Source organism: Caballeronia jiangsuensis, assembly GCF_046030135.1.
GTDB classification, from domain to species: Bacteria; Pseudomonadota; Gammaproteobacteria; order Burkholderiales; family Burkholderiaceae; genus Caballeronia; species Caballeronia jiangsuensis.
On sequence record NZ_JAQQDB010000046.1, the window covers coordinates 1 to 57,671 of the forward strand.

The 57,671-nt window shown below is 64.0% G+C and carries 33 protein-coding genes and 1 pseudogene; 12 read left to right on the forward strand and 22 right to left on the reverse strand.

What is annotated here, in order from left to right:
* From PQR08_RS32510 to PQR08_RS32545, 9 genes and pseudogenes are all read right to left on the reverse strand, one after another.
* On the reverse strand, positions 1–13,395 hold a 13,395-nt coding region (locus PQR08_RS32510; RefSeq protein ID WP_408163699.1), incomplete at its 3' end, for a non-ribosomal peptide synthetase.
* Positions 13,396–13,480: 85 nt separating this feature from the next.
* Positions 13,481–14,377, reverse strand: coding sequence for a cupin-like domain-containing protein (locus PQR08_RS32515; RefSeq protein WP_250487229.1), 897 nt, complete (start codon positions 14,375–14,377; stop codon positions 13,481–13,483).
* Between the two features lie 10 nt (positions 14,378–14,387).
* Positions 14,388–14,585 carry an MbtH family protein gene (locus PQR08_RS32520; RefSeq protein ID WP_187603676.1) on the reverse strand — a complete coding sequence of 66 codons (198 nt, stop codon included), beginning with the start codon at positions 14,583–14,585 and terminating at the stop codon, positions 14,388–14,390.
* 220 nt (positions 14,586–14,805) lie between these two features.
* Positions 14,806–16,440: a cyclic peptide export ABC transporter gene (locus PQR08_RS32525; RefSeq protein WP_250487230.1), complete on the reverse strand. Its 1,635-nt coding sequence runs from the start codon at positions 16,438–16,440 to the stop codon at positions 14,806–14,808.
* Between the two features lie 20 nt (positions 16,441–16,460).
* Complete coding sequence (locus PQR08_RS32530; protein WP_035499072.1) at positions 16,461–16,664, reverse strand: MbtH family protein; 204 nt, start codon at positions 16,662–16,664, stop codon at positions 16,461–16,463.
* A 13-nt stretch (positions 16,665–16,677) separates the two neighbouring features.
* The gene (locus PQR08_RS32535; protein WP_250487231.1) at positions 16,678–18,198 is read right to left on the reverse strand and encodes a 4-hydroxyphenylacetate 3-hydroxylase N-terminal domain-containing protein; all 1,521 of its coding nucleotides are present in this window, start codon (positions 18,196–18,198) and stop codon (positions 16,678–16,680) included.
* Positions 18,191–29,851: a non-ribosomal peptide synthetase gene (locus PQR08_RS32540; protein ID WP_456264725.1), complete on the reverse strand. Its 11,661-nt coding sequence runs from the start codon at positions 29,849–29,851 to the stop codon at positions 18,191–18,193. Before PQR08_RS32540 ends, PQR08_RS32535 begins: the two co-directional genes overlap by 8 nt.
* A gap of 12 nt (positions 29,852–29,863) precedes the next feature.
* A pseudogene (locus tag PQR08_RS38845) lies at positions 29,864–31,411 on the reverse strand (amino acid adenylation domain-containing protein); the annotation flags it as partial.
* A 4-nt stretch (positions 31,412–31,415) separates the two neighbouring features.
* Complete coding sequence (locus PQR08_RS32545; protein WP_250487233.1) at positions 31,416–32,717, reverse strand: NtaA/DmoA family FMN-dependent monooxygenase; 1,302 nt, start codon at positions 32,715–32,717, stop codon at positions 31,416–31,418.
* A 173-nt stretch (positions 32,718–32,890) separates the two neighbouring features.
* Between PQR08_RS32545 and PQR08_RS32550 the strand changes: the two genes are divergently transcribed.
* Positions 32,891–33,250, forward strand: a complete 360-nt coding sequence (locus PQR08_RS32550; RefSeq protein ID WP_187603671.1) for a DUF6072 family protein — start codon at positions 32,891–32,893, stop codon at positions 33,248–33,250.
* Between the two features lie 106 nt (positions 33,251–33,356).
* Here the strand turns inward: PQR08_RS32550 and PQR08_RS32555 are convergent, their stop codons facing one another.
* Positions 33,357–34,100, reverse strand: coding sequence for a class I SAM-dependent methyltransferase (locus PQR08_RS32555; protein ID WP_250487234.1), 744 nt, complete (start codon positions 34,098–34,100; stop codon positions 33,357–33,359).
* 137 nt (positions 34,101–34,237) lie between these two features.
* On the opposite strand from PQR08_RS32555, the gene PQR08_RS32560 reads away from it, so the two are divergent.
* Positions 34,238–35,251 (forward strand): prohibitin family protein, encoded by a 1,014-nt coding sequence (locus PQR08_RS32560; protein ID WP_250487235.1) that lies wholly within the window; start codon positions 34,238–34,240, stop codon positions 35,249–35,251.
* A 58-nt stretch (positions 35,252–35,309) separates the two neighbouring features.
* Positions 35,310–35,513 (forward strand): hypothetical protein, encoded by a 204-nt coding sequence (locus PQR08_RS32565; protein ID WP_187603668.1) that lies wholly within the window; start codon positions 35,310–35,312, stop codon positions 35,511–35,513.
* A gap of 6 nt (positions 35,514–35,519) precedes the next feature.
* On the opposite strand, the gene PQR08_RS32570 is transcribed toward PQR08_RS32565, so the two are convergent.
* Genes PQR08_RS32570 through PQR08_RS32590 form a run of 5 tightly spaced genes read right to left on the reverse strand, consistent with a single transcriptional unit; the run spans position 35,520 to position 41,085 of the window.
* Complete coding sequence (locus PQR08_RS32570; protein WP_250487236.1) at positions 35,520–36,950, reverse strand: purine-cytosine permease family protein; 1,431 nt, start codon at positions 36,948–36,950, stop codon at positions 35,520–35,522.
* Between the two features lie 50 nt (positions 36,951–37,000).
* A complete protein-coding gene (locus PQR08_RS32575; protein ID WP_250487237.1) occupies positions 37,001–37,933 on the reverse strand; it encodes an electron transfer flavoprotein subunit alpha/FixB family protein in 933 nt (310 codons plus the stop codon).
* Between the two features lie 13 nt (positions 37,934–37,946).
* Entirely contained in the window at positions 37,947–38,696 is a 750-nt protein-coding gene (locus tag PQR08_RS32580) for an electron transfer flavoprotein subunit beta/FixA family protein (RefSeq protein ID WP_250487238.1), read from the reverse strand.
* A gap of 21 nt (positions 38,697–38,717) precedes the next feature.
* Positions 38,718–39,857 carry an acyl-CoA dehydrogenase family protein gene (locus PQR08_RS32585; RefSeq protein WP_250487239.1) on the reverse strand — a complete coding sequence of 380 codons (1,140 nt, stop codon included), beginning with the start codon at positions 39,855–39,857 and terminating at the stop codon, positions 38,718–38,720.
* Positions 39,850–41,085, reverse strand: a complete 1,236-nt coding sequence (locus PQR08_RS32590) for a CaiB/BaiF CoA transferase family protein (RefSeq protein ID WP_250487240.1) — start codon at positions 41,083–41,085, stop codon at positions 39,850–39,852. Before PQR08_RS32590 ends, PQR08_RS32585 begins: the two co-directional genes overlap by 8 nt.
* A 108-nt stretch (positions 41,086–41,193) precedes the next feature.
* Between PQR08_RS32590 and PQR08_RS32595 the strand changes: the two genes are divergently transcribed.
* On the forward strand, positions 41,194–42,105 hold the full coding sequence (locus tag PQR08_RS32595) for a LysR substrate-binding domain-containing protein (RefSeq protein WP_250487241.1): 912 nt from the start codon (positions 41,194–41,196) through the stop codon (positions 42,103–42,105).
* Positions 42,106–42,123: 18 nt separating this feature from the next.
* Here PQR08_RS32595 and PQR08_RS32600 read toward each other — a convergent pair whose 3' ends face one another.
* Positions 42,124–43,116: a transglutaminase family protein gene (locus PQR08_RS32600; RefSeq protein WP_250487242.1), complete on the reverse strand. Its 993-nt coding sequence runs from the start codon at positions 43,114–43,116 to the stop codon at positions 42,124–42,126.
* A 206-nt stretch (positions 43,117–43,322) separates the two neighbouring features.
* On the opposite strand from PQR08_RS32600, the gene PQR08_RS32605 reads away from it, so the two are divergent.
* Positions 43,323–44,177 (forward strand): SDR family NAD(P)-dependent oxidoreductase, encoded by an 855-nt coding sequence (locus PQR08_RS32605; protein ID WP_250487243.1) that lies wholly within the window; start codon positions 43,323–43,325, stop codon positions 44,175–44,177.
* A gap of 10 nt (positions 44,178–44,187) precedes the next feature.
* Here the strand turns inward: PQR08_RS32605 and PQR08_RS32610 are convergent, their stop codons facing one another.
* The 5 genes from PQR08_RS32610 to PQR08_RS32630 form a co-directional block, all read right to left on the reverse strand.
* Positions 44,188–44,718 (reverse strand): hypothetical protein, encoded by a 531-nt coding sequence (locus PQR08_RS32610; RefSeq protein ID WP_250487244.1) that lies wholly within the window; start codon positions 44,716–44,718, stop codon positions 44,188–44,190.
* 32 nt (positions 44,719–44,750) lie between these two features.
* On the reverse strand, positions 44,751–46,421 hold the full coding sequence (locus tag PQR08_RS32615) for an NRAMP family divalent metal transporter (RefSeq protein ID WP_250487245.1): 1,671 nt from the start codon (positions 46,419–46,421) through the stop codon (positions 44,751–44,753).
* Between the two features lie 443 nt (positions 46,422–46,864).
* Positions 46,865–47,479, reverse strand: coding sequence for an HAD family hydrolase (locus PQR08_RS32620; RefSeq protein ID WP_250487246.1), 615 nt, complete (start codon positions 47,477–47,479; stop codon positions 46,865–46,867).
* Between the two features lie 120 nt (positions 47,480–47,599).
* The gene (locus tag PQR08_RS32625) at positions 47,600–48,310 is read right to left on the reverse strand and encodes an SDR family NAD(P)-dependent oxidoreductase (RefSeq protein ID WP_250487247.1); all 711 of its coding nucleotides are present in this window, start codon (positions 48,308–48,310) and stop codon (positions 47,600–47,602) included.
* A gap of 36 nt (positions 48,311–48,346) precedes the next feature.
* The gene (locus PQR08_RS32630; RefSeq protein ID WP_187603656.1) at positions 48,347–49,099 is read right to left on the reverse strand and encodes an SDR family oxidoreductase; all 753 of its coding nucleotides are present in this window, start codon (positions 49,097–49,099) and stop codon (positions 48,347–48,349) included.
* 455 nt (positions 49,100–49,554) lie between these two features.
* On the opposite strand from PQR08_RS32630, the gene tauA reads away from it, so the two are divergent.
* The 4 genes from tauA to PQR08_RS32650 all read left to right on the forward strand — a co-directional run bounded on the left by tauA (position 49,555) and on the right by PQR08_RS32650 (position 53,221).
* The gene (gene tauA / locus PQR08_RS32635) at positions 49,555–50,631 is read left to right on the forward strand and encodes a taurine ABC transporter substrate-binding protein (RefSeq protein WP_238289450.1); all 1,077 of its coding nucleotides are present in this window, start codon (positions 49,555–49,557) and stop codon (positions 50,629–50,631) included.
* A gap of 55 nt (positions 50,632–50,686) precedes the next feature.
* The gene (locus PQR08_RS32640) at positions 50,687–51,505 is read left to right on the forward strand and encodes a taurine ABC transporter ATP-binding protein (protein ID WP_187603654.1); all 819 of its coding nucleotides are present in this window, start codon (positions 50,687–50,689) and stop codon (positions 51,503–51,505) included.
* A 10-nt stretch (positions 51,506–51,515) separates the two neighbouring features.
* Positions 51,516–52,403, forward strand: coding sequence for an ABC transporter permease subunit (locus tag PQR08_RS32645; RefSeq protein ID WP_456264726.1), 888 nt, complete (start codon positions 51,516–51,518; stop codon positions 52,401–52,403).
* A 218-nt stretch (positions 52,404–52,621) separates the two neighbouring features.
* Complete coding sequence (locus PQR08_RS32650; protein ID WP_250487248.1) at positions 52,622–53,221, forward strand: TetR/AcrR family transcriptional regulator; 600 nt, start codon at positions 52,622–52,624, stop codon at positions 53,219–53,221.
* Positions 53,222–53,395: 174 nt separating this feature from the next.
* Here the strand turns inward: PQR08_RS32650 and PQR08_RS32655 are convergent, their stop codons facing one another.
* On the reverse strand, positions 53,396–54,796 hold the full coding sequence (locus tag PQR08_RS32655; RefSeq protein WP_238289441.1) for a spinster family MFS transporter: 1,401 nt from the start codon (positions 54,794–54,796) through the stop codon (positions 53,396–53,398).
* 296 nt (positions 54,797–55,092) lie between these two features.
* Here PQR08_RS32655 and PQR08_RS32660 point away from each other — a divergent pair, with 296 nt between their 5' ends.
* Genes PQR08_RS32660 through PQR08_RS32670 form a run of 3 tightly spaced genes read left to right on the forward strand, consistent with a single transcriptional unit; the run spans position 55,093 to position 57,664 of the window.
* A complete protein-coding gene (locus PQR08_RS32660; protein WP_408163710.1) occupies positions 55,093–55,980 on the forward strand; it encodes an HpcH/HpaI aldolase/citrate lyase family protein in 888 nt (295 codons plus the stop codon).
* 29 nt (positions 55,981–56,009) lie between these two features.
* Entirely contained in the window at positions 56,010–56,471 is a 462-nt protein-coding gene (locus tag PQR08_RS32665; RefSeq protein ID WP_250487250.1) for a MaoC family dehydratase, read from the forward strand.
* 26 nt (positions 56,472–56,497) lie between these two features.
* On the forward strand, positions 56,498–57,664 hold the full coding sequence (locus PQR08_RS32670; protein ID WP_250487251.1) for an acyl-CoA dehydrogenase family protein: 1,167 nt from the start codon (positions 56,498–56,500) through the stop codon (positions 57,662–57,664).
* Positions 57,665–57,671 lie beyond the last annotated feature (7 nt).

Here is a 57,671-nt window from a genome sequence, read left to right on the forward strand (position 1 = left end):
CTCGCGTTGGGCCAGCGCATACAGGCGCTCGGAGAGTTCTGCGTTCAGCGCGAAGGGCAGCGTCGCGCCGCTTCCGCTGATCTGTGCAGGACGTGGACGATCGGTGGGCAGATCGAGTGGCGCGAGTTCGGCGAGTTGATTGCGCCAGTATTGAGTCTGTCGATCAAGTTCGGCGCCGGCGAGCCAGTCGCGTTGCCACAGCGTGTAGTCGGCGTACTGCACGGCCAGAGGCGGAAGCGCGAGCGGTTCATTGCGCAGTGCAGCGGTGTAGCAGGCACCGAGTTCACGTACCAGCACGCCGGTAGACCAGCCATCGGAGACGATGTGATGCATGGTGAACAGCAAGACGTGTTCATCTTCTGCGAGGCGCAGCAGTTGAGCGCGCAGTAACGGGCCGCGCTGAAGATCGAAGGGACGACGTGCTTCGTCCTGTGCCAGACGCTGGACATCGGTGGCTTGGGCGTCGATGAGCGGCAGTGCAAGTTCCAGTGTCGGAGCGATGTGCTGCACGGCCTGACCGTCGTGTTGGGCGAAGGATGTGCGCAGGCTTTCATGACGCGCAACAAGCGCATTCAAAGCGGCATGGAACGCACGAACATCGAGTGAGCCGTGCAGACGCAAGGCGATCGGGATGTGATACGTGGACTGCCCGGGATTCAACTGTTCGAGGAACCAAAGGCGTTCCTGTGCGAAGGACAGCGGTACATGTGCCGGACGTGCAAGTGCTTGCAAAGGCGGCAATGTGCCAGCGGACGGTTCGTCGAGCGAAAGCGCCTCGGCAAGCGAAGCAACGCTCGGCGCATCGAACAGGGTGCGCAAAGGCAATTCGATCGAAAGCGCTTCACGCAGACGAGAAACGAGTTGCGTCGCAAGCAGCGAATGACCCCCGAGCGAGAAGAAGTTATCGAAGACACTGACGCGTTCGAGACCAAGCACGCTGGCGAAGCACTCCGCGAGCGAATGTTCGATCGACGTGCGCGGCGCGACATAAGCGGTGAGGTCTTGCCACTGCGGATCGGGCAGCGCGCGACGATCGAGCTTGCCATTGGGCGTCAGAGGCAGCGCATCGAGCACGACGAAGGCCGATGGCACCATATAGTCGGGCAAACGCGAATCGAGATGTTCACGCAAGGCGCTCGTATCGATCTCTGAAACCAGCGTGACATATGCGACGAGTTGCTGATCGTGCGTCTTTTCATGCCGCGCACGCGCGATGACCACCGCCTCACGCACAGCCGGATGACTGGCGATCTGCGCCTCGATCTCACCCAGCTCGATACGGAAGCCACGAATCTTGACCTGATGATCATTGCGGCCCAAGAACTCGATATTCCCATCCGCGCGATAACGTGCGAGATCGCCCGTGCGATACATACGTGCACCGGGAACGAACGGATCATTCAGGAAACGTTCGGCGGTGAGATCGTCACGATTCAGATAGCCCCGCGCGACCCCAGCCCCACCGATATAAAGCTCGCCCACCGCACCCGGCGGCATCAACCGACGCTGTGCATCGAGCAGATAGATACGTGCGTTCGCAATCGGCTTGCCGATGACGGGCTGCATCTGTTCGATCGTGATCTCGGTCAGAGCGGCATCGACGGTGCATTCGGTCGGACCATAGACGTTGAACGCGCGGATCTGATCGGCCTCTGCGAGCTGATTCCATGTCTGTTGCGAGAGTGCTTCGCCGCCCACCAGCAACGTCAACTCGGATCGCCGCTGTTCAAGCAGGCCAGTGGTGAGTAACACGTCGAGCTGGGTGGGTGTGCAATCGAGCACGTCGACGTCGCGCGCATCGAGAAATTCGATCAACGCCGCGCCATCGGTGCGCACATCCGCGGGGATCAAAATCAGGCGATGTCCCGCGAGCAAGGAAGTGAGGCTTTTCAGCGAGGAGTCGAATGCGATGCTTGCATTCAGACTGACGCCGGAGTTCGGAGCGCAATGCGCGAACACCGTCGATTGCAATGCGCGATGGAGATTCGCGACATTGCGATGCTCGACCATCACGCCCTTGGGCTTGCCGGTTGAACCGGACGTGTAGATCACGTATGCAAGATGATTCGGAGCGACGTCCGTTTGCGGGTCGTCTTGCGACAGCGAGCCGTCGAGCGATGCAACGGGGTCGAGCACACTCAGCGAGCCGGTATCGCCCAGCGCTTCACGTCCGGCGGCATCGGCGAGCAGCAGGCGAGGCGTGGCATCGGTGAGGATATGACTCAGACGTTCGCCCGGATACGCCGGATCGAGCGGCACGTAGGCGCCGCCTGCCTTGAGTATCGCCATCAACGCGACGACCATGCCGATGCCGCGCTCCATGCACAGCGCGACGCGTTCTTCCGGCCTGACACCCAGCGCGATCAGATGATGCGCAAGCCGGTTCGCACGCGCATTGAGTTGCGCGTAGGTCAGCGATTCATCTTCAAATACGAGCGCGATGGCATCAGGCGTACGTTGAACCTGTTGCTCGAAGAGCTGATGAATGCACAGATGTTCTGGATAGGCAGCAGCCGTGTCGTTCCAACGTTCGAGCAATGCGTGCTCTTCGGGCAACACGAGTTCGAGCGCATGCAGCGGCGCATCGGGTTGATCGAGCGCTTGTTGAAGCAGGCGCGTGAAGCGTTCACCCAGCCGTGCGATGGTGACTTCATCGAACAGATCGGTGGCGTAACTGAGCGTGCCTGAGAAGCTGTTTTGCGTATGCGTCAGACTCAACGTGAGATCGAACTTGGCGCCCGCTTCGGCCCCGGGCAGCAAGGTCAGCGTGAGGCCGGGCAACGCGAGCGCTTCCATCGGCGCGTTCTGCAACACGAACATGACCTGAAACAGCGGCGTGCGACTGGTATCGCGAACCGGCGCGAGCGCTTCGACCAGTTTCTCGAAAGGCAGATCCTGATGCGCATACGCGGTCAGCGTCGTGTCGCGCACTTGTGCGAGCAGATCGCGCAACGAGGGCGAGCCTGAGAGATCGGCACGCAGCACCAGCGTATTGACGAACAAGCCGATAAGCGGCTCGATCTGCGCATGTGTTCGATTGGCGATAGGCGAGCCAACAGCAACTTCAGATTGCCCCGACAAGCGCGCGAGCAGCGTCTGGAACACGGCGAGCAGCAACATAAAGGGCGTGACGCCTTCACGTTGAGCCAGCGCATGCAGGCGCTCGGAGAGCTCGGTGTTCAGCGCAAAGGGCAGCGTCGCACCGCGTCCGCTGATCTGCGCGGGACGTGGACGGTCGGTGGGCAAATCGAGTGGCGCGAGTTCGGCGAGTTGATTGCGCCAGTATTGAGTCTGGCGTTCGAGTTCGGCACCGGCGAGCCAGTCGCGTTGCCACAGCGTGTAGTCGGCGTACTGCACGGCCAGAGGCGGCAGCGCGGGCGGTTCATTGCGCAGTGCAGCGGTGTAGCAGGCACCGAGTTCACGTACCAGCACGCCGGTGGACCAGCCATCGGAGACGATGTGATGCATGGTGAACAGCAGAACGTGCTCGTCTTCTTCGAGGCGCAGCAGTTGAGCGCGCAGTAACGGGCCGCGTTGAAGATCGAAGGGACGACGCGCTTCGTCCTGTGCCAGTCGCTGGACATCGGCGGCTTGGGCATCGATGAGCGGCAGTGCAAGTTCCAGTGTCGGAGCGATGTGCTGCACGGCTTGACCGTCGTGTTGCGCAAACGAAGTGCGCAGACTTTCGTGACGGGCGACAAGCGCATTCAGGGCAGCATGGAACGCGCGAACATCGAGGGCGCCATGCAGACGCAAGGCGATCGGGATGTGATAGGTGGACTGCCCGGGGTTCAACTGTTCGAGGAACCAGAGGCGTTCCTGTGCGAAAGACAGCGGCACATGCGCTGGACGTGCAAGCGCCTGCAAAGGCGGCAACGTGCCAGCGGACGGTCCGTCGAGCGACAGCGCCTCGGCAAGCGAAGCAACGCTGGGTGCATCGAACAGGGTGCGCAACGGTAATTCGATCGAAAGCGCTTCACGCAAGCGAGAAACGAGCTGCGTCGCGAGCAGCGAGTGTCCACCGAGCGAGAAGAAGTTATCGAAGACGCTGACGCGTTCAAGACCGAGCACGCTGGCAAAGCACTCCGCGAGCGAATGTTCGATCGACGTGCGCGGCGCGACATAAGCTGCAAGGTCTTGCCACTGCGGATCGGGCAATGCACGGCGATCGAGCTTGCCATTGGGCGTCAGAGGCAGCGCATCGAGCACGACGAAGGCCGACGGCACCATATAGTCGGGCAAACGCGAATCGAGATGTTCACGCAAGGCGCTGACATCGATCTCTGATACCAGCGTTATATAAGCGACGAGTTGCTGATCATGCGTCTTTTCATGCCGCGCACGCGCGATAACCACCGCCTCACGCACAGCCGGATGACTGGCGATCTGCGCTTCAATCTCACCCAACTCGATACGGAAGCCGCGAATCTTGACCTGATGATCGTTACGTCCGAGGAATTCGATATTGCCATCGGCGCGATAACGTGCGAGGTCGCCCGTGCGATACATCCGCCCGCCTGAAACGAACGGATCATCGAGGAAACGTTCAGAGGTAAGCTCAGGACGATTGAGGTAACCCCGCGACACACCCGCTCCGCCGACATACAACTCGCCCACCGCGCCAGGAGGCATCAACTGACGCTGCGCATCGAGCAGATAGATGCGTGTATTGGCAATGGGCCGGCCGATCGGCACCAGATTCGTTTCTTCAGGAAGGCATCGATACGCCGTCGCCCATACAGTCGCTTCGGTCGGACCGTACTCGTTATAGAGCAGCACTGGCCGGGGCAGTGTCGAGCTTTGCCGCGTGAGATTCGGCGGACACGCTTCGCCCGCGACGATGATCTCGCGAAGCTTATGCTCGCCGCTCGACGACATGCTGTCGAGAATAGCCTGACCGAGAGACGGGACGCATAACACGCGCGTAATGTCTCGATTGCGCACGAGTCTGATGATTGCGTTCGGATCTCTTGCAGTGTCGATATCGACGAGAGCGAGGCAACCTCCGTTCGTGAGCGTCCCGAAGAGACCGGCGACGGAACTGTCGAAGGCGAGGGAAGAAAGCAGCAGGAAGCGCTCGTTCGCTGCGTGCTCGTAGAACTGATGGCGGGCGAAGGTGGATGCGACCAGCGTCCGGTGCTCGATCGCGACGCCCTTCGGTTTGCCTGTTGAACCGGAGGTGTAGATTACGTACGCAAGATGATGCGGGGCGACGTCCGTTTGCGGATCGTCTTGCGACAGCGAGCCGTCGAGCGACGCATCGGGATCGAGCACACTCAGCGAGCCGGTGTCGCCCAGCGCTTCACGTCCGGCTGCATCGGCGAGCAGCAGGCGAGGCGTGGCATCGTTGAGGATATGACTGAGACGTTCGCCCGGATACGCCGGATCGAGCGGCACATACGCGCCACCAGCTTTAAGTATCGCCATCAACGCGACGACCATGCCGATGCCACGCTCCATGCACAGCGCCACGCGGTCTTCTGGACGCACACCCAGCGCGATCAGATGATGCGCAAGCCGGTTCGCACGTGCATTGAGTTGCGTATAGGTCAGTGATTCATCTTCGAAGACGAGCGCGAGGGCATCGGGCGTACGTTGAACCTGTTGCTCGAAGAGTTGATGAATGCACACGTGTTCGGGATAAGCCGCAGCCGTGTCGTTCCAACCTTCGAGCAATGTGTGCTCTTCGGGCAACACCAGTTCGAGCGCATGCAGCGGCGCATCGGGTTGATCGAGCGCTTGTTGAAGCAATCGCGTGAAGCGTTCACCCAGCCGTGCGATGGTGACTTCATCGAACAGATCGCTGGCGTAGCTGAGCGTGCCTGCAAAGCTGTTTTGCGTATGCGTCAGACTCAGCGTGAGATCGAACTTGGCACCGGCTTCGGCCCCGGGCAGCAAGGTCAGCGTGAGGCCGGGCAAGGCGAGCGCTTCCATCGGCGCGTTCTGCAACACGAACATGACCTGAAACAGCGGCGTGCGACTGGTGTCGCGAACCGGCGCGAGTGCTTCGACCAGCTTCTCGAAAGGCAAATCCTGATGCGCATACGCGGCAAGCGTCGTGTCGCGCACCTGTGCGAGCAGATCGCGTAACGAGGGCGAGCCTGACAGATCGGCACGCAGCACCAGCGTATTGACGAACAGGCCGATAAGCGGCTCGATCTGCGCATGTGTACGATTGGCAATAGGCGAGCCCACCGCCACTTCAGATTGCCCCGACAAGCGCGCGAGCAGCGTCTGGAACACGGCGAGCAGCAACATAAAGGGCGTGACGCCTTCACGTTGAGCCAGCGCATGCAGGCGCTCGGAGAGCTCCGCGTTCAGCGCAAAGGGCAGCGTCGCACCGCGTCCGCTGATCTGCGCAGGACGTGGACGGTCCGTGGGCAGATCGAGCGGCGCGAGTTCGGCGAGTTGATTGCGCCAGTATTGAGTCTGTCGATCGAGTTCGGCGCCGGCGAGCCAGTCGCGTTGCCACAGCGTGTAGTCGGCGTATTGCACGGCAAGAGGCGGCAGCGCGAGCGGTTCATTGCGCAGTGCAGCGGTGTAGCAGGCACCGAGTTCACGTACCAGCACGCCAGTGGACCAGCCATCGGAGACGATGTGATGCATGGTGAAGAGCAGAACGTGTTCGTCCGGCGCGAGGCGCAGCAGTTGAGCGCGCAGCAACGGACCGCGTTGAAGATCGAAGGGACGACGTGCTTCGTCTTGTGCCAGACGCGGGACATCGGCGGCTTGGGCATCGATGAGCGGCAGTGCAAGTTCCAGTGTCGGAGCGATGTGCTGTACGGCCTGACCGTCGTGTTGCGCAAACGAAGTGCGCAGGCTTTCGTGACGGGCGACGAGCGCATTCAGCGCGGCATGGAACGCACGAGCATCGAGGACGCCATGCAGACGCAAGGCGATCGGAATGTGATACGTCGACTGTCCGGGGTTCAACTGTTCGAGGAACCAGAGGCGCTCCTGTGCGAAGGACAGTGGCACGTGTGCCGGACGTGCAAGTGCTTGCAAAGGCGGCAACGTGCCAGCGGACGGTTCGTTGAGCGACAGCGCCTCGGCAAGCGAAGCAACGCTGGGTGCATCGAACAGCGTGCGCAAGGGCAATTCGATCGAAAGCGCTTCACGCAGACGAGAAACGAGTTGCGTCGCAAGCAGCGAATGACCCCCGAGCGAGAAGAAGTTATCGAAGACACTGACGCGTTCGAGGCCGAGCACACTGGCGAAGCACTCCGCGAGCGAATGTTCGATCGACGTGCGCGGTGCGACATAAGCGGCAAGGTCTTGCCATTGCGGATCGGGCAATGCACGGCGATCGAGCTTGCCGTTGGGCGTGAGCGGCAGTGTGTCGAGCACGACGAAGGCCGACGGCACCATATAGTCGGGCAGACGCGAATCGAGATGTTCACGCAAGGCGTTCGTATCGATCTCCGAAACCAGCGTGACATAAGCAACAAGCTGCTGATCCTGAGAATCCTGCTGTCGAGCACGCGCGATAACCACCGCCTCGCGCACCGCCGGATGACTGGCGATCTGCGCCTCGATCTCACCCAACTCGATACGGAAGCCGCGAATCTTGACCTGATGATCGTTACGGCCGAAGAACTCCAGACTGCCATCGCTAAGATAGCGTCCAAGATCACCGGTCCGATAAAGACGCCCGCCCGAAACGAACGGATCATCGATAAAACGTTCGGCGGTAAGCTCCGGACGATTCAGATAGCCCCGCGCCACGCCCGCGCCACCGACATACAACTCGCCCACCGCACCGACAGGCGCGAGCCGACCTTGTGCATCGAACAGATAGACCGTCAGATCGGGAATACGCACGCCGATCGGGCTGCTGCTGACCGCACAGTCATCGCGAGTCAGCGGCCGGTACGTCACGTGCACGGTCGTCTCGGTAATGCCGTACATGTTGATCAGACGCGGCTTCTGGTCCGAATGCCGCGCATACCACGGTTCGAGCATCGACGGATTCAGCGCCTCGCCGCCGAAGATCACATAGCGCAACGCATCGGGCGCATCGTTTGTTTCCTGCGCCTGAATGAGCGCACGGAACGCGCTGGGCGTCTGATTCAGAACGGTCACGCCCTCGCGCTGAAGCAGGCAAAGGAAGTCGGGTGCGAAGCGCGCCACATGCTGCGGCACGATCACGAGTTTGCCGCCGTAGCGCAGCGCGCCCCACAACTCCCAGACCGAAAAATCGAAGGCGAACGAGTGGAACAGGCACCAGACATCGCGATCGTCGAAGCCGAACCAGTCCTGCGTGGCGTCGAAGAGGCGCACGATCTGGGCATGCTCGACCATCACGCCCTTGGGCTTGCCCGTGGAGCCCGAGGTGTAGATCACATAGGCGAGATGAGGCGGCGCGACCGGCGTTTGCGGATCGTCCTGGGGCAGTGTGTCATCGAGCGATGCGTCGGGATCGAGCACGGTCAGCGTGCCGATATCGCCGAGCGCTTCACGGCCAGCCGCATCGGCGAGAAGGAGCCGGGGCGTGGAGTCGGTGAGGATATGGCTCAGACGTTCGCCCGAATAAGCCGGATCGAGCGGCACATATGCGCCACCCGCCTTGAGGATCGCCAGCAGCGCGACGATCATGCCGATGCCACGCTCCACGCACAACGCCACGCGATCTTCCGGACATACGCCCAGCCCGATCAGACGATGTGCAAGCTGATTGGCACGCGCATTGAGTTGCCCGTAGGTCAGCGACGCGTCTTCGAAGACGAGCGCGATGGCATCGGGCGTGCGTCGAACCTGTTGCTCGAAAAGCTGATGGATGCAGTAACCCGCCGGATACGTTGCGCCCGTGTCGTTCCATGTATGGACGAGCAGGTTGCGCACGGCGGGCGGCAACACGTCAAGCTGATTCACCGGCGTATCGGGCGCCTGTTCGAGCGCCTGCGCAAGGCTCGAAAGCGCCTGCTCCATATACCCGCACAACTGCTCGGGCGACAGCGGCGAGACGGTCTGCGCGGTGAGTTCGAGGCTGTCGCCGTTATCGTCGATCGAAAGCGTCAGCGGATAGTTGGTGCGCTCCTCCGCGCCGAGCAGTTCGATGCCGTCGAAGGCCTCGCGCTCCTCCGCCGACGCCTGATTGTGGCGATAGTTGAGCAACGCGCTGAAGAGCGGCGCGGGAGCCGCGACGCCACTGCATCGCTGCGCGAGCGCGAGCGGCGCATGCTGATGCTGCAACAACGCCGCGAGACGCTCATGCGTGCGGCGCGCGCTATCGGCGACCGATGCATCGTTCACGTCGAGGCGAATCGGCAGCGTGTTGATCAAAAGGCCGAGCGCCTGATCGACACCCGCCTGCATGCGTCCGAGCAGCACGGTGCCGAACACGATGCGTCCATCCGAGTCGAGCGCGCTGCCCGCACTGAGCACGCGCGCCCAGGCCAGATGACACAGGCTCGCAAGACTCACGCCGATGCTTTTGGCCTGAGCGCGCAGACGCGTATCGAGCGACGCAGGCAGCGTCGCGTGCGCTTCGGCTACAGCCGAGCCGTCATGATGAACGTCGGTGAGGCCGAAGGGCAGCGTGGGTTCGCTCACATCGGCGAGCATGTCGCGGAAGAAGGCTTCATGCGCGTCCTGAGCCGCACCGAGCCGCGCCTGTGCGACCAGATCGCGGAACGGCTGAGCCGCGCCGAGCGATTGCCCCCGGCCGTTGAGGATCGCGCCGATTTCCGCATGCATCACTTCCAGCGTCGCATGATCGCCGATCAGGTGATGCCAGTTCAATTGCACGAGCCAGCGCCCGCTTCCCGTTTCGGGGGCAAACGCGATCCGCAGCAACGGAGCCTGCGTGAGATCGAAGCGTTGCGTGCGGGCATCGAAATGTCGTGCAAGCTGTTCTGCCGCGTCGCCCTGCGTGATCGCGATTTCGGTAATGGACACGGGGGCCTTGCGCCAGACGACTTGCGCGGGCGTGCTGAGTCCATCGTGGATGAACGCGGTACGCAGGATATCGTGCCGCTCGACGACCTGTTGAAGCGCATCGAGCCACGCATCGAGGCGGGCGCGGCTGTCGAAGGCGAGGCGCGCCGTTTGCAGATACGGATCGCCTTCCGTGGTCAGCATGTGATGGAACAGGATGCCGTCCTGGAGCGGGGCGAGCGCGTAGATATCCTGAACATTTTCAAGGCCGCCGGGAACCTGTTCGACGATGCGATCGATATCCGTCTGCGTCAGCGTGATGAGCGGCAGCATCGACGGCGTGATCGCGATGCAGCCGGGCGTTATCGCGTTGGCTGGCACGACGATCTCGGGCTTCGGCGCGGCCTGTTCGAGCGAAGCCGCGAGCGCGCTGAGCACGGGCGTGGCGAACAGATCGCGCACGCTGGCATGCAGGCCGATGCGCCGCAGCCGCTCGATGAGCGTCACCGCAAGCAGCGAGTGGCCGCCGAGTGCGAAGAAGTTGTCGTGACGACCCACGCGTTCCAGACCAAGCGATTCGGCCCACAGATCGGCGAGCGCAATTTCGGTTCGGCCTTGCGGCGCTTCGAAGGGGCGCAGCGCGAACGCATCGGCTTGCGGATCGGGCAGCGAGCGGCGATCGAGCTTGCCGCTGGGCGTGAGCGGCAGCGCGTCGAGGGTGACGAAGGCCGAAGGCACCATGTAGTCGGGCAGACGCGATGCGAGATGCTCGCGCAGCGCGCTGGCGTCGGTCCCGGAAAAGAGCGTGACATAGGCGACGAGTTGCTGATCCTGCGAACCCTGATGCCGCGCCCGCGCGATGACCACCGCTTCACGCACCGAAGGATGCGCGAGGATTTGCGTTTCGATCTCGCCGGGTTCGATACGAAAGCCGCGAATCTTGATCTGATGATCGTTGCGGCCGAGGAACTCGATATTGCCGTCGAGCTGATAGCGCGCGAGATCGCCGGTGCGGTAGATGCGTGCGCCCGGAACGAAGGGATCGTCGAGGAAACGCTCGGCGGTGAGTTCGGGCCGGTTCAGATAGCCGCGCGCCACGCCCGCGCCGCCGATATAGAGTTCGCCCACCGCGCCGGGAGGCACCGCGCGGCGCAGCGCATCGAGAACATAGGTGCGCGTATTGGCGAGCGGTTTGCCGATGACGGGCCGCGCCTGTTCGGTCGTGATCTCCGCGACGGTCGCATCGACCGTGCATTCAGTCGGGCCATAGACGTTGAAGGCGCGTATCTGTTCGGCCCGTGCGAGACGGTTCCAGGTTTGCGGCGTGAGCGGCTCGCCGCCCACGAGCACCGTCAGCGGCGACTTGCGTTGTTCGAGCAGACCCGCGGAGAAGAGGGAATCGAGCTGCGTCGGCGTGCAGTCGAACACGTCGATGCGCGCGGTATCGAGAAACTCGATCAGGGCCATCGCATCGGTGCGCACGTCGGCGGGAACGATGACGAGCCTGTGTCCACCGAGCAGCGCGGTGAGATTTTGCACGGAGGCATCGAAGGCGATGCTGGCGTTCAGCGTGACGCCCGAGTGCGGGGCGCAATGCGCGAACACCGTCGAATGCAGCGCGTGATGCAGATTCACCACATGGCGATGCTCGACCATCACGCCCTTCGGCTTGCCGGTCGAGCCTGACGTATAGATCGCATAGGCGAGATGATGCGAGGCGAGCCCGGGCACGAGCGGATCGCCTTGCGGGAGTGCATCGTCGAGCGACGCGTCGGGATCGAGAACGGCTAGCGCGCCGGTATCGCTCAGCGCCTTGCGTCCGGCGGCATCGGCGATCAGCAGCACGGGCGCCGTATCGCCGAGAATGTAGGTCAGGCGCTCGCCCGGATACGCTGGATCGAGCGGAATATAGCCGCCGCCGGACTTGAGTATCCCGAAGAGCGCGACGATCGCGCCGATGCCGCGCGCCATGCACAGCGCCACGCGGTCTTCCGGACGCACGCCCGCCGCGATCAGCCGATGCGCAAGCCGATTCGCACGCGCATTGAGTTGCGCGAACGTGAGCGACTCGCCGTCGCATTCGAGCGCGATGGCATCGGGCGAGCGTCGAACCTGATCTTCGAGAAGCTGATGAATACACAGATGCTCGGGATAAGGCGCGGCCGTGTCGTTCCACAACTGGAGCCACGCCTTTCTCTCGGGCAGAAGGAGCTCGAACGAATGCAGCGGCGCATCGGGCTGCTCGAGCGCGTTTTCGAGCAGACGCGTGATGCGTCTTGCATGGGCATCCACGTCTTCGGACGAATAGAGCGACGGGTTGCCGTCGAACATCAGTTCGATACCGAGTTCGTCGCCCTCGTCGTGGATGATCAGCGCGAGATCGTCGGGCGTTCCGTAGAAAGAGCGATTCGATCCGATGCGGCAGCCGGCGAACTCCAGCGCGAGGCTGTAGTCCGGCATGATATTGACCGTGGGCCCGAAGAGCGGCCTGTCGGATTCTATGCGTCCCACATCGCGCCGTATGTCTTTCACACGATAGCGTTGATGACGCAGGATGCGCCGGCTCTGCCGCGAGACGTCGCCGAGCAGATCGATTATGGACGTATCCGCGCCGAGCGTCGCGCGCAACGGCAATGCGTTGGACATCATGCCGGGCACGTTTCTCGCCCGCCGGCCCACTCGCGCCGTGACCGGGAAGCCGAGCACCACTTCGGGTTGTCCGCTCAGACGCGCGACATACGCGGCCATGACCGCCGTGACGAACTGCGGCCACGTCGCGCCGTGGCGTTCGGCGACTTGCCGGAGACGCTGCGTCGTTTCCGATGACAAACGCATCTGCGCGATCGCCTGTGTGGCGACGTCCGCCGGAATCGGCTCGTGCGCCATGCACTCGGCGAGAATCACCGGCTCGGGGCAGTCCGCCAGATATTCGCGCCAGAATTGCTGATCGCTCTCGAACGCGCTGGACGTGCGATACGCGTTATCGTCATCGATCAGTTCGGTGAGTTGCCCCCACGCGCATGGCGCGGGCTCGCGTCCTTCGACCAGCGCCGAATAAACCGCCGCGAGGCGTTGCGTGAAAAGGAAGAACGAAAAGCCGTCGAACGCGATGTGATGTATCCGCTGGAACAGGAAGAACCGCGTAGGACCTGCCTGGAAGAGCTGACCGTCGAACAGCGGATATCGGTCGAGATCGATGGCGCTGGCGAGCGCGGCCTGCACTTCCCGATCGATCGCTTCGACAGGATCGGGCGCATCGCTGACATCGACGACCCGAAGCGCGAAATCTTCCATCTCGTCCGGCAGCACCTGATGCGGCATGCCATCCGTGACGACGATGCGCACCTGCATCGCCTGCGCTTCGCCGACCGTCCGGCGCAGCGCCGCGTGAAGCGCTTCGACATCGAGCGGCCCGATGATCTCCGTCAGCTGCGCGAGATTGAAGCGCGGGTCGCGCAAATCGAGTTGCTGTCGAAAGAAGATGCCCGATTGAGCGGGGGCGAGAGGAAGGCTGAGCATGGCATCAATCCGTAAATGAGAGCACGCGGGTGCTCCGGAAACCGATGTCCGAAAACATCGTTACGCGAGTTCTGGACGAAACACTTCAGGGATTCACGATTCGGGTAAGCGAGCCCAGCGCGACGAAGGCTCTCATGCGAAGCGCCAGCATGAGACTGCCCTGTGCGCGGATCACGTCTTTCACGGCCGGATCGCTGAGCGAGCCGAGCCGGTTGAACGGCGTGCGAAAGCAATGCGCCAGCGTGATGCCGAAGCCGGTATCGGCGGGATCGACGCCATGCCACCAGAACGGCGGAATATAGAGAACGTCGCCGGGTTCGAGCGTCGCTTCGAATTTGGTCAGCGATGCATCCTCGGGAAAGAAGCGCGCCCGTTCATCCATGTGATGCAGGTTGGATTTGATCGGCACGGCGTATGCATGCCAGTCTTCCTTCGAGAGCCTGAACATCGAGACGCGCTTTCTGCCGATGATCTGCGTCGTCAGCGTCTCGTCCGTCGTGTGGTAATGCCATTCGGTCGAGGCATTCCGATAGATGAAGAGACGGTCGCGGGCATAAGCGCGTGGCGGCAAATCCCGGTTCGCGTGCAGAAAATCGTAGCTTCCGAGGTCGGCCTTCCATTCCTGCGGAATCGGCAAGGCGCGAATGGCGAAGGTGTCGTCCGGCCCCGCATTGCGCAGACACGCGATCGCTTCATCGAGACCGTACTTCGGGAGGTTTTGATACCAGACGCCGGCCGGACTGGCGTTGAACGTATCCGACACGCCCACCTGGCGATTCGCCAGCGCTTCGAGGTAGCCGGGCGTGCCCCATTTCCTGAAAGCGGGCCAATTCGTGACAGCGTGTCTGATCACGATGGGTTGCTGGGCGCATACATGGTCGCGCCAGAACCGTTCGTGGTCGATCGCCTGATTGTCGATGGCCGCAAGCTGTACAGCCCGGCCCGGAACGAGATCGATAACTTTCACGACGCGCTTCGTCATTTTCCACTCCTCATATCGTGGTTCGGTCGGACCGCGGGTCGGTCCAGTGCGCATCGATGTAGTCCAGGCATTGCTTTCGTGAACTAATCGTATGCTCCACTTCCCAGCCGGCAGGAACGTCGAGATGAGCGGGCCAGAGCGAGCGCTGCCGCGATTCGTTGATGAGGACACAGAACGTGCCCTCATCGTCGTCGAATGGGTTGTCCATGCTGTTGCTCCCTTGTTCGTGCTTCGGGTTGCAACGAAATATAGGCGCCGGGAGTTAGCAATGAATTAGAAGTCGCGCAGGCAATCCGGCCATGCCGGACGCGGCGCGCCCCAGACCGATGAGCGTCTTGCGCCAGTGATGAGGAATGCCTCGCTATTACATATCGGCTTCGATTCCGGATCAAGAGGAATTGAACGTCATCGCGCGTGTCACGAACCGTTCATGTAGCGGCGGGCGTCGTCATCACGCGCTGGACTTTGCCTTCTTCCATCCAGACGACCTTGTCGGCGGCGTTGAACCAGCGATCGTCGTGACTGACGGCGATGATCGTCTTGCCCGCCGCCTTCAGCCTCGGCAAAAGTTTCTCGTAGTAATAGCGACGGAACTGCGGGTCCTGATCGGCGGCCCATTCATCGAAGATCAGCACGGGCCGACCTTCCGCGAGCGCGCTCACCATCGCGAGCCGTTTGCGCTGACCGCTCGACAGGTCCGTCGTGCTGAAGCGCCCGAGGTTGTAGTGAACCTTGTCGGACAGGTCCATTTCCCGAATCAGATCGGCCAGATCGTCGTGCGCGGCGTCGAGGCCATAGAGACGGTCGAACAGATGGAAGTCGGAGAAGATCACCGAAAAGAGCTGCCTGTAGGCTGTCGCGTTGGCATCGGTGACGGTCTTGTCATCCCAGCGCACTTCGCCCGCATCCTGCGCGTACAACTGGGTGATCAGATTCAGCAGGGTCGATTTGCCGCTGCCGTTACCGCCTGCGATGAACGTGATCTCTCCGGCCTTGATGAACAGATCGCACGGACCGACGTGAAAGCCCTGTTGGTCGCCCGGCGACTTGTAGGTGTAACTCACGCCGCGCAGCGCGATGCCGTGCGCCAGTACTGCCGGCGATGCGCCGGGGCCCGTTTCGGCCGCGCGTTTCGCCTGCTCCAGTTCGCGTTCGAGCGCGTGGAGCCGGTCGACCGCGAGATCGGCGCGGGAAACCGCCGGCAGCGCCTGAATCAGACTGGCGATGGCGCCGCCGGAAAACACGATGACGAGAATGATCTTCGCGGGCGTCGATGAATTGCTGATGTAGTACGGCGTCAGAAACACCATGCAGCCGAGCAGGCCGTAGAAGAACGCGTCGCTCAGGGTCTGTCCGCGATTGAAGCCGCGGCCGGAACTCACGCGCAAATCCTGCACGGCGAGTGCGCGCTGCACGATGTAATTGTCGAAGAGATCGGTATCGCGGCGCGCATTCATCTTGATCTCGCGAAAGCCGCGCAACAGATGATCGAAGCTGGAACGAAACGCGCTTTCGAGTTCCGTCGCTTCTTTCGACAGCGCTTCCGCATGCGCATAACTGCTGCGATAAAAAAACGTCGCGACCCCGAGAAACAGCAGCGTGACCGCGAAAGCGATCAACGAGAGGTAACCGATATACAGCGCCGAGGACAGCAGCTGCGTGACGAAATAGATCAGCACGATGACGGTCGGCGCGGCTTCCTCGATCGTCTGCAAGTCCCGGCCGATGGCGAAATCCACGCGCATCGCGCCGATGTTTTCATAGGCCTCCAGATCCAGCGAGCGCACCGCCCGCGCGATGTCCAGGCGCTTTTGCAGGATGAAGTTCGAGATCACGGCGGTAGTGGCGTTGAGCGCATAGTTCATCGCGAGAAGCAGCGCCACGCTCGCGATGATGAAGAACGCCATCAGATAGAGATTCGGCCCCTTCGACTGATCGTAATTCGCCACGGTCGTGACCAGCGCGATCACGCCGGACATCATCACCCCGGGCAATGTCGATGCCAGCAGCAAGGGCGTGCGATCGCGCCTGGCCTCGCCGAACAGCAGCTTGATGAATTTCATGGGTGCTCGTGGTCTCCATGCTACGGCGCTTCACGCCGCAGACTCGCCGGCCGTATGTCGGTCCAGTTTTCGTTGATGTAGTCGATGCATGCATGACGTGTCGCCACGCCGAACACGCGGTTCCATCCGGCGGGCACGGCCGCGAACGACGGCCACAGTGAATGCTGCCCTTCATCGTTGCACAGAACGAAAAACTCGCCGGTCTCGTCATCGAAAGGATTCATCTCGCTCTCCGGGTCATGGCGTTTTCCAGACGGGATTCACCCATCCGTGTTCGTCATAGTCGGCGAGGCACTGATCGACGAGATCCGTCATCTGTTTCAGTGAGCCGTCCGCCGACGCCATCGCTTGCAGATGCACTTTCACTTCTTCGTGGCTGCCCATGTAATTGCGTTCGTAGAGCTCATGACGCCCCGCGAACTCGGTGCCGACCGCGTCCCACATGAGCTTCATCAGCTTGATGCGTTCGCGATGCCCGATGCCGTTGGAGCCGCGAACGTAGCGCGACAGATACCGGTCGATGTCCGGGTTGTCGAAGTCGCGCGCGGACGAGGGCAGATAGATCAGCGCGGACGCCACGATCTTGTGGACGATTTCCTTGATGCGCCCATACGAATCCGGAGCCAGCGCGCGGTACGCCAGCGCGGCGTGCAGATTCGGCAGCACGGCGCCGTCGATCCAGCGGTCGGGCTGACGCGCCATCGTGTTGGCGAGCGACCAGAACATGTGGCGCAGCGCGATGACCTCGCCGAGCATCACCTGATTGCCGCGAAACTCGTCGCCGCTCGTCACGTGCAGCGCTTTCGAGAGCAGCCCGGTGAGAAAGTCCAGCTTCACCGCGTATCGCGTGCAGCCGTGAAAGCTCGTGCCGTGCATGAAGCCAGAAGCGGTCGGGAAATCCGGCGGCATGGCGTCCGTGCCGTGACTCAGCACGTTCTCCCACGGCACGAATACGCGGTCGAGAATCAGGATTGCATCGTTCTCGTCGAAGCGGGAACTGAGCGGCGAATCGAAGGGACTCGACACCTGCGTCGCCTGATATTCGTACGAGTTCCGGCAGATGAGCTTGAGCCCCGGCGCGTTCATCGGCGTGAAGAACATGACGGCGCGGCTCTTGTCGCTTTTGGCGATGCCGGCGTGATGGCTGAGAAACGTGTAGTGCGTGAACGCGGCGGAAGTCGCGACGACCTTCGCGCCCGAGATGACGAGGCCGCCGTCGGTTTCCTCGTCGATATGGATGTAGACGTCCTGCGCCTTCTCGGGCCGCGCGCGATCGATCGGCGGATTGGCGAGCGCATGATTCATGAAGGGCACGGTTTCCTGCGCGAGCTTGTGCCATTGCCGGGCGTTGCCGGCGAATGGCCCGTAGTAGTCCGCGTTCACGTTCAGCGTGTTCATGATCGACGCCTTGTAGTCCGGCGTGCGTCCCATCCAGCCATAGGTGAGCCGCGCCCATGCCGCGATGGCCTGCTGCTGCGCGACGAGATCGTCCGCGTTGCGCGCGTGCCGGAAGTAGCAGTGCGTGAAGCCGCCGTTGCCCGTGTCGGTCGCGCAGGTGAGGCCGGGCTGCTGTGCGGGATCGTGCAGCGCGTCGTATAGGCGTGCCAGCGAGCGCGCGCTGTTGCGGAACGCCGGATGAGTCGCGATGCCGTCGATCCGCTCGCCGTCGAAGAAGACCTCGCGTCCGTCCTGCAGGCTGTCGATGAATGCCCGACCGGTCAGCGGCCGCGCCGCCAGATGCCGCGATAGCTCATTCACTGTGTCTCACCCGATTGGCAAATAGATCACGAATGATCGGTCCGATGATGGCGAGCGCGTCGGCCCGCATCATGTGGTCGTGTTCATAGGGCACATCGATGATGTCGAGCGTGCCGCGTGCGCTTGCGCGCCATGCACGCAGCGAAGCTTCGCCCGACGGCGTCGCCGCGGCGCGCATGAACATGATCGGCGCGCTGAGCGGCGCGGGCCGGAACGCGGCGGCGAGCGTCGCATGGCACGCGGTGACTTCGACCAGCGCCGGCAACGCGCTCTGCGGCACATGCGCGAGCGGGCTTTCGATGGCGCGCATATGGTCCATCACGCGGTCCCAGCGCAGCGCGCCGGGCGCGGTGTCGCTCGCCGGATAGCCGATCATCGCGAGGACATTGCCAAGATGCGTGGCCGGCGCGAGCGTGTCGTGCGGCGGACTCTGGGGCAGCGTGCTGTCGAGCAGCACGACATGCGCGACGGTCTCGCCCAGCGCTTCGAGGCTCGTCGCGATCCGGTGCGCGACGAGGCCGCCGAACGACCATCCCATCAGGCGATACGGACCGCGCGGCTGGATCGCGCGGATATGCGCGATATACCGGTCCGCGAGCCCGGCGACCGAAGGCGGCGGCGCTTCGCCGCTCAGCATCGGGGATTGCAGCCCGTAGAGCGGAACATCGACGCCGATATGCGGGATGAGCGTCGCATAGCACCAGCTCAGGCCGTATCCGGGATGCACGCAGAAGAGCGGCGCGGCGGCGCTCGCATGCTGTAGCGGCAACAGCGGCGCGAGCGCATCCGACGCGTGACGATGCCGCAACCGCGCGGCCAGGCGCGCGACGGTCGGCGCTTCGAACAGCGCGCGAATGCCGGGATCCACACCGAGCGAATCGCGGATGCGGTTGACGAGCCGCGCCGCGCGCAGCGAATGTCCGCCGAGCGCGAAGAAGTTGTCGTCGATCGATACGGCTTCGCGCTCCAGCGTCTCGGCGAAGAGCCGCGCCAGTTCCGCTTCGCGGGCGTCGCGGGGGGCGAGAAAGCGTCGCGGCGCGTGCATGGGCGCTGGCAACGCGGCGCGATCGAGCTTGCCGTTGAGCGTCACGGGCAGACGATCGAGCGTCGTGAAGCTGGCCGGCACCATGAAGTCGGGCAGGTTGCGGGCGAGTGCATCGCGCACCCGGGCTTCGTCGTAGTCCGCACCGGCGACGACATAAGCGGCCAGTTGCCCGTCCACCAGCGCAACGGCGCAGTCACGCACCGATTCCTGCGCGCGCAGCACGGCTTCCGCTTCGCCGGTCTCGACGCGAAAGCCGCGTATCTTGACCTGATGATCGGAACGGCCGAGGAATTCCAGTTCGCCGTCGGCGGACCAGCGCGCCAGATCGCCCGTTCGATACATGCGCTCGCCCGGCACGCCGTAGGGATCGGCGACGAAACGCTCGCCGGTCAGATCGGGCCTGCCGCTATATCCGCGCGCGAGTCCCCGCCCGGCGATATAGAGATCGCCAGCCGTCCCCGGCGGGCAGCGGCCCAGCCAGCGGTCGAGCACATGCACGCGCGTATTCCAGACCGGCCGTCCTATGCCGCTTCGCGTCCGGTCCGCCGCCAGCTCCGCCGCTGTCGACCAGATCGTGGTTTCGGTCGGTCCATAGACATTGATCACGCGGCGGGCATGGGCGCGCAGCCGTTCCGCGAGACGCGCGGACAGCGCCTCGCCGCCGGTCAGCGCAAGCCTGAACGCGGGCTGCGGGCCGTCTTCGATTTCGCGCAGCAGCGCGTCCCAGAGCGTCGGCGTCGCCTGCATCACGTTCGCTCGCGATGCAGCGGCGAGGCGCGCGAGACTGCGCGGATCCTTCACGTCGTCGGAGGCGGCCAGCACGATCGTCGCGCCCGCGAGCAGCGGACCGAGCAATTCGAGGCACGCGATATCGAAGCCCAGCGTCGTCACCGCGAGCAGGCGGTCGCCGGATTTCAGGCCGATGCGATCCTGCATCGCCGCAAGCAGGTTGACGAGGCCGGCGCGCGGCACCGCGACGCCCTTGGGCGTGCCGGTCGAGCCGGACGTATAGATCACATAGGCCAGATGCTCCGCGCGCGCAGCGGGCGCGATGGCGGCGAATACCGCGTCGCCGTCATGCGCTGGCAAGCGATCGACGACGAGCGCGGGTCGTGCATCGTCGAGCATGGCCGCGATGCGCGTCTGCGGATAAGCAGGATCGATCGGAAGGAAGGCCGCGCCGCTCTTCAGGACGCCGAGCATGGCCACCACGATGTCGGGCGTGCGCGGCAAGGTCAGCGCGACCAGATCGTCGGGGCCGATGCCGCGTGCGATCAGCGCATGTGCGAAATCATCCGAACGCCGGTCGAGATCGGCGTACGTCCAGCGCGTTTCGCCCTGTTCGATCGCGACGAGCTCAGGCGTGCGCCGCGCCTGCCGCGAAAACTGCGCCGCGACGTCGTCATCGGGGATGGCGTGCGTCGTTCGATTCCACGCGCTCATGCGTTCGGCTTCGGCGGGCGCGAGCAGATCGCGGGCGATGACCGCCTCTTCCGGCGCCGCCGCGACGTGCTCCAGCACGCGCACGAACCGGTTCAACAACTTGTGCGCCGCCTCGGCATCGAACTGGCTGATCCGGCAGTCGAGACGCAGCGTCATGCGTTCGCCCGGAATCGCCACGAGCGTCACGGGATAGTGCGTGCCGTCGTAACCGTCGATGCCCGCGATCGCGAGCCCATCCGACGCGCCGTGCAGGCGGCGGGCATCCATCGGATAGTTCTCGACGATCAGCAGGGAGTCGAACAGTTCGTTGTGTCCGGACTGCTCCAGGATTTCCGTGAGGCCGAGATGCTGATGCGGCAACAGGTCCGCTTGCGCCGCCTGCATGCGCCGAAACAGCTCGGGCCAGCGCTCGCCCGGAGCGAGCGCGACGCGCAGCGGCAGCGTATTGATGAAGAGGCCGACGCGCCGCTCGATATCCTGCAACTCGGCGGGACGGCCCGACACCGTGATGCCGAACACGATGTCCCCGCGTCCCGTGAGCCGGGCGAGCAGCACGGCCCAGGAGGCCTGCAGGATCGTGCTCATCGTCGCTTCGTGGCGTTGCGCCAGCGTGACGAGCGCGCCGCTCAGGCTCTCGGGCAGATCGATCCGGATCGTGCGCGCGTCCGGCGCATCCGAACCCGGTTCGGGCCGGGTCAGCCGTGTCGGCCCGTCCAGTCCGCGCAGCGCTTCGCGCCAGGCGGCACGCGCGGCCGTCTTGTCCTGGCGCTTCAGCCATGCGTGCTGATCGCGCAAAGGAAACGCGGCCTTCGGCGCATCGCCCGCATACAGCGACATCAGATCGGACACCACGACCGGCATCGACCAGCCATCGAGCAGCAGATGATGGTTGCTCATCACGAGCCGATGGCGTCGCGGACCGGTCTTGACGAGCGCGAAGCGCAGGAGCGGCGCGCGTTCGAGATCGAAGCGGCTTTCGCGTTCCGACGCGAGCAGGGCCGACAGCGCCCCGGCGATATCTTGCGCGCCCGAAATATCCGCCGCACGCCACGGCACGTTCACCGAACCGGCGACGACCTGAACCGGCCGTCCGCTCACGGTGCGAATGCTCACGCGCAAGGCTTCGTGACGCGCCAGCAGCGCGTCGGCCGCGGCCCGAAGACGCGCGGCATCGACGTGCCCTTCGAGGGTCAGCGAAATTTGCGCGATGTAGGGATCGGGGCCGGACGCATCGTATTGCGAATGGAACAGCAGCCCTTCCTGCAAGGGCAGAAGCGGCAGGATGTCCTGCGCGCCGGGCGTCGCGGTTTCGATCGCGTCGATCTCCGCCTGCGTGAAATCGCCGCCGACATCCGATGGCGTCAGCCCGCCGGATTCGAGCCGCGCCATCCCGCGCAGCGCGTCGAACCAGCGGCGGGCCAGTTCGCGAATCGATGTCTCGTCGAACAGGCCGCCCGCGAAGGTCCAGTGCGCGTGCAGCTGCGGCCCGTCGTCGCCGTCGACGACCTGTGCATCCAGCGCGATGGCATGGGACAAGGGCGCATCGGCATCGTCGCCGCCTTCGAGCGACAGGCCGCCTGCCGCCGACCAGACGCCGCCCGAACCGCCGAAGCGGCCGAGATAGTTGAACGACAGTTGCGCGCGCGCGCCTTGCAGATGCGCGGCCGTCCGCGCATTGAGATAGCGCAGCAGCCCATATCCGATGCCGTTATCGGGCAGCGCCCGCAACGCTTCCTTGACCCGCTTCACGAGCGCGGAAAGCGGCGTCGCGCCGGTTTCGACGCTGTCGATATCGATGCGCACGGGATGAAGGCTCGTGAACCAGCCCACCGTCTGCGACAGATCGAAACCGCTGTCGCCCGGCTCGCGGCCATGCCCTTCGAGATCGAGCAGGACCGGACCGCTCGCGCCGCGCCATCCGGCCACGGCGAGCGCGTAGCCCGCGAGCAGAACGTCGTTCACGCCGCCGCGAAACAACGCGGGAACGCTGCCGAGCAGGCGCGCCGTGGTCGCGGCGTCGAGCTGCGCGCTCACGCGGCGTGCCGTCGCCAGCGTGTCGGTGCGTTCGAGCGGGCGCGCGGCGAGCGGCAAGTCGGGGGCGGCGACGATCCATCGCCAGCGATCGAGTTCGGCGACGCGCCGCGCGGCGTGCGCATCCTCGTGAAGATGGCGCGCCCAGCGGTGAAAGGACGTCGGCACCGGCGGCAGTGCGCACGGCTGGCCGCGCGCGGCGAGATCGTAGGCCTCTGCGAGATCGTCGAGCAGGATGCGCCATGACACGCCATCCACGACGAGATGATGGATCGTGAGCAGGAGCATGCTCGCCGCCGCGCGCCGGTCGTACCAGACGGCCCGCAGCACGCGGCCCTGCTGCGGAGCGAGCCATCGTTCGAGCGCGTGTTGCTGACGCGCGGCGTCGCGCTCGACATCGGTGCTGGTCCAGTCGCGCGCATCGATCCGTTGCAGCAGCGTCGCCGCATCGGAGTCGCCGGGGGTTACATCGAGTTCTCCGTCGATCAGACGCGCCCGCAGCAACGCATGCCGCGCGATTGCCGCCTGCAATGCCTGCACGAGCGTCGCGTGGCGCGCGTTGGCCGGCAGGCTTATCCGCATGGACTGGCTGAATGCGCCGATCGCGCCGCCGCGCCCGCTCAGCCATCGCATGATGGGCGTGGCGGGCACGCGGCCGGTCGCATCGTCTTCTGGCGGCGATGCCGCAACGCGCCCGGCATCGGAGAGAACGCCAGCGATCTGCGCGAGGCCGGACGGCGTCTTGTGCCGGAACACATCGGCCGGGCTCAGATCGAGGCCCGCCGCACGCGCGCGGCTCACGAACCGGATCGACAGAATGCTGTCTCCGCCCAGCGCGAAGAAGCTGTCGTCCGCCTGCACATCCTCGCGGTCGAGCACTTCGGCGAAGAGCCGCGCGATCACGGCTTCCCGTTCCGTCGCCGGAACGCGCCGCGCCGATACCTCGCGCGATGGCGCGGGCAACGCCTTGCGATCGAGCTTGCCGTTGGGCGTGAGCGGCAGCGTGTCGAGCACCACGAACGCCGACGGCGCCATGTGCGCGGGCAGGCGTCTCGCGACGGCGGCGCGCAGCGATTGCGCATCGAACGTCGGTGCCGGCACGACATAGGCGACGAGTTGCCGCTCGCGCACGGCGACGGCGCAGGATCGCACGCCATCGTCTTCCATCAGCACGGCTTCGATTTCGCCCGGCTCGATGCGAAAGCCGCGCAACTTGATCTGCTGATCGGCTCGGCCGAGATAATCGAGTTGCCCATCGGCTCGCCAGCGTCCCAGATCGCCCGTGCGATAAAGCCGCGTTCCCGCCGCGCCGAACGGATTGGCGACGAAGCGCTCGGCCGTCAGGTCGGGCCGCGCGAAGTATCCGCGCGCCAGTCCCGCGCCGGCGACGTAGATCTCGCCGGTCACGCCCGCCGCGCACGATCGCAGGCAGGCGTCGAGCACATGCACCTGGCTGTTCCACACCGGACGTCCGATCGGCGGCGCGAGCGGGCCGGCGAGGTCGTCGCTCATCGTCGCGCATACGGTGACTTCCGTCGGTCCATAGGCGTTGATGAGCCGCCGCCCGTTCGACCAGCGTCCCGCCGTGTCGGGCGAGATCGCCTCGCCCGCGGTGACGATCGTGCACGCGGCGGGAATCGTCGCGGGGTCCATGACGGCGAGCAGCGCGGGCGGCAGCGTCACGCAGGTGATGTCCTGCTCGCGGATCAGCCCGGCGAGGCGCTCCGCCGACATCAACGCCGGATCGGCGAGAACGAGGCGCGCGCCGCGCAGCAGCGTAACGAGCACTTCGGAGACGGCGGCATCGAACGAGAGCGACGCGAACTGCAATACGCGCGATGCTTCCGTGATGCCGAAGCGCTCGGCCTGCGCGCCGACCAGACTCGCGATGCCCGCGCGCGTCACCACGACGCCCTTCGGCTTGCCGCTGGAGCCCGATGTATAGACGACATACGCGGGATGACCGGGCGCGACGGCGCGCACGAGCGCGCCTGTGGGCCAGCCCGCGAGCGGCGGCAGCGCCGAAAGCGTGCGCGCGGGCCGCGCATCGGCGAGCATCGCGTCGATGCGTCCCTGCGGATAATGCGGATCGACCGGCAGATAGGCGCCGCCGCTCTTGAGCACGCCGAGCATCGCGACGACCATGTCGGGCGTCCGGTGCATGGTCAGCGCGACGATGCGCTCCGGCCCGATGCCGTGCTCGACGAGGCAATGAGCCAGCGCGTTCGAGCGCGTGTCGAGCTCGCGGTACGTCAGTTGTTCCGATCCCTGCGTCACCGCGATGGCGTCCGGCGTGCGCGCCGCCTGCGCGCTGAAGCGCGCCGCGACATCGTCCTGTGCGACGGGACGCGCGGTTGCGTTCCAGCGCTCGATCTCGTCGCGTTCGCCGGGCGCAAGCAGGTCGATGCGTCCGACGAGACCGTCCGGCTGCGCGGCCATCGACTGCAGGATCTGCATGAGCGTGGCGAGAAGCCGCCGCGCATCGTGGTCGGATATCTGATCCGCGCGATGATCGATCCGCAACTCCAGTTCGCGTCCTGGCGTGACCATCAGGCTGACCGGATAGTGCGTCGTGTCGTTGACCGTCATCCCCGTCAGCACGACGCCGTCGATCTCGCTCTGCATGCGCGCGGCGGGATAGTTTTCGACGACCACCAGCGTGTCGAACAGCTCGCCGTGCCCGACGAGCGCCTGCACTTCGGTCAACCCGATGTGCTGATGAGGCAGCAGCGCCGACTGGTCCCGCTGGATGCGTTCGAGCAACTGCGCGACCGTCTCGCCGGCGTGCAGGGTCGCGCGCAGCGGAAGCGTGCTGATGAAAAGCCCAACGCGTTTCTCGACGTCCTGCAACTCGGCGGGCCGTCCCGCTGCCGTGACGCCGAACACGACGTCGTGCCGCCCGGCCCAATGGCCGAGAAGGATCGCCCACGCGCCCTGTGCGAAGGTCGCCAGCGTCAGGCCGCGATGGCGCGCGCAGTCAACGAGACGCGCCGTCGTATCCGCATCGAGCGTCCCGGCGACGGATTCCTGCCGCGCGGCGTTCGCGCCGGGGTCCGCGTTGGCGACGAGACGCGTCGGTCCGTCCAGTCCGTCGAGCGCGGCCTTCCACGCGCTGCGTGCGGACTCGCGATCCTGCTTCGCCAGCCAGAGGAACTGATCGCGCAACGGCGGCGCATGGCCGAGCGCTTCGCCGGCGTATGCCTGCATCAGCTCGGACACGATGACAGGCATCGACCAGCCATCGATCAGAAGATGATGAAGACTCAGCACCAGCCGATGATGACCGTGGCCCAGCCGCAGCAGGGCGGCGCGCAGCAACGGCGCCGAAGTCAGATCGAAGCGATGCTCGCGGTCCCGCCGAAGCCAGTCCGCGAGCGCGTCGTGCGGATTCGTGGCGTTGGTTAGATCGATGTCTCGCCAGCGCGTTTCGACGGCGCGGCGCAGCGCCTGCACGGTGCGTCCATCGACGGCATGAAAACTGACCCGTAGCGCTTCGTGCCGTTCGATCAGCCTGTTCAGCGCGGCATGCAGCCTGTTGCGGTTCAGGTCGCCTTCGAACGACAGCACCAGTTGCACGATGTACGGATCGGGACCGGCCGCGTCGAACATGGCATGGAAGAACAGCCCTTCCTGCAACGGCGCGAGCGGGAGAACGTCTGCGGCATCGGGAACATCGGCGCGCAACGCGGCCAGCATGTCCGGCCATGCTGCATCGGCGGACTGCGGCTCGATGCTCAGATCGCGCGCGACGACAGCGAGCGCAGCCGGCGTCTTTTCGCGGAAGACATCCGCGGGCGTCAGCACGAGCCCCGCCTTGCGCGCACGGCTGACGAGCTGAATGGACAGGATGCTGTCGCCGCCCAGCGCGAAGAAGCCATCGTCCGCACCGACGGATTCGATGTCGAGCACGTCCGCGAACAGCTTCGCCAGCGAGGCTTCGCGCGGCGTCGCGGGCGGGCGCGTCGCCGATGTCCGCGCCTGATAGGCCGGCAGCGCCTTGCGGTCGAGCTTGCCGTTTCGTGTGATCGGAAGCCTGTCGAGCCTCACGAAGCCGACCGGCACCATATAGTCGGGCAGGCGCTGCCGGAGCGCCGCGCGCACATGCCGCTCGTCGTAATGCTCGTCAGCGACGACATAGGCCACGAGACGGCTGCCCGTCGCGCCGTCCTGCTGCGCCAGCACCGCGCACGCGCGGATCGCGGGCTGCTCGGACAGCGCGGTTTCGATTTCGCCGGGTTCGACGCGCAGTCCGCGCACCTTCACCTGCTGATCGGCGCGGCCGGCGAATTCCAGCTCGCCCTGTTCGTTCCAGCGCGCGAGATCGCCGGTGCGGTACATGCGCGCGCCGGGCCGTCCGTGAGGATCGGCGACGAAGCGCTCGGCCGTGATGCCCGTCTGCCCGACATACCCGCGCGCGAGGACATCGCCCGCGATATAGAGATCGCCTGCCACGCCGATCGGGCAAAGGTTCAGGAAGTCGTCGAGCACGTGAATCTGCGCGGACGCACGCGGCGCGCCGATCGGAACCGGATGCCGCAGCCGCCGGTCGGGCGTCGCCGGAAAGCTCGTGACGAACACGCTGGTCTCGGTCGGGCCGTAGCAGTTCAGGAGGGTGATCTCCGGAAAGCGTTGCAAGACGCGCTGGAAGCTCGCGACCGAGGCCGTGTCGCCGCCGGTGAGGATCGTGCGCAGGCCGTTCAGACACTCCAGGTCTTCGGTGACCAGCAGATTGAAAAGGCTCGTCGTCAGGAGAAGATTGTTCGCGCCGTGGTCGGCGATTTCGCGGCGCAGATCGGCGGGCGTCAACTGCTCGCACGAAGCCACGGCGAGTTCGTCGCCGCGCAATAACGCGCTCCAGATTTCGTAGCTGCTGGCGTCGAACGCATAGGCCGACTGGAACAGCACGCGTTGCGGCGGAAGGTCGAGCAGATCCATCGCCATATCGACGATGCCCCTGTGGGTAAGCTCGATGCCTTTGGGCAGCCCGGACGAGCCGGACGTGTACATGACGTTGATCAGGCACTGCGGCGGGATGTCGATGGCGAGGGGACCGTCGTCGCCATCGTCGAGCATCGCGGGATCGATGCGGAGCGTTGCCGCGGCGCCGTAGCCGGGGTGTGTGTCGGTATCGTGGAGCACGAGCGCGGCTTGCGTGTCGTCGAGCATGCGCCTTATGCGCTCAGGCGGCTGGCCGCGATAGAGCGGCAGATAGCATCCGCCGGCCTTCACGATGGCGAGCGTTGCGACGATCAGCTCAAGCGAACGCGCCATATCGACGGCGACGCGTGTTTCGAGCGCGACCCCGTGCGCCGCGAGCCGATGCGCGAGCCGGTTCGACATCCGGTCGAGCTGCCGGTACGTCAGTGCGTGCGCGCCGCAACGCAGCGCGATGGCATGCGGCTGGCGCTCGACGATCCGCGCGAAGCGTTGCGGAATCGACTGCGCTTCTCGCTGGCGCGTCTGCGATGGCGCGCCGAAGCCGAGCAGCGCCGCGCGTTCCTCGGGCGCGAGCACGACATGACGCCCGATGCCCGCGTCGGGATCGGCGATGGCCTGATCGAGCATGCCCTGAAACGCGGCGGTCATGCGGCGAGCGGTGGCGGGCTCGAACAAATCGGCGGCGAATTCGAGACTGCCTTCGATGACGCCGTGACCGTCATCGCCGCCGCCGTGGGCGATGAACTCGAACGCGAGATCGAACTTGGCCGCCGCATTGCCGATGGCGCGCGGCGTCGCCGTCAGCCCTTGCAGCGAGAGCCGCGCATCATCGCCATATTCGAGCTTCAACGCGACCTGGAACAGCGGATGACGCGCGGCGCCGCGCTCGGGATTGAGCGTCTCCACGATGCTCGAAAACGGCACATCCTGATTGGCGTAGGCGGCGAGATCGACATCGCGCACGCGTGCGAGCAGTTCGCGAAACGTCGGATTGCCGCTCGCATCGACGCGCAGCACCAGACTGTTCACGAAGTAGCCGACGAGGTCCTTGAGCTGCTCGTCGAAGCGGTTTTCGCCCGGCGTGCCGATGAACACGTCCGTGCCCGCGCCGAAGCGCCGCAGCACCGCGACCAACGCGCACTGCAACACCATGAAGAGCGTGGCGTGATGAGCCTGGGCGAAGTGCGCCGCGCGACGATGCAGGCCCGGATCGATCCGGAACGCGATGCGTTCGGCGCGGCCCAGCGCGTCGGCCGGCCGCGGGCGCACGCGCGGCAGCGGCAATTCGTCGGGAAGGTCGGCCAGCATGCCGCGCCAGTAGGCGAGCTGCCGCTGCGCGAGACTGCCCGTTTCGTGGACGGAGCCGAGCAGCTTGCGCTGCCAGTCCGCGAAATCGGCGTATTGCACCGGCAGCGGCGGCAAGTCCGGTCGCATGCCGGCGCGCCGCGCTTCGTAGGCCGTCGATACGTCGCGCAGAAACGGCGCGAGCGACGCGCCATCGAAGGCGATGTGGTGAAAGCTGAAAACCAGTACGGCGCGATCTTGCGTGCAGCGCAGCAGGCGCGCCCTGAAGGGAATGCGGCTTTCGAGGTCGAAGGGCGCGCCGGTCTCGTCAGCGATATGGCGATCGAGTTCGGCGGGCGTCAGGTTCGTCACGGCGAGCAGATCATCGAGTTCGCTCGCGCGCAGGACATGCTGATACGGGCCGTCGTCCGCATGACGAAAGAGCGTGCGCAGGCTGTCGTGCCGCGCGGCGACGTCGTGAAGCGCGAGGCGCAGCGCGTGCGCATCGCACGGACCGGACAGTTCGAAGGCGTAGGGCAGGTTGTAGGCGGCCGCCGCCGCGCCATCGCCCAGCCGCGCCAGAAACCATAATCCCTGCTGTCCCGCCGACAGGCAGGCGCGCTCGCGCGATGCCTCCGCCGACAAGCGCAGCCGCCGCGTGCCGCCGCCTTCGAGCAACGCGGCAAGCCGTTCGACGGTCGGCGCGCGGAACACATCGCTGACACTCGCATCGACTTGCAATACGGCGCGTATCCGGTTCGCGAGCTGTGCGGCAAGCAGCGAATGGCCGCCCGATGCGAAGAAGTCATCGTGGATGCCGACGTCATCCAGCCGCAGCACATCGGCGAACAGGCGCGCAAGTTCGATCTCGACGGGCGTTCTGCCGGAAGGACCGCGAGCGCCGTCACGCATCGCTTTGGGCAAGGCGGCGCGATCGAGCTTGCCGTTGGGAAGGAGCGGCAACGCGGACATCGCGACGAAGGCCGACGGCTGCATGTAGTCGGGCATCCGGCGCGTCAGCGACTCGCGCACGGCGGCTTCTTCATAGCCGGCCGCGGGCACGACATAAGCGACGAGCCGTGCTTCGCCCGGTGCATCCTCCTGCAAGACGACGGCCGCCGCCGCGACATGCGGATGCGCGAAGAGCGCAGCCTCGATTTCGCCCGGCTCGACGCGAAAGCCGCGTATCTTGACCTGCCTGTCGGCGCGGCCGAGATATTCGATTTCGTTGTCGTCGCGCCGACGCGCCCGGTCGCCGGTGCGATACATCCGCGAGCCGGACGGACCGTGAGGATCGGCCAGAAAGCGCTCTGCCGTGAGGCCGGGTTGCCCGAGATAGCCTCGGGCCAGTCCCGCGCCCGCGAGATAGAGTTCGCCGGCTTCGCCCGCGACGCAGGGTTGCAGGCGTTCATCGAGCACATAAGCCGATGTGTTCCAGATCTCGTGGCCGACGGGCGCGCCATTCGCCGGGGTGGCGACCGCATGCAGGCTGTCGCCGCTCGCTTCCGACGACCCGTAGAAATTGACGAGACAGGCATCAGGCACGCAGGCGGCAAAGCGTTCCGCCAGCGCGGGCGGCAGCGTTTCGCCGCTGCATATCCAGAGTGGACAGCGGTTGAGCGCGACGTGATCGGGCTGATCGAGCAGCGCCGCGAGCAGGCTGGGAACGACCGTGATGCGGCCGATTTCCAGACGCGGAATTTCGGCCGCCAGCAGAGCCGGGTCTCGGGCGACGTCCGCATCGGTCAGCGCGACCGTGGCGCCGGCGATCAGCGGCGCGAGCAGTTCGGTCGCGCCATCGATGAAGCTCATCGAGCTTTTGGCGAGCACCGTTTCGCCGGGCGCGAACGCGTACGTTTCGGCCACCCAGCACAATCGATTGACGAGGCCCGCGTGCAGGCCGACCACACCTTTCGGGCGGCCGGTCGAGCCCGACGTATAGATGACATACGCGGCATCGAGCGGGCGTGCGGCTGTGCGATGCGCCGTTTCCTCACGCGCGGCATGATCGCTCGCGGGGAGATCGACCATATGCAGTATCGGAATCTCCCGCACGATTTCGGCGAGTTCGGCGGCGAGGCTCGTGTTAGTCAGCACGCACGACGGCCGCGCATCGCGCGACATGAAGGCGAGCCGGTCCGCCGGATACGCGGGATCGAGCGGAAGATAGGCCGCGCCGCTCCTGAGCACGCCGAGAATGGCCAGCACCATGTCGAACGAACGCGGCAGCGCGATCGCGACGATGTCCCCCGGCCCGAGCCCGTGCGACATGAGCAGATCGCCCAGCCGGTTGGCGCGCACGTTCAGTTCCGCGTAGGTCATCTGGCGCGCGCCGTGCAGCAACGCCGCGGTCGTGGGCGTGCGCGCGGCCTGGCGCTCCAGAAGGTCGCATACGGTCAGCGTCGTCAGCTCGTCGGCGGACCAGCGCGTCGCGTCGTGGCCGCCGTCGATCGGATCGGTCAACGCGTCCATTCAATCAGCCATCCTGATGATGAGTGGACGTCAATCCACGTGCACGCAGCTCGGGAATCACGGCGCGGCCAAATTCCTCGAAGGTGCCCGGAAAATGCGTCGGCGTGATGACGAAGCCGTCGCAGCAGTCCTCGAACAACGCCTGAAGTTGATCGGCGACATCGGACGCCGTACCGATGAGACGTGGCGTGCCCGTGCTCGCCGACAACCCGATGGCGACGTCATCGACGCGAATGTCGGGTTTCGCATCGAGCAGCTTCGCAAGCCACGCCAGCGTGCCGCCCGCATCGACCGCGGGCCGCTTGCGCTGGGTTTCGAGAATCGGCTGCAAAGGGGCATCGCCCGATACGCTCGACAGGTCGAGGCCCAGCATCGCGGCCAGATAGCTTCGGGCTGCATCGGGGTCCACGAGCGTGTCGAGGTGCGCGGCGCGGGCCTCGGCGATTTCACGCGTCTCGCCGATCACGGGTTGCACCGCCGCCATCAGGCGTATGTCCTGCGGCGAGCGTCCCATGCGCGCGGCGCGTGCGCGGACGTCGTCGCGCAATTCGCGCATGGCGGCGGGCTCGCTCTGTATCGCGAAGATGACCTCCGCCCAGCGCGCCGCGAAGTCGCGGCCTCGCGGCGAAACGCCCGCGGCCATCAGCGTGGGTCCGCCCCGGTACGGCAGCGTCAGCGGGCCGCGTATATCGAAGTGACGGCCCTTGTGATCGATCTGATGGATCTTGTCGGCGCGGGCATAGACTCCGGACTTCTTGTCTGTAATGAGCGCGCCTTCATCCCACGAGGACCAGAGGTCGTGACACACCGTCAGCACTTCTTCCGCACGATCGTATAGATCGCGATGATCGAGCGATGTGAGATGCGCGAAGTTGATGCCGTTGCTCGGCCCCGCCGACGTGACGACATTCCACGCCATTCGACCTTGACTAAAATGATTCAGTGTACTAAGCGTTCTGGCGATATGATAAGGCTCCATATAGGTCGTCGACAGCGTGACCGTAAACCTCAGGCGGCGCGTGACGCCGATCATCGGCGCAACCAGCAAGGCGGGATCGTGACGGATCGCGCCGCTTGCACCGCGGCTTGTCATCGTTTGCCATTCGCCGTCTTCACCCATTGGAACGGCGAGCGATTCCGGCACGAACGCATAGTCGTAACCATAACGATCGAGGCTGCGAGCCAGGTTTTCGTAGAGCCTGCGATCGCAGAAATCGGTTTCGCTATAGGGATGGCGCCACATGGCGCCGAAGTGACTTCCGGGCACCAGCACGTAAGCCGATAAAAGCATGTGACGGCGCGTCACGATGCGGCTCCGCGTACCATGTCACACGTTTGTGATGCCTTGATGGAATCATTTCCAGCAGGGTTTCGTACGAACATGCGACACCACCTTTTTACTGGTAGTCACCGGAATTTCTGCGTATATTGTTCTAGTGTGGTTGAAGTTGTCAATTAAGTTGACCTGAGGGCCAAGACATGAAAGACAACACCGCGGTCACCGAGACTCCTCATACGGAAAGAATTACCAGCGATACTCCCGCTGTGACGCGCAGCACGAGTCCGGCCACCAATGGCGTGAAACTCGTGGGCGAAGCGTTCGTCCCCGGCGCGAGTCTCCTGATGGATGGAAATGTCGTCAATGGCGCTGCACACGTGGCAGCAGGCATCGGCATCAAGATGCTTTTCGGGCCGGTCGGTCTGCTGCTGGCGGCGGCTGATTCCTACTCGAAATCGGTGACCGACAAGTACCTGTGGAACCACGTCAACGATCTCGTCACCAAGGCGAAGGAGACGCGAAAGGCCAGAGCGGAAGCGGCGAGCCCGCCTGCCGAGTAATTCCCCATCGGCTCTGCGCCGATACGATTGCAAACATCACTGAGCATAACTTTTCAGATGCGCCCGAAGCACTCGCCGCGCATCTGAAAGCATGTGCACGCTCGTTTCAATGCTCGAGTCGCTGAAACACCCGAAGCTCGTGCCCATAGATCAGACGGGGAATGAATTCACCATGCACGAGAGCGAGCCGATGATCGCCGGCCCAGGTTTCCACGGCGCCTTCGGGAACTTGCTCCACCCACTCGCGCGTAAAGATGTAATCGTCGATATTGTGGGCCAGCCGACGCCCGCCCGGGCGCGCGGTCATATCCTTGTAGAGAAAAATGCCGCCCGGTTTGACGCGCTGCGCCGCGGCGGCGAATACGTCGCTTCTGCTTCCCGGCGGCACGTGATGCAGGACATCCACCATCGCAACGACGTCGAACGGACCTTCCGGCGCTTCGGCGACCGACCGTACGTGCTCGAACGTCAGAATGCCTTGTGCGCCGACACGCTGCGCTGCGGCACGCGCCGATTCCAGCGGCGGCGCCATGACGTCGCAACCCACGCCACGACGAATCTTTTTCATGGCCGCGAGCAGCGTGAGCAGCGATCCCGCGCCGCAGCCCACGTCGAGAACCTCGGCGTCGTCGCGAATGAACGGCACCAGTTTGTCGTAAGGGCAGACGTAAGGGCGAATCGCGCTCAACCATCGGAAGGGCGCGGGCGTGTCGCAATACGCGGCATAGAAGAAACGGCGCAGTTGCGCGGGCGTTGCAGCGCTGTCTACCGAGGGAATGGAGGCCGATGCGGGAGCGAGCATTTCCGTGTGCAGGTGTCGTCCGATCTTGCGCTTGATGTTACTATGCAAACACTTTTTGCGCCGCAAAATTCTGCGAATTATTCGTTATCCGTACGAGTTGATGCCAGATGAGCCCAGCGGATCCGGTCGATGACGAGGCTTCCGAACCTCAAAAGCACCGCATAGTCAGGCACGTCCGGTATCGGATGAGCCGGAGCGAAAAGTTCATCGCGGTGTCGCTCGTCGTCGGCGTCATCGTGCTGCTTTTGATTCCCTTCACGTTCATCATCATTCCGGCGGGCCATGTCGGCGTGCTCTATCGCTTGCTGAGACACGGCACGGAGACGGACTTCGTCTATCACGAAGGGCTGAACATCAAGTGGCCGTTCGATCGGATCTATACCTACGAAGTCAGGACGAAGACGCTCGACGAGAGCGTCCACGCGCTCGCGCGCGACGGCCTGAGCGTTCAGGTGGAGATTTCCGTGCTGTATCGCCCGGTGCCGGATAACGCGGGGAAGCTGCATCAGGAAGTCGGCTATGACTACGTCGACCGGGTCGTGCGTCCGATTTCGCTCGGCGCCGTGCGCGACATCATCGGCAAATGCGATCCGCACGATCTGTATCGCATCAATGTCGAAGAGCTGGAAGGCCGCATACTGGAGAAGATGCATGGGTCGCCGGCCGCGAAGGGGCTCATTTTCTTCGAGCGCGTCGTCGTGCGCGATCTCGATCTGCCGACCACCGTGAACGACTCGATCAACAGAAAGCTCACTGAAGAACAGAATGCGCAGGCGTATAAATTCCTGATCGCGCAGGCGCAGGACGAAGCGGAGCGCAAGCGGATCGAGGCCATCGGCATTCAGACGTTCTATTCCATCGTCGCCAATTCGCTGACGCCCCAGTTGCTGACATGGCGAGGCATCGAAGCGACCGTGCAGTTGTCGAACTCCAGCAACTCGAAGATCGTCGTGGTCGGTGGCGGGAAAGATCAGCTTCCGTTGATTCTCGGAAGCGACATCGCCAAGCAGCCGGACCTTCCCGCGCCGAAGGTGATCGATCCGCAGTCGCATCCGCTGCCGCAATGGCGCGATCTTCCAAAGCTCTTTCCGAAAGCCGGCGACGCGGGCGCCGCCGCCTCCGAAAGCAGCGCCGGCACCGCGCCCGGCGATGAAACCAACGTGTCGCGAGCCGCCAATCCAGGCGCTAAACAACGTTAGATGCTTGTGATGTTAAGCTGATTGCTCGTTGCAGCCGCGACGATCACGGGAGGCCATCATGATTGTGATTCCCAGCCTCGTTTATATCGTTCTGAGCCTGCTCGTCGCGTATCGCGGCCGGCGCACGCATCTTGGCTATCTCGGAACGTTTCTTCTGAGCTTGTTCATCACGCCGATCATCGTGTTCGTCGGCCTCCTGCTTCTGACGCCTTCGCCTGAGAATGTCGAAATCATCTATCGCGGGGACAAGCAGAAGATTTAGGCGAGGCTAATCCGCGTTGGGCATCGCTTCGGACGCGACACGCTCCGGCACCTGCGATCGCCCGAGCCGCGACATCGCGTAATACAGAATGCCCGGCACGACGATGCCCACGATCCACGATACATCGACGCCGCCCAGCGCATCGACCCACGCGCCCGTATAGAAGCCGGTCGCGACGAACGGCATCTGCACGAGCACGCCGAGCGCATAGACCGTGATGCCCGTGACATTCCATCGTCCGTAACGGCCATTGACATCGAAGAGGGCGGGCACGTCGTAGCGCTCGCGTGTGACCCAGTAGTAATCGACGAGATTGATCGCGCTCCACGGCGTGAAGAACACGAGCAGAAACAGCAGGAACGAAGAAAACGCCTTCAGGAACGAGTGCTGTCCGGCGAGCGCGAGTCCGCTCGATGCCGCGACGCTCAGCAGCACGAAGACGAGCCGCGTGCGTGACGAGATCTCGCGCTGTCCGCCGAAGCCGGTGGCGATGGCCGCGACCGACATCACGCTGCCGTAGGCGTTGAGCGTGGTGATCGTGAGCTTGCCGAGCGTGATCGTGAAGTAGAGCACGGCGGCAATCGCGCCGGTCGCACCGAGTCCGACGATAAACGCGACCTCGTGCCCCGAAAAGCGCTCGCCGGCGAGCGCGGCGGCCAGCACGCCGAAGGTCATCGATACCTGCGCGCCGATCACCGTGCCGCTGAACACGGCGAAGAAGGTCTTGCGCGCGGAAGTGGACTTCGGCAGGTAGCGCGAATAGTCCGCGACATACGGCCCGTACGCGATCTGCCACGAGGCCGACAGCGAGATCGCCAGCAGAAAGGAAGCCACGGTGAAGTGACGGTTCGAGAGCAGCGTATCGGGCGCATGGCCGTGCAGCAGGCTCGCGAACAGATACAGAAACGCGAGCGTGCCGACGATGCTCGACGCGCGGCCCATCGCATGAATGACGCGATAGCCGAAACCGGTGAGCAGCACGATCAGCGCCGCGAAGATCAGGATCGATGTCGTGTTGTCCGTATGCAGGAGCGCGCCGATGGCCTGTCCCGCGAGCACCGTGCCGCCCGCCGAAAAGCCGATATACATCACGCAGACGAGCACGAGCGGAATGATCGCGCCGTACACGCCGAACTGCACGCGGCTGGAGATCATCTGCGGCAGGCCGAGTTGCGGGCCTTGCGCGCCGTGCAACGCCATCACCGCGCCGCCGATGACCTGGCCGATGAGCAGCCCGATCAGCGACCAGAACACATCGCCGCCGAGCACGACCGCAAGCGCGCCGACGACGACCGCCGTGACTTGCAGATTCGCGCCGAACCACAGGGTGAACTGGCTGAACAGACTGCCGTGGCGCTCCGCGTCGGGAATATAGTCGATCGAGCGGCGCTCGATCAGCGAGGCGTTCGCGGCGGGTGCTGAAGTGTTGCGTTCCATGCTCGTCTCCTGAGCGGTAAGGCACTTCGTGGGAAAGATGTGTGCGGATTTCAGATCGCGTCGACGAATGCCGGCACGATGTCGTGCAGATCGCCGACGAGACCGTAGTCGGCCACGCCGAAGATCGGCGCGTCCGGATCCTTGTTGATCGCGACGATCACCTTCGAATCCTTCATGCCGGCGAGATGCTGGATCGCCCCCGAAATGCCGACGGCGACATACAACTGCGGCGCGACGATCTTGCCGGTCTGCCCGACCTGATAGTCGTTCGGGACGAAGCCCGCATCGACGGCGGCGCGCGATGCGCCCAGCGCCGCGCCGAGTTTGTCGGCGAGCGGTTCGAGCATCTTCGCGTAGTTCTCGCCGCTGCCGAGGCCGCGTCCGCCCGACACGATGGTGCCGGCGTTCGTCAGTTCGGGGCGCTCCAGCTTCGTCGCTGCGCGGCTGATGAAGCGCGACAGCCCGCGATCCGCAGCCACTTCGATGCGCTCTATCGCAGCGCTTCCGCCTTCCGCCGATACGGCATCGAAGCTCGTCGCGCGCACCGTGAGCACCTTGACCGCATCGGCCGATCGCACCGTGGCGATGGCGTTGCCCGCGTAGATCGGGCGTTCGAATGTGTCGTCGGCGATGATGGCGGTGATATCGCTGATCTGCGCGACATCGAGCTTCGCGGCGATGCGCGGCATCGCGTTCTTGCCGAAGGCCGTCGCGGGCGCGAGGATGTGCGAGTAGTTCGCGGCGATCGGTAGCACTGTCGCTTCGATGTTCTCCGCGAGGCCGGCTTCGAGTTGCGGCGCATCGGCCAGCAGCACTTTCGACACGCCCGCGATCTTTGCCGCCTCTTCTGCAATGCCATGAGCTTGATAACCGGCGATCAGCACATGAATATTCGCGCCGATCTTCCGCGCCGCGCCGATGGTCTTCAATGTCGCCGCATTGACCGACGTGTTGCCATGTTCCGCGATAACCAGAATCGTCATTTCCCTGTCTCCGTCAAAGGACCTTGGCTTCGGTCGTGAGCTTGTCGATCAGCGCCTGCACGCCAGGCAGTTTCACGCCGGGCGCGCGCTTCGGCGGCTCGGTGACCTTGAGCGTTTGCAGGCGCGGCGTGACATCGACGCCGAGTTCTTCGGGCCGAACCGTATCGAGCGGCTTCTTTTTCGCTTTCATGATGTTCGGCAGCGTGACGTAGCGCGGCTCGTTGAGGCGCAGGTCGGTCGTGATGACGGCGGGCAGCTTCAACGACAAAGTTTCCGCGCCGCCGTCCACTTCTCGCGCGACGATCGCGAAGCCGTTATCGACTGCGATGCCTGAAGCGAACGTCGCTTGCGGCATACCGGCGAGCGCGGCGAGCATCTGGCCGGTCTGATTCGAATCGTCGTCGATGGCCTGTTTGCCGAGGATGACGAGTTGCGGCTGCTCCTTGTCGACCAGCGCCTTGAGCAACTTGGCGACCGCGAGCGGCTGCAACTCCGCGCTGGATTCGACCAGAATCGCGCGGTCCGCGCCGATCGCGAGGGCCGTGCGCAGCGTGTCCTGCGACTGCGCGACACCGCACGACACGGCGATCACTTCGGTCGCGACACCGGCTTCCTTCAAGCGCACGGCGGCTTCGACAGCGATCTCATCGAACGGATTGATCGACATCTTCACGTTCGCGATATCGACGCCCGATTGATCGGACTTCACGCCCACTTTCACATTCGCGTCGACGACGCGTTTGACTGCTACGAGAACCTTCACGATTCGTCTCCCGATGTAGTGTCAAGCGAACAGCGAACGGGCGATGACAGTGCGCTGAATCTCCGACGAACCTTCGTAGATCCGCAGGATGCGCGCGTCACGCACGAGGCGCTCGATTCTCATCTCGCGCGTGAAGCCATAGCCGCCGTGAACCTGCAATGCGGCGTCCGTGACGAACGACACCATCTCCGATGCGTAGAGCTTCGCCATCGACGCCATCTCCGTGAACGATTCACCGGCGGCGCGGCGCGCGGCGGCCTGAAGCGTCAGAAGCCAGGCCGCTTCGAGGCGCGTCTTCATGTCGGCGAACGACCACTGCAAGCCTTGCTTGCTTGCGAGCGGCTCGCCGCCGACGTGCCGCTGTTTCGCCCATTCGACCGCATCGCCGAATGCCGCTTCAGCGATGCCGAGACTCGTCGCCGCGACATCGAGACGGCTGTTGTCGAGCACCTTCATCGCGGTGCGAAAGCCGCTGCCTTCGTCGCCGATCCGGTTCGCGGCGGGCACCACGCAATCCAGCGCGACTTCATGCGCGGGCGCGCCGTGAATGCCCATCAGCTTTTCCGGCGGCGAGACGGTGACGCCCGGCGTGTCGCGATCGACCACGAACGCGCTGATGCCGCGCGTGCCTTGCGCGGGCGAGGTCTTCGCATAGACGACGATGAACTGCGCCGCGTCGGCGTTGGAGATGAAGTGCTTCACGCCGCGAATGTGATAGCTGTCGCCGTCGCGCAGGGCTTGCGTCGTCATGCCCGCGGGATTGGAGCCTGCCTGAGGCTCGGTCAGCGCGAATGCGCCGAGTTTCACGCCGGTCGCGGCGTCCGGCAGATAGCGCTCGCGCAGTTCATCCGATGCGCCGATGAGAATCGAATCGGTCGCCAGATAGTGCGCGCCGATCATGGACGATGTGGCCGCGCATGCCTTCGCGATTTCAACGAGCGCGAGAATGATCGCCGCCGGCGATGCGCCGATCCCGTTCCAGCGTTCGGGCAGGTTCATGCCCATCACGCCGAGTTCGGCGAGTGCATGGACATAACGCGTCGTCGAAATTTCTTCGCGATCGACCTGCGCCGCGTGCGGCGCGAGTTCGGCTTGCGCGAAACGGCGAATCGCGTCCGCGATTTCGAGGTCGGCGTCGGTGACGCCCAGTCGCTTAAGCAAGATCTTTCTCCTGGATGATGTCGGGTTCGCCGGTATGCACGACACCGGACGCGGCGAGCGTGGCGATCGCTGTCGTGTCGAGGCCGAGCAGGTCTTCGAGGACCGACGCGGTGTGTTCGCCGATGCGCGGCGCGCGCGTCGTGCGCGAGTTCGGATACGCCGAGAATTTGAGCGGCTGCGCGGGCAGACGCATCGTCGAGCCATCGGCTGCGACGGTTTCGACGAGCACGCCGCGCAACCGCGCGTGATCGCTGTCGAGCGCCTGCCGGATGCTCTGGATCGGCGCGACGGGAATGCCCGCGGCGCTCAGCGCGGCGTTGACTTCGGCGACCGAGCGCGTCGCTGCCCATCGCTCGATGCACACACGCAGAACGGCTTCGTGAGCGCAGCGCGAGGTGTCGTTCGCGAAGCGCGGGTCGTCGGCGAGTTCGGGCTGGTCGATCGCATCGGCGAGGCGGGCGAACAGCTTGTTGTTGAGCACCGCGACGACGAAGTGGCCATCCGACGCGCGATACGCGCCGAACGGCGCGGATGTCGGATGACGATTGCCGACGCGCGATTGCGCGACGCCCGTGGTCGCGTAGCGGGCGACGAGCGCCGCCGTCAGGTTCAGCGTGGCGTCGAACATCGACACGTCTACATGCGTGCCCTTGCCCGTGCGATCGCGTGCGACGAGCGCGGCCAGCACGCCCCAGGACGCGAAGATGCCGCTCACGACGTCGGACACGGAATCGCCGACGAGCGTCGGCTCGCCGTCGGGCGCGCCGGTCGCGTCCATCAGCCCGCACAACGCTTGCAGAATGATGTCGTAGGCGGGCCGGTGCGATTCGGGGCCGGTCTGCCCGAAGCCCGACACGCTCGCATAGACGAGCGCCGGATTGCGCGCCGACAAGGTCTCGTAGCCGATGCCGAGCCGCCCGGCGACGCCCGGACGGAAGTTCTCCACGACGACGTCCGCTTGTGCGCACAACGATTGCGCGAGCATCTGCCCGTCCTCGGTCTTCAGATCGATGACGACGCTGCGCTTGTTGCGATTCATCGCACTGAACAGGCCGCTCTCGCCGCGCGCGAACGGACCGATCGCGCGATAGTCGTCGCCGCCCGGCGGCTCGATCTTGATGACGTCGGCGCCGAGATCGCCGAGCAGCGCCGAACACAGCGGCCCCGCCAGCACCCGGGAAAAATCGATCACGCGTATGCCGTCGAGCGGCAGCCTGGACACAGTCACGACATCGTCTCCTGAAGGTCCGGCCAAAGCCGGCCGGTGTCATGATTCTGGTCGCGTCGGGTAATTAGATAAAATATCGGAATAAATTAACGCCTATACGATTTTCATATGGCTTTGTCACTCAGGCTGCTTCGCTATTTCGTCGCTGCCGCGGAACTCGGCAGCACGACCGCTGCGGCGAACCAGATGAGCGTGTCGCAGCCGTCCATCTCGGTTGCGATCCGCGAGCTGGAAGCGCTGTTCGACGATCCGCTGTTCACGCGCGGGGCCGGCACGCGCATGACGCTCACGCAATTCGGCGAGCGCAAGCTGGCGGAGGCGCGGCAACTGCTGGCTTCGGCAGCGGCGTTCTCGACCGACGATGTCGGCGATGAGGAAGGCGGCGAGGTGCAGATCGGCGTTTTTCGCACCATCGCGCCGGTCTATCTGCCGCGCGCGCTGGCGCTTGCGCGGGAGCGGCATCCGCGGCTGCGGATTCGCTTCGTCGAAGGAGATTTGCCGCAGCTCGAATCGTGGCTGCGCAAGAGACAGATCGATTTCGCGCTCATGTACGACGTCGGGCTGGGCGATGACATCGAGCGCGACTGTCTTGCGCAACTGCGGCCGTACGGGCTCGTGCCCGCCGGTTCACGCCTCGCGAAGCGCAAGCGCGCCATCTCGCTTCGCGATCTCGCGGCGGAGCCGTTCATCCTGATCGACCTGCCGCAGAGCCGCGATTTTCTGATGACGCCGTTCTGGCAATGCGGGTTGTCGCCGAATGTGGTGCATCGTGCCGCGTCGATCGAACTGGTCCGTGCGATGGTCGCGAGCGGGCTCGGCGTGTCGCTGCTGATCACGCAAAGCCCGGCGGCGACGCAATCGCCGCTCGTGGTCGAGTGCCGGATTCAGGAGTCGACGGTGATTCAGCCTCTGGTGATCGCGAGACCCGCGCGGGCGGCGCGCACGCGCGCATCGGAATGGATGTCGGCGTGTGTGCGCGATGCGGTCGGCGAATCGATGCGCGCGCGGGCAGGGCGCTGACGCAACCAGCCGCGAGCCTCAGGCCTGGTTCGAGACGCTTTCGCCGATCGGCACCGGTTCCGTCGGCCGCTCGATTTGCCGCACGCCGACGCTCACGTCCATGCCGATGAAATCCGCCGCGTCGCCGAACCAGGAACCGGACACGGGCGCGGCCTGTTCGGGCTTGCGCGTGTACGCCACGCGGATCAGATCGGTTCCGCCGACGAGCGAGTTCGTCGGGTCGTACGGCACCCAGCCCGCGCCCGGCAGGAAGACGTGCAGCCATGCATGCGTCGCGCCGGCGCCGACGACGAGCGGTTCATCGCGGCTTTCGACCTGCCGCGCGCCCTGCTGCAATCCGGTGTTGCGCACTGCGGGCGGCGCGGGCGTGTCGAGCGTCCGGTCGTACAGATAACCCGACACGAAGCGCGCGGCCAGTCCCAGCCCGCGCACCACCTCGATCATCAGCAACGCGAAATCCCGGCAGGTGCCGCTGCGCCGGTTCAGCGTCTCGGATGGACGCTGCGTGCCCATCGCGTCGCGCGACTGGTACTGGAAGTCGCCGCGGATGGCGGAGTTGATGTTCGCGAGGATGTCGCGCGTGTGGATGGTGCCGCGCCTGGGGAGAAACTGCGTCACCCAGTCGCGCAGCATCGGCTGGTCGTCGGGATATTGCGGCGGCAGGAAGGACGCGAGATCGAGCCGGTCCTCGTCGTTGTACTGGAACGGGTAATTCTCGGCTTCGGGGACGATCGGCAACTCCAGATTCTTGACGCCGAAGTGCTCGATCACGAAGCGCGCGCGAAGCTGCAACTCATCGGCGGGTACACGGGGTTCGACGACCGCGACCGAATTGGAAAACACGTCGTGAATCCAGTGCTGCGCGCTGTGCGGCGATACCGCCAGCGTCGCCGACAGCACGCGGATATCGTGCGCGGCGCGTGGCCGGAACATCACGCGATGCGGAGAGAACTCGACAGGCTTGCGGTAGCGATAGGTTGTGACGTGCTCGACTTCGAGAAAGACGGACATGTGCGACCTCCGAGCCAGTGCCGCGCGAACGGGTTGTCATCGGCGATGCATTACGTGTCCGCCGATACGGCAATCATGCCACCGATGGCGCCATACAGAAAGCCGACGCACCCGCGGTGTGCCGCGCGTTCGCGTGCTACCCTTGTTTTCACCGGAATCGCCGCGGTCCGCGTGCCAGCGCCCGCGCACAACAGGGATATCGACACATGTCTCATTCTGCTCTGACGAGAGACGCGGTTGCCGTCATCACGGGTGGCGCGTCGGGTATCGGTCTCGCTGCGGCGAAGCGGTTCGCCGAGCTCGGACTTCGTATCTGTATTGCGGACCGCGATGCCGATCGAATCGCGCAAGCCGTGGAGCACATCGCCCAAGTGAGCGCGAGCGGCGCACAAAACGTCTTCGGATTCGAAACCGATGTCGGCGTCATCGACGATGTCCGTCGCCTGCACGCGGCCGTCGTCGAACGATTCGGCGGCGTCGACGTCCTGATGAACAACGCCGGGATTCAGCCGGGCAGCACTATTTTCGGTCCCGTCGAGAACTGGACGCGCGTGCTGGGCGTGAATCTGTGGGGCGCCATTCACGGGATGCAGGTTTTCGTGCCCGACATGATTCGGCGCGGACGTCCGGGGCTCGTGATCAATACCGGTTCGAAGCAAGGCATCACGACACCGCCCGGCGATCCGGCGTACAACGTTTCGAAGGCGGGCCTTAAGGCATTCACGGAAGCGCTGCAACACGAACTGCGCAATACAGCCGGGTGCAACATCAGCGCGCATTTGCTGATTCCCGGTTTCGTGTTCACGGAGTTGACGCGCAGGGATCGGACGGAAAAGCCCGCCGCGGCATGGACGCCCGAGCAGACTGTCGACTTCATGTTGCAGCGTCTGAATGCGGGCGACTTCTACATCCTGTGTCCGGACAACGATGTGCCGCGCTCGCTCGACGAGCGCCGCATGTTGTGGGCCATTGGAGATGTCGTGGAAAATCGGCCTGCCTTGTCGCGCTGGCATCCGGATTACAAGGCAGCGTTCGACGCGTTCATCGAACAGCCTCGTTAAAGAAAGCGCTTCAGCGATGCGGCCAGAGGCTGCAATACTTCTGGCCATCCTCGAGGTTGGGCCCGACGCTTCCATCCGCCTGAACGATCTTGAGCCAGCCGTTCGGATCGGCCGTCGTGGGCGTGTCGCCGCAATTGTTGTGTACCCAGTGAATGCCGCCGCTGTACGGAATGCCGCAGGCTTCGATCTTGTCGCCGACCTTGATCGTGTTCAGCGGAGCGGGCACGCCCTTGCTGTTCTTCTGATAGCCCGACGCGAAGACGTTGTCGATAGCGATATCGTATGTTTTGCCGTCGGCATCGCCCTTGATCCGCAGATGCGTATGCGACAGCTCCACGCCATGACGGAACATGCCATGCTTGAATGTCGGAGGCGACACCGCGCGACCGGTCAGCAGCGAGCCGCCGGCCGCGTGGCAATTCTGCGCATCGTCGGCGCGCGCGCTGGTCGATAGCGCGGCGATCAGCAAGGCAGCGGCGACCAATATCCGCGCGAGCTTTATATCGCGATGACCGCAGGCTCGATGAACGAGTGATCTCATGGTTTCCTTTGTGATATCGGGATTGCGGCGCGTCACTTCATCAGCATCATCTGCACGACCTTGACGACGACGAGTCCCACGGCGATGACGAGGTAACCACGCAAGGCGGTCATCCAGATCCGGCTCGACAACGTGAGCCGGGGCCTCTCCAACTGATCGAGCGGCGGCATGCGCCACGTGTCGCGCAAGTGCCGCAGTTGCACGTTCGATTCGAAGCCGAACGCTTCGTGCCGGCCTTTGCGCGCACGGAGCAAGAAGATCATCGCATAACCGGCAAGCGCGACAACCGTACCGCCCGCGAGAATCATGCCGATGGTTTCGCCGCTGATGTCCGGGTACACGACCGACGCCGTCAGGACGATGGACAGCATCACCAGCACCCATACCACCGCGCCGGTGAAGACATTGAGCGCGCCGGAGTTGACCCAGGGACCGAGCACGGCGCGGTCGTTGCACAGGAGCAGCAGGAAGACCGTCGCGCTCGGGAGCAGCACGCCGGCGAGGGTTTGTACCGCTTCCGTGAGCAGGCCCAGCGGACTTCCGGGGATGAGAACGAGTGCCGCCGCAGCAGCGATGATCCCGAAATAGACGAAATAGAATCCCTTTGCATCGGACACGCCGCGATGCAGCGAATGACGAATCTTGAAGACATCGCCGATCGCGTAGGCCGTCGACAGCGAAACGGCGGCCGCGCCGATGATGCAGGCGTCGAGCAGCGCGACGGCGAAGATGGTCGCGGACGTCCGGCCGACATACTTTTCCAGCCCCGCGATCACGCCGCCCGCGTCGGTGAACTGTCCGGACTCGGGGTGGCCGGCGAATAGCGCGGCGCTGAACGAGATCATCGCGACCGCGCCGATCAGCACGAAGGCGATGCCGATCCACAAGTCGGCTTTCTCGTACTGCATGAAGCGCGGCGTGATCCGCTTGTCGACGACATAGCTCTGCTGGAAGAACAACTGCCACGGCGCGACGGTCGTCCCGACGATGCCGATGACGAGCAGCATCACGTCGGAGAGCTTTGCATGGGACGGCCAGTTGGGCACGAAGAAGTCGCGCGACATCTGGCCGACGGGCGGATGCACGGACACGAGCACGGGAACCAGCAGCAGGCTCAACAGGCAAAGCACGAGAGCGAAGCGCTCGAACCGCCTGAAGTTGCCCGTGCTGACCGCGGCCATGATGAGCGCCGCCGCGATGCAGACGCCCGCCATCTTCGAGACGCCCAGAAAATCGAGCGCGAACGTGATGCCGATGAACTCGGTGACGATAGTCAGCGCGTTGAGGATAAACAGATCGATGACGCTGAACGCCCCCCAGAACTTGCCGAAACGCTCGAAGATCAGCCGGGCGTGGCCGACGCCCGTCACCGCGCCCAGACGCAGCACCATCTCCTGATTGACGAAGAGAACGGGGACGAGCAGCAGCAAGGTCCAGAGCAGCGTGGTGCCGTAGTTCTGCCCCGCCTGCGTATAGGTGCCGAACGCTCCGGCGTCGTTATCGCCGACCATCACGATGAGACCGGGGCCGATGATCGCGAGCAGGGTCCGCACGCGCGCCCACCAGTTGCGGCGGGGCGCTGTGTCGTGATGCGCGATGGTGCCGAACGCGCCCTTGATGTCGCCGAGATGGGCCGAATCGAGGACGGCGCTGCGTTCGGCCGCGGCGCTGCCGGGCGATGAAATGTTCGATGGAGTGGACATTATTGTTATCCGTAATCTGGGACTGCGCACACGTTCACGCGCGCTTGCAGCGGGCGCGCGCAGGCCGCCGCGCGTGGACGCGGCGAATTGCCAGACGGGCGCGCATGAGCGTCGCCTGTGAGGCGCTTAAGAGAGGTGCACGGGGAAAACTACTGCGACGCGCACCGTCCGCTACTGGCGGGACGGCGGCTTGGGAAAGGCTGCGCTGACGTCCGGCCGGTTAGGCGGCGAAACTGTTCGATGATCGACTACTGCTGCTGTCCAAGGCATCAGCCCCTTCGTGAAGATGAAAAAATTGTAGGCGCGCTTCTTGAGGGAAGTCAACACAGTTGGTGCAAATGAAGCCCGGATGGCACGTCTTTTGTGTGGTTTCGCGCGCAAGCTTTCGGGTGGGCTCTGCTGTGGCTTTCAGCTTGCTTGGTGAAGGCGTGAAATGCCGTGGGCTAAATCAACTTCCTTAGCTTGAACTCCTCCGCCAGCGCATCGGCATCGACGAACTTGTACGCGATCAGTCCCGCATCGAGCGCGCCGCTCACGTTCGCATCCGAGTCGTCGATGAAGAACGTCTCCGAAGCCTGCGCGCCGAGCAGTTCGAGACATCGAAGATAAGCCTGCGCGGAGGGCTTCGCCGAACCGAACGACGCCGTCGCATAGACGTGAGGTCCGAACACCCGTGCGACCGGCGGATTCAGGTAACCGATGTGATCGGAAACCAGACGGCAGTTGTTGGTCAGCACCGCGATCGCATGGTTTTGAGCGATACTCGCCGCCAGATCGATGGTATCGAGATTGGGCGTGATCGATGCGCGGCGCGATGCCAGCCACATGTCGCGGCTGATCGGGCAGTCGAGCAGATCGCCGAGCATCGCGAGATACGCGTCTTCGCCGATTTCACCGCTATCCGCGCGAGCTTCGAGACCCGAGCCCCAGATCGCTTCGCGCACCGCTTCGGATGGTCTTTCGCAAAGCGCCGCCAGATGATCGACGCGCACCGCGCGGTCGTAGTGGGACAGGACGCCTTCCATATCGAACAGGACGAGGGAAATCGGTGCTGTCATGTGGATGCCCCACGAGAGAGGAACGCCATCCGGCGGCGTGGCGTCGGATGGTGAGTCGTCCCATTCTAGCTTCGCAAAATTCGCGCGGGGCCGTCTCGCCGGCTTCCAGAAAGACCCATCTCAGCGCCCCGCGCTCTGCCCGCCATCGACGTGAAGAATCTCTCCGGTGACGAAAGGCGCGGAATCGAGAAAGAGGATGGCGCTGGCGATATCGCTCGTCTCACCCATGCGTCCAAGCGGATGAAACGCGCCCAGCGCTTCGTGGTCTGCGTGCGCGTGCATCGGTGTCTTGATGATCCCCGGCGCGACGGCGTTCACGCGAATGCCCTTCTTCGCGTATTCGATCGCCAGCGACTTCGTTGCCGCGTTCAGGCCGCCCTTCGTCAGCGCCGCCAGCACCGAATAGATTCCGCTCATCGCCGCGTGATCGATGCTGGTCGTGACCGTCACCACGTGGCCGCCGGATTGCTTTTCCATCTGTGCGATCGCGAGTTGCGTGATGTGATAGAAGCCCGCCATGTTCACATGCATCACGGCGGCATAGTCTTCGGCGGTGTGTTCGGTGAAGGGCTTTCCGATGTAGATGCCCGCGTTGTTCACGAGTGTATCGATCCGGCCAAAGCGGGCGACGCCTTCCGAGATAACGCGGCGGGCGGTTGCGGGGTCGCCGATATCGCCGGCGACGCTCAGGATGTTCTCATCGTCCGACGGCTCGATCGAACGTGAAGTAGCGACGATCCGATAATCCAGCTTCCTGAATGCCCTGACGACTTCGGCGCCAATGCCTTGCGATGCGCCGGTGACGACGACGACCTTTTGTGTTGTGCTCATGCTTTACTCAAAAAATCAGGGTTCACGAACCCGGGATCAGGCCTTCTTCGCCTGCGCCAGCCACTGTTCGAGACTGACGCGGCCGATTCGCGCGTCGCCGAGCGGCACGAGCGATTGTTCCTCGACGCGGCCGCCGTAGTAGCGCGCCTCGCTGTCCGTGACAACCGGGCGCGTGTCGCCCACCGACTTCAGATAACGTCCGACGATGTCCGCGAAGGGAGCGCGGTCCGGGCCGGCGATATCGGTCATGCCGTTCAGCGGCGAGCCGCACGCGATCTGCGCGAGGAACCCGGCGACATCGTCGGCGGCGATCGGCTGAAACAAGCCATCGCCGAGTCGCACGGTTCCATCGACCATGCTGAAATCGGCGATGCCGCCGATGAACTCCATGAACTGGGTCGCGCGCACGATCGAATACGGCACGCCCGATGCTTCGATGAGCTTTTCCTGCGCGACCTTGGCGACGAAATACGCATTCTCCGGCGTGCGGTCGCATCCGACGATGGAGAGCGCGACGTGATGGCGCACGCCCGCGGCCTTTTCGGCCGTCGCGAGGTTGCGCTCCGAAGTGCTGAAAAAGTCGAGCACCGCTTGCGGTTCCCATGAGGGCGCGTTCGTCACATCCACGACGACATCGGCGCCGGCGAATGCATCGCTGAGCCCTTCGCCGGTAACGGCGTTGACGCCACTGCGCGGCGACGCGGCGAGCGCCTCATGGCCCGCCTCCTTGAGCAAGGTCACGACACGCGATCCGATCAGGCCGGACCCACCCATTACGACGATCTTCATGGCTAATCTCCCGAAGAAAAATGAGGGATATGCGAGGAGCCGGGCGAGTGCGGCCTTGCCTGAAGGTGCTCGCCTCTGTCCTATTGCGTGAGGCAATTCTCGAAGAATCTTGGCCTGACCATAAGTGCCAAGAATGTGAAGTTTGACCGGGCCATCGCAAGGCGACGGCCCGTCACAATTATAGGTAGGACAAAGGAGGTTGTAAGCCGACGTGATCCGCGCGACGCGTATCGGGCTATGTATGATCCGCCAACATAAATGAAGCGCGGCGGCGGCACGCCGGCAAACGCCGCCCTCGATGTGGACCCAACGATTGGTTCCGTCTGGCACTAACTTTCCGGATTTTTCGCTGTGGATACTCGGGCATCGGTTCGCTGCACGCGCAACGAGCCTGCACCGGAAAAGGGAACGTCGCGCGCAGGCGTTCCCGATTCTCCACTTCTCCAGGAAAGCTCATGAAAACGATCCGCGTCTCCGGCTTGAAAAGGCTGTCCGGCAAGCTGCTTCGAACGTTCGCGCCGGCGCGCGCGCTGGCCTCGCTTGCGATCGCCGCGTGCGCGTGGGGCGTCGCACAGACCGCGCATGCCGAGGACAAGGAAGTGACGATCGCGTACCAGCAGATCGTCGATCCGTGGGTCGTCGGCATCGCGGATGGCTCGATCGCGAAGGCCACCGGCTACAAGATCAACTGGCGCCAGTTCGAATCGGGCGCGAAAGTGGCGACCGCGATGGCCTCGGGCGACGTCAAGATCGGCGTGATCGGCTCCAGTCCGCTCGCCGCCGCCGTCAGTCAGGGCGTGGATGCGCAGCTCTTCTGGATCCTCGACAACATCAACGAAGCCGAGGCGATGATCGTGCGCAACGGCTCGGGCGTCGAGAAGCCGGCCGATCTGAAGGGCAAGACCATCGGCGTGCCATTTGTTTCGACGACGCACTATCACACGATGTTTGCGCTGCAGCACTGGGGCATCGATCCGTCTTCCGTGAAGATTCTCAACATGCAGCCGAACCAGATCGCGGCCGCATGGGAACGTGGCGACATCGACGCCGCCTATGTGTGGGATCCGGCGCTCTCGCAACTGAAGAAAAGCGGCAAGGTGCTGATCACGTCGGGCGATCTCTCGAAGCTCGGCAAGCCGACGTTCGACGGCATCGCGGTCGACCGCGCGTGGGGCGAGGCGCACAAGGACTTCATGGCGAAGTTCGTCAAGGCGATTGCCGATATCGACCAGCAATATCGCAGCGATCCGTCGAAGTGGAGCGCGCAATCGCAACAGGCTTCCGCGATCGCGAAGACGATCGGCGGGACGCCCGCCGAGGTGCCGGAATCGCTCGCGCTGTACGGCTATCCGTCGGCGCAGGAGCAGGCGTCGAAGCAGTGGCTCGGCGGCGGCGCATCGAGCCGCGCGGCCTTCGCGCTGAAGGATACGGCGGACTTCCTGAAGCAGCAGAAGCGGGTCAACGCGGTGCTGCCGGACTATTCGAAGTACGTGACGGCCGAATACGTCGAGGCCGCCGAAAAGCTGAAATGAGCCTGACCCGGGCACGCGCCGCTTGCCCTTGCCACATCCGAGTCCGGGAGGACATATGGGTTGCATGCAGGTGAAGAACGTCAATGTGATGTTTCCCGGACGACGCCCGGGCGAGCGCGTGCATGCGCTCGATGGCATCGATCTCACCATCGGCGATGGCGAATTCGTCGTCGCGCTCGGTGCGTCGGGTTGCGGCAAGACGACGCTGCTGTCGCTGATGGCGGGCTTCATCGCGCCGTCGTCGGGGGAGATGCTGCTCAACGGCCGGCCGGTGGAAGGACCGGGCGCCGATCGCGGCGTCGTGTTTCAGAAGCATGCGCTGCTGCCGTGGCTCAACGTGCTCGACAACGCCACGTTCGGGCTGAAGCTGCAGGGCGTGCCGAAGGCGCAGCGCGAGGAGATCGCGAAACGCAACCTCGCGCTGGTCGGCCTTCAGGATTTCCACAGGCACATGATCTATCAGTTGTCGGGCGGCATGCAGCAGCGTGTGGGCATCGCCCGCGCGCTGACCTGCGATCCCGCGATGCTGCTGATGGACGAGCCGATGGCCGCGCTCGACGCCCTCACGCGCGAGACCATTCAGGAGCTGCTGCTCGATGTGTGGCAGCGCACGCAGAAGATGCTGTTCTTCATCACGCACAGCGTGGAAGAGGCGCTATTCCTGGCGAGCCGGCTGATCGTGATGTCGCCGCGTCCGGGCCGCATCACGCATAGCTACGATCTCGATTTCAACCGCCGCTTCCTCGCCACCCGCGACGCGCGCGCGATCAAGTCGAGTCCCGATTTCATCGAGATGCGCGAGCGCGTGCTCGGCATCATCTACGGCGACGAACGTGCCGCGCATCACGCCGCCGAGGAGTTGCATCATGGATAAGCGAGCATCGATGACCGTGGCCGGTCCCGCGATCGAACGGGAGTTAGGCGCATCGCGGCGTCCACCCGGCAGACCCGCGCGGCAGTCGAAGAAAAAGCCGGTGAAACCGGGCGACACGTTCGGCGTGCCGGGCTACGGCAGCAGTCTCGCGATGAGCATCGCGACCGTCGCCGTGCTGCTGGCCGGCTGGTTTCTGATCACCGGCATGCACTGGATCAAGCCGCTGTTCCTGCCGTCGCCGCAAGCGGTGTTCGCGAAGTTCATCTCGGTGGCGAGCGAAGGCTTCGCCAACTCGACGCTCGCCGAACATATCGTCGCGAGCCTGTTGCGCGTGTTCGGCGCGTTCGCGCTCGCCTGCGTCACGGCGATTCCCGTCGGCGTGATGATGGGCGTCTCGCGGCACGCGCGCGGCGTGTTCGATCCGCCGATCGAGTTCTATCGGCCACTGCCGCCGCTCGCGTATCTGCCGCTCATCATCATCTGGTTCGGCATCGGCGAGTTCTCGAAAGTCTTTCTGATCTATCTCGCGATATTCGCGCCGCTCGCGATCGCCGCGCGCGCGGGTGTGCGCTCGGTATCGATCGAGCAGATTCACGCGGCCTATTCGATGGGCGCGACGCGCACGCAGGTCGTCATCCACGTGATTCTCAAGTCGGCGCTGCCGGAGATTTTCACGGGGATGCGTATCGGCATCGGCGTGGGCTGGACGACGCTCGTCGCGGCGGAAATGGTCGCATCGACGCGCGGCCTCGGCTTCATGGTGTTGAACGCGGCAGAGTTTCTGGCGAGCGATGTCGTGATCATGGGGATCATCGTGATCGGCTTCTTCGCGCTGTGCTTCGATATGCTGATGCGGTATCTGGAGAAGGCGATGGTGCCTTGGAAAGGGAGGGTCTGAAGCCGGACTCCGCCGAAGATGCGTCTGTGTTCCAGTCTCTTGCCGCGGCGCGTTCCGTACTGTGAACGCGCTGGCTCGCCCAAAGGAAATGCGGTAATCTCTCAAACGAACATTAGGTCGTCACGAGCGCCCGCGAGTCGGTGTGGAAACTGGACAGAGACGTAGGAACAGACGTGCGAAAGAAAAATGTAAATCCCAGCGCGGATACCCGAGAGACCTTGCTTCGGCTGGCGGCACGCTCGTTTGCGACGCAGGGCTACACGGCAACGACGATGCGCTCGATTGCGGATCAGGCCGGCATCGAGGCCGCCAGCATCTACTATCACTTTTCGTCGAAGGAAGAACTCGTCGATGTGGTGATGGAGCACGGCGCCGACAGCATCGTGCAGCACATCAACGAGCACTTCGGCGCGCTGCCCGAAAACGCGAACGCCGAAGACCGCTTCAGGGCGGCGGTCATCGGTCAGATGAGTGCGCTGATCAAGTTCGGCGATTACGCGCTCGCACATGGCCGCTTGCTGAGCCAGTTGCCGGATCAGGTGCGCGAGCGCCAGATCAAGCGGCGCGAGCGGCATCAGCGGCTGTGGACTACCGTCTTCGACGATCTGCGCGCGGAAGGTTTTTTGCGTGAGGATATCGATATCGCGCTGAGCCGCATCTATGTCCTCGGCTTCATCAATTCGGTTCAGACCTGGTTCGATCCAAAGAAGGGATCGCTCGAAAAAATCGTCGATCAGTTCATCACGATGTTCTTCGAGGGCGCGCAGCCGCCGGGCAAGCCGCGGCGACGCGCGCGCAAGAAGGAACTGGCTGCTTAGTTGCGAGCCGCTGTCGTCAGGCCGTCGCGCGCATGTCCGCTTCGTTCGCAATGGGGCGGAGCATGCGCATCAGAGTCGCGACATTGCCGAGCTTTTCGAGGTTGAAGACGCTATCGATCACATCGTCGATGCGCGCGGCCGGGAAAACGTTGATCGCGTCGATATGACCTTCGTTCAGCGCACCTGAGCCGCCCGTTCTTCGGCCAGCAAGCGCCGATAGTGCGGCAGCGCGGTAATCAGCAGCCACGCCGCGATCGCGGACGCAATCGCGCACACGATGGCGATCGAATGTCCGACCATCTTCGGGTTCTGGAATACACGATCGGTGATGAGCGCAATCAGCGTCGGGCCCGCGCCGAAGCCAACCAGTTGAGCGACGAACGAATAAATCGCGCCGACGGTGCCACGCATCCGGCTCGGCGCAACGAGCTGCAATGCCGCGGCCATGCATCCTGTGGGCAGGCTGAAGAAGAACACGATGCCGGCCGCCGCAGCCAGCGCACCGGTCGTTCCCGGTACGAAGGGAATGCTCGCGCAGCAGAGCATCATCGGGATCATGGAGATCGCCGCGGTTCGCAGCGGCGCATCTTCATAGCCACGCTTTTCGAGCTGACGCGCGACCCACGGCCCGGTCAACGCGCCCGCGATGCCGAAGACCACGACCAGCCCGCCGAAGCGAAATCCGACCAGCGAGGCCGGCATGCCATGCGTGCGAATCAGATACGTGGGCATCCATGCGGGCATGCCGAGCACGACGATCGCAAGCATGCCGACGCCGAGCAGAATCCGAGCGTAGAACCCGCGTCGCTGCCAGAGATAGCTCGCTGATGCGCCGGTCGAGAATTGCCGCTCGTCTTCGCGCGCGCTCATCACGCTGCTGCGTGCCGGTTCGCGCACGGTAAGCAGTACCAGCAACGCAAAAAGCATCCCCGGCAGCCCGATGATGACGAACGCGAGTTGCCAGGTCTGGAACTGCGTGAGGATCGGAAAGTGTTCATGAAAGGCGCGTGCGAATTCGATCACGAAGCCGCCCGCGACGAGCGAGAGCCCGCCGCCGAGCATCGGGCCGAGAATGAATATGCTCATCGCGCGCGGCATTTTCTTCGCCGAAAAGCAGTCGGCGATCATCGATAGCGCGAGCGGGAATACGCACGCTTCGCTGGCGCCGACGCCCAGCCGCGCGAGGAACAGTCCTCGATACGTATCCGCATTACCGCACAGCGCGGTGAAGGCGCACCACAGACAGATGGAGACCAAGAGAAGATTGCGCCGGTTGGTCACATCGACGAGCCGGCCGAACAGCGGCGATGCGGCCAGATACGCGGCAATGAAAGCGACGCCCTGAACGAGGCTCAACTGCGTGTCGGAGATGACGAGCGAGCGCTTGATCGGTTCGACCAGCAGATTGAGAAGCTGTCGATCGATGTATGCGAGGGAATACGCGAGCGTCAGCATCACGAGCACATACCACGCTCGTCCGCTGTCATGGATCACGTGATCGCGAGATAGATGTAGCGGCGTTTGCGCGGTGGCGCCGGCGGCGTCGGACGGCATGTCGTTCATGGCGTTTCTCATTTCTCCTCCAGTAAGAGCATTCAAAAGTCGTGAGTTCTGCAAGGCGATGTGCCGGGCATTCGATAGGCAACTCGGATGACGCGAGCGCCGGCACGCAGGATGAAAACGCGTTTACCTAATTAATGTTAGATAGTTTGTGCGGTGTTTTGAGGATGTTCCATGAGTGTTATCCATGAGGATTTGTGGCCTGGCGTCATGCGCCGCATGACGTCGGTGTAAACCCCAAATGACATCATCGCGGCGCGAGGAGGAAACTAACTATCAATCGTTAGGTAAATTGACAGACCGAGACAGTGATGACCACCCAGATGAAACCCATACGCTCCTTCCTCTTCGTTCCGGGCAACAAGCCGACGTGGATCGAAAAGTCCATCAACTCCGGAGCCGATGCTCTGATCCTGGATCTGGAGGACAGCGTGCCGCCCGCGCAGAAGGCCGAAGCACGCGAGATCGTCAGGTCGAAGTTGACGTGGCTGGCGGAGCAGAAACAGCGTGTGTGGGTGCGCATCAACCGCAGCGCGCATCTGTACGACTTCGAAGACATTCTGGCTATCGTCAGTCCCGTGGTCGAAGGCATCGTGATCTCCAAGCCTTGCGGCCCGGAAGACATTCATACCGTTTCATCGATGCTGGCCGAGGCCGAGTTCCGTGCCGGCGTGGAAGTGGGTCATACGAAGGTGATTCCGCTACTGGAAACGGCGCGCTCGCTGCAACTGGCGTACGAGATCGCCCAGCATCAACGCGTGCCCGCCATCGTGGGCGCAACGGCCAAGAATGCCGACGTGGCCCGTGCGCTCAAGACCGTCTGGTCGCTGGACGGCCGCGAGACCCAATACCTCAAGTCACGCATCGTCATGGCCGCGCGCGCCGCGGGCAAGCTGCCGATCGGCGGCGTCTGGCAACAGGTGCACGACCTCGACGGACTCAAGGCGTCGTCGGCCAATGACCGGCAACTGGGCATGAGCGGAGAACTGGTGCTGCATCCCTCCAACGTCGAGATCGTCAACCGGGCCTATAGCCCTGCCGAGGAAGAGGTGGCGTTCTATCGAGGGATGATCGACGCACTCGACAAAGCCCAGGCCGAAGGCCGCGCATCGTGCATCTACGACGGTGAACACATCGACATTGCTCATGCCAAGACGGCGCGCGAAATCATCGAACTCGCACAGTCGTTCAACGGCTGATTGCTCACCGAACCTCAGGAGACAGACACATGGCTGGCCTTTACTTCGAACAATTCAAGCCCGGCATGGTGATCGAACATGCCATCCGCCGCACCGTGACCGAGACCGACAACATCCTGTTCTCGGCCATGACTTACAACTGTGCGCCGCTGCATATCGATGCCGAATACAGCAAGAACACCATGTACGGCCAGCGTCTGGTGAACAGCATGTTTCTGCTGGCGCTGGTGGCCGGTATCACCGTGTATGAAACGACGCTGGGCACCACACTCGGCAACCTTGGCTTCGGCGAAATCGCCTTCCCCAAGCCCACTTTTCATGGCGATACGGTCCGCGTCGAGACCGAGATCGTCGAGACGCGTCTGTCGAAAAACCGCAAGGACTCGGGCATCGTGACCTTCAGGCACATTGCCCGGAATCAGCGCGACGAGATCGTCTGCACGGCTCTTCGCACCGGCCTGATGATGCTGCGTCCCGCCGACAAGGCCTGATTGCATACTTGGAGAAGGACTAGGCCATGGACTACCAACTCAGCGCGGATCAGCTTGCCATCGTCGATGCAGCGCAGAAGATCTGCACGGACTTTCCTCTCGAATACTGGCGCAACAAGGACAAGAAGCACGAGTTTCCGCACGAGTTCTTCGACGCCGTCGCGAGCGGCGGGTGGCTCGGCATCTGCATGCCGGAGGATGTGGGCGGCGCGAATCTGGGCGTGACGGAAGCGGCGCTCTTCATGCGCGCGGTCGCCGAGTGCGGCGGGCAGGCAGCAGCGTCCACCATCCACATGAACATCTTCGGCTTGCAGCCCGTCGTGCATTTCGGCACGGAAGCGCAGAAGAAAGCATGGCTGCCGCCTTTCGCGCGTGGCGAGAACAAGGCGTGTTTCGCCGTGACCGAGCCCGACACAGGTCTCGATACCACCAAGCTCAAAGTGACGGCGAAGAAGCAGTCCGACGGGAACTATCTCATCTCGGGCAAGAAGGTATTCATCTCGACCGCGCAGGTCGCCGATCACATGTTGATCCTCGCGCGCACCACACCGATCGAACAGGTAAAGAAGCACAGCGAAGGGCTGAGCCTGTTCTACACGAAGCTCGACCGCGATTACGTCGATATTCGGGAGATCGACAAGCTCGGCCGCGCCGCCGTCGATACGAACGAACTCTTCATCGATAACCTGCCGGTGTCGAAGGACGCGCTGATCGGTGAGGAAGGCAAGGGCCTGAGCTATATATTCCACGGCATGAATGCCGAGCGCGTTTTGGTGGCGGCCGAGCAGATCGGCATCGGCCGCGCGGTGCTCAAACTCGCGACGCAATACGCGAAGGAACGCGTGGTGTTCGGTCGGCCCATCGGCAAAAACCAGGGCGTTCAGCATCCGCTGGCGCGCAACTGGGCGGAACTGGAAGCGGCGAATCACATGATCTTTGCCGCCGCGGATCTCTACGACAAGGGACTCTCCTGCGGCTCCGAAGCGAACGCGGCGAAGCTGCTGGCATCCGAGGCCTGCATGAACGCGTGTCAGACCTCGATCCTCACGCACGGCGGCTTCGGCTATGCGAAGGAGTATCACGTCGAGCGCTTCATGCGGGAAGCGTGGATCGGCTACATTGCGCCGGTCACGCCGCAGCTTATCCTGTCGAATATCGCGGAGCGTAAGCTCGACTTGCCGAAGTCCTACTAGGCACGGC

Coding starts and splice junctions, on each gene's coding strand:
- PQR08_RS32655 (WP_238289441.1), bottom strand. CDS start 54,796: ATGAGAAACGCCATGAACGACATGCCGTCCGACGCCGCCGGCGCCACC.
- PQR08_RS32645 (WP_456264726.1), top strand. CDS start 51,516: ATGACCGTGGCCGGTCCCGCGATCGAACGGGAGTTAGGCGCATCGCGG.
- PQR08_RS32610 (WP_250487244.1), bottom strand. CDS start 44,718: ATGAGATCACTCGTTCATCGAGCCTGCGGTCATCGCGATATAAAGCTC.
- PQR08_RS32620 (WP_250487246.1), bottom strand. CDS start 47,479: ATGACAGCACCGATTTCCCTCGTCCTGTTCGATATGGAAGGCGTCCTG.
- PQR08_RS32630 (WP_187603656.1), bottom strand. CDS start 49,099: ATGAAGATCGTCGTAATGGGTGGGTCCGGCCTGATCGGATCGCGTGTC.
- PQR08_RS32660 (WP_408163710.1), top strand. CDS start 55,093: ATGACCACCCAGATGAAACCCATACGCTCCTTCCTCTTCGTTCCGGGC.
- PQR08_RS32560 (WP_250487235.1), top strand. CDS start 34,238: ATGAGCCGGAGCGAAAAGTTCATCGCGGTGTCGCTCGTCGTCGGCGTC.
- PQR08_RS32540 (WP_456264725.1), bottom strand. CDS start 29,851: ATGCGTGACGGCGCTCGCGGTCCTTCCGGCAGAACGCCCGTCGAGATC.
- PQR08_RS32625 (WP_250487247.1), bottom strand. CDS start 48,310: ATGAGCACAACACAAAAGGTCGTCGTCGTCACCGGCGCATCGCAAGGC.
- PQR08_RS32530 (WP_035499072.1), bottom strand. CDS start 16,664: ATGAATCCTTTCGATGACGAGACCGGCGAGTTTTTCGTTCTGTGCAAC.
- PQR08_RS32570 (WP_250487236.1), bottom strand. CDS start 36,950: ATGGAACGCAACACTTCAGCACCCGCCGCGAACGCCTCGCTGATCGAG.
- PQR08_RS32565 (WP_187603668.1), top strand. CDS start 35,310: ATGATTGTGATTCCCAGCCTCGTTTATATCGTTCTGAGCCTGCTCGTC.
- PQR08_RS32605 (WP_250487243.1), top strand. CDS start 43,323: ATGTCTCATTCTGCTCTGACGAGAGACGCGGTTGCCGTCATCACGGGT.
- PQR08_RS32595 (WP_250487241.1), top strand. CDS start 41,194: ATGGCTTTGTCACTCAGGCTGCTTCGCTATTTCGTCGCTGCCGCGGAA.
- PQR08_RS32575 (WP_250487237.1), bottom strand. CDS start 37,933: ATGACGATTCTGGTTATCGCGGAACATGGCAACACGTCGGTCAATGCG.
- PQR08_RS32665 (WP_250487250.1), top strand. CDS start 56,010: ATGGCTGGCCTTTACTTCGAACAATTCAAGCCCGGCATGGTGATCGAA.
- PQR08_RS32640 (WP_187603654.1), top strand. CDS start 50,687: ATGGGTTGCATGCAGGTGAAGAACGTCAATGTGATGTTTCCCGGACGA.
- PQR08_RS32525 (WP_250487230.1), bottom strand. CDS start 16,440: ATGAAATTCATCAAGCTGCTGTTCGGCGAGGCCAGGCGCGATCGCACG.
- PQR08_RS32520 (WP_187603676.1), bottom strand. CDS start 14,585: ATGGACAACCCATTCGACGACGATGAGGGCACGTTCTGTGTCCTCATC.
- PQR08_RS32550 (WP_187603671.1), top strand. CDS start 32,891: ATGAAAGACAACACCGCGGTCACCGAGACTCCTCATACGGAAAGAATT.
- PQR08_RS32600 (WP_250487242.1), bottom strand. CDS start 43,116: ATGTCCGTCTTTCTCGAAGTCGAGCACGTCACAACCTATCGCTACCGC.
- PQR08_RS32515 (WP_250487229.1), bottom strand. CDS start 14,377: ATGACGAAGCGCGTCGTGAAAGTTATCGATCTCGTTCCGGGCCGGGCT.
- tauA (WP_238289450.1), top strand. CDS start 49,555: ATGAAAACGATCCGCGTCTCCGGCTTGAAAAGGCTGTCCGGCAAGCTG.
- PQR08_RS32615 (WP_250487245.1), bottom strand. CDS start 46,421: ATGTCCACTCCATCGAACATTTCATCGCCCGGCAGCGCCGCGGCCGAA.
- PQR08_RS32670 (WP_250487251.1), top strand. CDS start 56,498: ATGGACTACCAACTCAGCGCGGATCAGCTTGCCATCGTCGATGCAGCG.